Origin of the sequence: Maritalea mediterranea, from assembly GCF_021568695.1 — a bacterium.
Lineage (GTDB): Bacteria > Pseudomonadota > Alphaproteobacteria > Rhizobiales > Devosiaceae > Maritalea > Maritalea mediterranea.
On sequence record NZ_JAKGTI010000001.1, the window covers coordinates 112046 to 169716 of the forward strand.

At 55.2% G+C, this 57671-nt stretch carries 54 protein-coding genes (2 of these 54 running past the window's edge); 42 read left to right on the forward strand and 12 right to left on the reverse strand.

All coding sequences use genetic code 11. The features are described from left to right. The 32 genes from rph to pnp all read left to right on the forward strand — a co-directional run. Positions 1-213, forward strand: the end of a protein-coding gene (rph, locus tag L1I42_RS00600; protein WP_236112509.1) for a ribonuclease PH. 513 nt of this gene lie to the left of the window's left edge; the window shows 213 of its 726 coding nt (coding positions 514-726); its start codon lies beyond the left edge, outside the window; the stop codon is at positions 211-213. Then, the gene (gene rdgB / locus L1I42_RS00605) at positions 214-852 is read left to right on the forward strand and encodes an RdgB/HAM1 family non-canonical purine NTP pyrophosphatase (protein WP_236112510.1); all 639 of its coding nucleotides are present in this window, start codon (positions 214-216) and stop codon (positions 850-852) included. Beyond that, a complete protein-coding gene (hemW, locus tag L1I42_RS00610; protein WP_236112511.1) occupies positions 845-2008 on the forward strand; it encodes a radical SAM family heme chaperone HemW in 1164 nt (387 codons plus the stop codon). Before rdgB ends, hemW begins: the two co-directional genes overlap by 8 nt. A 411-nt stretch (positions 2009-2419) precedes the next feature. Next, a complete protein-coding gene (locus L1I42_RS00615; RefSeq protein ID WP_236112512.1) occupies positions 2420-2767 on the forward strand; it encodes an ArsR/SmtB family transcription factor in 348 nt (115 codons plus the stop codon). Beyond that, positions 2757-3221, forward strand: coding sequence for an SRPBCC family protein (locus tag L1I42_RS00620; protein WP_236112513.1), 465 nt, complete (start codon positions 2757-2759; stop codon positions 3219-3221). Before L1I42_RS00615 ends, L1I42_RS00620 begins: the two co-directional genes overlap by 11 nt. Before the next feature lie 255 nt (positions 3222-3476). Next, complete coding sequence (gene olsB / locus L1I42_RS00625) at positions 3477-4439, forward strand: l-ornithine N(alpha)-acyltransferase (RefSeq protein ID WP_236112514.1); 963 nt, start codon at positions 3477-3479, stop codon at positions 4437-4439. 261 nt (positions 4440-4700) lie between these two features. After that, a complete protein-coding gene (gene mutS / locus L1I42_RS00630; RefSeq protein ID WP_439651480.1) occupies positions 4701-7340 on the forward strand; it encodes a DNA mismatch repair protein MutS in 2640 nt (879 codons plus the stop codon). Further along, positions 7333-10164 (forward strand): [protein-PII] uridylyltransferase, encoded by a 2832-nt coding sequence (locus L1I42_RS00635; RefSeq protein ID WP_236112516.1) that lies wholly within the window; start codon positions 7333-7335, stop codon positions 10162-10164. Before mutS ends, L1I42_RS00635 begins: the two co-directional genes overlap by 8 nt. Further along, complete coding sequence (gene murJ, locus L1I42_RS00640; protein WP_236112517.1) at positions 10164-11729, forward strand: murein biosynthesis integral membrane protein MurJ; 1566 nt, start codon at positions 10164-10166, stop codon at positions 11727-11729. Before L1I42_RS00635 ends, murJ begins: the two co-directional genes overlap by 1 nt. A gap of 101 nt (positions 11730-11830) precedes the next feature. Continuing rightward, positions 11831-12868: a tryptophan--tRNA ligase gene (trpS, locus tag L1I42_RS00645; protein WP_236112518.1), complete on the forward strand. Its 1038-nt coding sequence runs from the start codon at positions 11831-11833 to the stop codon at positions 12866-12868. A 57-nt stretch (positions 12869-12925) separates the two neighbouring features. Continuing rightward, positions 12926-13432, forward strand: a complete 507-nt coding sequence (locus L1I42_RS00650) for a universal stress protein (protein ID WP_236112519.1) — start codon at positions 12926-12928, stop codon at positions 13430-13432. Between the two features lie 129 nt (positions 13433-13561). After that, positions 13562-14125 carry a NifU family protein gene (locus L1I42_RS00655; RefSeq protein ID WP_236112520.1) on the forward strand — a complete coding sequence of 188 codons (564 nt, stop codon included), beginning with the start codon at positions 13562-13564 and terminating at the stop codon, positions 14123-14125. A gap of 78 nt (positions 14126-14203) precedes the next feature. Further along, a complete protein-coding gene (tsaB, locus tag L1I42_RS00660; RefSeq protein ID WP_236112521.1) occupies positions 14204-14896 on the forward strand; it encodes a tRNA (adenosine(37)-N6)-threonylcarbamoyltransferase complex dimerization subunit type 1 TsaB in 693 nt (230 codons plus the stop codon). Further along, on the forward strand, positions 14893-15369 hold the full coding sequence (locus L1I42_RS00665) for a GNAT family N-acetyltransferase (RefSeq protein WP_236112522.1): 477 nt from the start codon (positions 14893-14895) through the stop codon (positions 15367-15369). Before tsaB ends, L1I42_RS00665 begins: the two co-directional genes overlap by 4 nt. Before the next feature lie 35 nt (positions 15370-15404). Continuing rightward, positions 15405-15860: a Fur family transcriptional regulator gene (locus L1I42_RS00670; RefSeq protein ID WP_236112523.1), complete on the forward strand. Its 456-nt coding sequence runs from the start codon at positions 15405-15407 to the stop codon at positions 15858-15860. 8 nt (positions 15861-15868) lie between these two features. Further along, a complete protein-coding gene (locus tag L1I42_RS00675) occupies positions 15869-16675 on the forward strand; it encodes a lysophospholipid acyltransferase family protein (protein WP_236112524.1) in 807 nt (268 codons plus the stop codon). 122 nt (positions 16676-16797) lie between these two features. Further along, positions 16798-18135, forward strand: coding sequence for a tRNA (N6-isopentenyl adenosine(37)-C2)-methylthiotransferase MiaB (gene miaB, locus L1I42_RS00680; RefSeq protein WP_236114135.1), 1338 nt, complete (start codon positions 16798-16800; stop codon positions 18133-18135). 61 nt (positions 18136-18196) lie between these two features. Beyond that, positions 18197-19213, forward strand: a complete 1017-nt coding sequence (locus tag L1I42_RS00685; protein WP_236112525.1) for a PhoH family protein — start codon at positions 18197-18199, stop codon at positions 19211-19213. After that, a complete protein-coding gene (ybeY, locus tag L1I42_RS00690) occupies positions 19213-19698 on the forward strand; it encodes an rRNA maturation RNase YbeY (RefSeq protein ID WP_236112526.1) in 486 nt (161 codons plus the stop codon). The genes L1I42_RS00685 and ybeY overlap by 1 nt, the downstream gene beginning before the upstream one ends. Before the next feature lie 59 nt (positions 19699-19757). Then, positions 19758-20876 carry a hemolysin family protein gene (locus L1I42_RS00695; protein ID WP_236112527.1) on the forward strand — a complete coding sequence of 373 codons (1119 nt, stop codon included), beginning with the start codon at positions 19758-19760 and terminating at the stop codon, positions 20874-20876. A 117-nt stretch (positions 20877-20993) separates the two neighbouring features. After that, positions 20994-22613 carry an apolipoprotein N-acyltransferase gene (gene lnt / locus L1I42_RS00700; RefSeq protein ID WP_236112528.1) on the forward strand — a complete coding sequence of 540 codons (1620 nt, stop codon included), beginning with the start codon at positions 20994-20996 and terminating at the stop codon, positions 22611-22613. Continuing rightward, the gene (locus L1I42_RS00705) at positions 22614-23051 is read left to right on the forward strand and encodes a helix-turn-helix domain-containing protein (protein WP_236112529.1); all 438 of its coding nucleotides are present in this window, start codon (positions 22614-22616) and stop codon (positions 23049-23051) included. Between the two features lie 163 nt (positions 23052-23214). Next, complete coding sequence (gene metK, locus L1I42_RS00710) at positions 23215-24384, forward strand: methionine adenosyltransferase (RefSeq protein WP_236112530.1); 1170 nt, start codon at positions 23215-23217, stop codon at positions 24382-24384. A 19-nt stretch (positions 24385-24403) separates the two neighbouring features. Then, positions 24404-25114, forward strand: a complete 711-nt coding sequence (gene trmB, locus L1I42_RS00715) for a tRNA (guanosine(46)-N7)-methyltransferase TrmB (RefSeq protein ID WP_236112531.1) — start codon at positions 24404-24406, stop codon at positions 25112-25114. A gap of 118 nt (positions 25115-25232) precedes the next feature. After that, the gene (rimP, locus tag L1I42_RS00720) at positions 25233-25862 is read left to right on the forward strand and encodes a ribosome maturation factor RimP (protein WP_236112532.1); all 630 of its coding nucleotides are present in this window, start codon (positions 25233-25235) and stop codon (positions 25860-25862) included. A 27-nt stretch (positions 25863-25889) separates the two neighbouring features. Further along, on the forward strand, positions 25890-27509 hold the full coding sequence (gene nusA, locus L1I42_RS00725) for a transcription termination factor NusA (RefSeq protein WP_236112533.1): 1620 nt from the start codon (positions 25890-25892) through the stop codon (positions 27507-27509). A gap of 19 nt (positions 27510-27528) precedes the next feature. After that, positions 27529-28167 (forward strand): RNA-binding protein, encoded by a 639-nt coding sequence (locus tag L1I42_RS00730; protein WP_236112534.1) that lies wholly within the window; start codon positions 27529-27531, stop codon positions 28165-28167. A gap of 11 nt (positions 28168-28178) precedes the next feature. Further along, positions 28179-30788 (forward strand): translation initiation factor IF-2, encoded by a 2610-nt coding sequence (gene infB / locus L1I42_RS00735; RefSeq protein WP_236112535.1) that lies wholly within the window; start codon positions 28179-28181, stop codon positions 30786-30788. Between the two features lie 92 nt (positions 30789-30880). After that, complete coding sequence (gene rbfA, locus L1I42_RS00740; RefSeq protein ID WP_236112536.1) at positions 30881-31285, forward strand: 30S ribosome-binding factor RbfA; 405 nt, start codon at positions 30881-30883, stop codon at positions 31283-31285. Positions 31286-31299: 14 nt separating this feature from the next. After that, entirely contained in the window at positions 31300-32226 is a 927-nt protein-coding gene (truB, locus tag L1I42_RS00745; RefSeq protein ID WP_236112537.1) for a tRNA pseudouridine(55) synthase TruB, read from the forward strand. Between the two features lie 129 nt (positions 32227-32355). Further along, complete coding sequence (gene rpsO, locus L1I42_RS00750; RefSeq protein ID WP_236112538.1) at positions 32356-32625, forward strand: 30S ribosomal protein S15; 270 nt, start codon at positions 32356-32358, stop codon at positions 32623-32625. A 220-nt stretch (positions 32626-32845) separates the two neighbouring features. Continuing rightward, on the forward strand, positions 32846-34981 hold the full coding sequence (gene pnp, locus L1I42_RS00755; RefSeq protein WP_236112539.1) for a polyribonucleotide nucleotidyltransferase: 2136 nt from the start codon (positions 32846-32848) through the stop codon (positions 34979-34981). 265 nt (positions 34982-35246) lie between these two features. Here pnp and L1I42_RS00760 read toward each other — a convergent pair whose 3' ends face one another. Beyond that, positions 35247-36248, reverse strand: a complete 1002-nt coding sequence (locus L1I42_RS00760; protein WP_236112540.1) for a 2-hydroxyacid dehydrogenase — start codon at positions 36246-36248, stop codon at positions 35247-35249. Between the two features lie 144 nt (positions 36249-36392). Between L1I42_RS00760 and L1I42_RS00765 the strand changes: the two genes are divergently transcribed. Continuing rightward, positions 36393-36965 (forward strand): SH3 domain-containing protein, encoded by a 573-nt coding sequence (locus L1I42_RS00765; RefSeq protein WP_236112541.1) that lies wholly within the window; start codon positions 36393-36395, stop codon positions 36963-36965. Positions 36966-36987: 22 nt separating this feature from the next. Here L1I42_RS00765 and irrA read toward each other — a convergent pair whose 3' ends face one another. Continuing rightward, positions 36988-37434 carry an iron response transcriptional regulator IrrA gene (irrA, locus tag L1I42_RS00770; RefSeq protein WP_305067698.1) on the reverse strand — a complete coding sequence of 149 codons (447 nt, stop codon included), beginning with the start codon at positions 37432-37434 and terminating at the stop codon, positions 36988-36990. Positions 37435-37555: 121 nt separating this feature from the next. After that, positions 37556-38353: a PhzF family phenazine biosynthesis protein gene (locus L1I42_RS00775; protein ID WP_236112542.1), complete on the reverse strand. Its 798-nt coding sequence runs from the start codon at positions 38351-38353 to the stop codon at positions 37556-37558. A 280-nt stretch (positions 38354-38633) separates the two neighbouring features. Between L1I42_RS00775 and fabA the strand changes: the two genes are divergently transcribed. The 3 genes from fabA (at position 38634) to L1I42_RS00790 (ending at position 41350) form a co-directional block, all read left to right on the forward strand. Continuing rightward, on the forward strand, positions 38634-39146 hold the full coding sequence (fabA, locus tag L1I42_RS00780; protein ID WP_236112543.1) for a bifunctional 3-hydroxydecanoyl-ACP dehydratase/trans-2-decenoyl-ACP isomerase: 513 nt from the start codon (positions 38634-38636) through the stop codon (positions 39144-39146). 34 nt (positions 39147-39180) lie between these two features. Next, positions 39181-40407, forward strand: coding sequence for a beta-ketoacyl-ACP synthase I (gene fabB, locus L1I42_RS00785; protein ID WP_236112544.1), 1227 nt, complete (start codon positions 39181-39183; stop codon positions 40405-40407). A 214-nt stretch (positions 40408-40621) separates the two neighbouring features. After that, positions 40622-41350, forward strand: coding sequence for a metallophosphoesterase family protein (locus L1I42_RS00790; protein ID WP_236112545.1), 729 nt, complete (start codon positions 40622-40624; stop codon positions 41348-41350). Positions 41351-41376: 26 nt separating this feature from the next. Here the strand turns inward: L1I42_RS00790 and L1I42_RS00795 are convergent, their stop codons facing one another. The 8 genes from L1I42_RS00795 to ubiE form a co-directional block, all read right to left on the reverse strand. Next, entirely contained in the window at positions 41377-41790 is a 414-nt protein-coding gene (locus tag L1I42_RS00795) for a VOC family protein (RefSeq protein ID WP_236112546.1), read from the reverse strand. Between the two features lie 99 nt (positions 41791-41889). Next, complete coding sequence (locus L1I42_RS00800; protein ID WP_236112547.1) at positions 41890-42843, reverse strand: Gfo/Idh/MocA family protein; 954 nt, start codon at positions 42841-42843, stop codon at positions 41890-41892. Positions 42844-42870: 27 nt separating this feature from the next. Continuing rightward, on the reverse strand, positions 42871-43611 hold the full coding sequence (gene moeB / locus L1I42_RS00805) for a molybdopterin-synthase adenylyltransferase MoeB (RefSeq protein ID WP_236112548.1): 741 nt from the start codon (positions 43609-43611) through the stop codon (positions 42871-42873). A 3-nt stretch (positions 43612-43614) separates the two neighbouring features. Then, a complete protein-coding gene (locus L1I42_RS00810; protein WP_236112549.1) occupies positions 43615-44346 on the reverse strand; it encodes a DUF2259 domain-containing protein in 732 nt (243 codons plus the stop codon). Positions 44347-44372: 26 nt separating this feature from the next. Further along, positions 44373-44828: a dUTP diphosphatase gene (gene dut / locus L1I42_RS00815; RefSeq protein WP_236112550.1), complete on the reverse strand. Its 456-nt coding sequence runs from the start codon at positions 44826-44828 to the stop codon at positions 44373-44375. Then, complete coding sequence (gene coaBC / locus L1I42_RS00820; protein WP_236112551.1) at positions 44828-46039, reverse strand: bifunctional phosphopantothenoylcysteine decarboxylase/phosphopantothenate--cysteine ligase CoaBC; 1212 nt, start codon at positions 46037-46039, stop codon at positions 44828-44830. The genes dut and coaBC overlap by 1 nt, the downstream gene beginning before the upstream one ends. 16 nt (positions 46040-46055) lie before the next feature. Beyond that, positions 46056-47579, reverse strand: a complete 1524-nt coding sequence (gene ubiB, locus L1I42_RS00825; RefSeq protein WP_236112552.1) for a 2-polyprenylphenol 6-hydroxylase — start codon at positions 47577-47579, stop codon at positions 46056-46058. An 11-nt stretch (positions 47580-47590) separates the two neighbouring features. After that, the gene (ubiE, locus tag L1I42_RS00830) at positions 47591-48358 is read right to left on the reverse strand and encodes a bifunctional demethylmenaquinone methyltransferase/2-methoxy-6-polyprenyl-1,4-benzoquinol methylase UbiE (protein WP_236112553.1); all 768 of its coding nucleotides are present in this window, start codon (positions 48356-48358) and stop codon (positions 47591-47593) included. 170 nt (positions 48359-48528) lie between these two features. On the opposite strand from ubiE, the gene mutM reads away from it, so the two are divergent. From mutM to gyrB, 6 genes are all read left to right on the forward strand, one after another. After that, positions 48529-49410 carry a bifunctional DNA-formamidopyrimidine glycosylase/DNA-(apurinic or apyrimidinic site) lyase gene (gene mutM, locus L1I42_RS00835; protein ID WP_236112555.1) on the forward strand — a complete coding sequence of 294 codons (882 nt, stop codon included), beginning with the start codon at positions 48529-48531 and terminating at the stop codon, positions 49408-49410. A gap of 154 nt (positions 49411-49564) precedes the next feature. Then, positions 49565-49831 (forward strand): 30S ribosomal protein S20, encoded by a 267-nt coding sequence (gene rpsT / locus L1I42_RS00840; RefSeq protein ID WP_236112557.1) that lies wholly within the window; start codon positions 49565-49567, stop codon positions 49829-49831. Between the two features lie 905 nt (positions 49832-50736). After that, positions 50737-52173, forward strand: a complete 1437-nt coding sequence (gene dnaA, locus L1I42_RS00845) for a chromosomal replication initiator protein DnaA (protein ID WP_236114137.1) — start codon at positions 50737-50739, stop codon at positions 52171-52173. A 183-nt stretch (positions 52174-52356) separates the two neighbouring features. Next, on the forward strand, positions 52357-53481 hold the full coding sequence (dnaN, locus tag L1I42_RS00850; protein ID WP_236112559.1) for a DNA polymerase III subunit beta: 1125 nt from the start codon (positions 52357-52359) through the stop codon (positions 53479-53481). A 20-nt stretch (positions 53482-53501) separates the two neighbouring features. After that, on the forward strand, positions 53502-54635 hold the full coding sequence (gene recF / locus L1I42_RS00855; RefSeq protein ID WP_236112562.1) for a DNA replication/repair protein RecF: 1134 nt from the start codon (positions 53502-53504) through the stop codon (positions 54633-54635). 147 nt (positions 54636-54782) lie between these two features. Further along, positions 54783-57212: a DNA topoisomerase (ATP-hydrolyzing) subunit B gene (gene gyrB / locus L1I42_RS00860; RefSeq protein WP_236112564.1), complete on the forward strand. Its 2430-nt coding sequence runs from the start codon at positions 54783-54785 to the stop codon at positions 57210-57212. A 24-nt stretch (positions 57213-57236) separates the two neighbouring features. Here the strand turns inward: gyrB and L1I42_RS00865 are convergent, their stop codons facing one another. After that, positions 57237-57671 carry the 3' portion of a GNAT family N-acetyltransferase gene (locus L1I42_RS00865; RefSeq protein ID WP_236112565.1) on the reverse strand. 42 nt of this gene lie beyond the right edge of the window, so the window shows 435 of its 477 coding nt (coding positions 43-477); its start codon lies off the right edge, out of view — the gene reads right to left on this strand; the stop codon is at positions 57237-57239.

Consider the following 57671-nt stretch of genomic DNA (forward strand, 5'->3'; position numbering starts at 1 on the left):
GTGCTTGACCTTGATTATGATGAAGATAGCGCGGCAGAAACCGACGCCAACTTTGTGATGACCGGCGGGGGCAAATTTGTTGAAATTCAGGGCACGGCAGAAGAAGCGCCGTTCAGTGCCGATGAATTACAAAGCCTGATCGTGCTGGCGCAAAAAGGTGTTGGCGAGCTGGTTGACCTGCAAAAACGCGCCTTAAATGGGGAAACCATCTAAATGACACTCACATTGGAACGCGGGCAAAAGCTGGTGGTGGCCAGCCACAATGAAGGCAAGGTGCGCGAATTGCGCACGCTTTTGTCACCCTTCGGGTTGGAGCTGGTCTCTGCCGCTGAGCTGGAGTTGCCCGAGCCGGAAGAAACCGGCAGCACCTATCAGGAAAATGCGGAACTCAAAGCGCTCGCGGCGGCAAAAGCCGCCAATCTCTGGGCCTTGGCCGATGATTCCGGCCTTAGCGTGGACGCGCTGGATGGCGCGCCCGGCATTTATTCCGCCCGCTGGGGCGGCCCTGAACGCGATTTCAACAATGCGATGGTGAAAGTGCACACCGAACTGATGCAGAAGGGCGCCATGGGCCCCGGCCAACGCACCGCTGATTTTGTCGCGGTCCTATGTTTGGCCACGCCTGAAGGCGAAAGCGCGTGCTTTGAAGGCCGGGTCTCCGGCACGTTGGTGTGGCCCCCCCGTGGCGACAAGGGCTTTGGCTATGACCCCATGTTTCTGCCTGAAGGGCACAACCGCACCTTTGGCGAAATGACCGAAGATGAGAAGCACGCCTGGGCGCCAGACAAGATTGGCTTGTCTCACCGGTCGCGGGCCTTCTCCAAATTTGTAAAGGCCTGCTGCATTGGCTGATTTCGCCACCGATCCCGAACTCTTCGGCGTTTACGTCCACTGGCCCTTTTGCGCCGCCAAATGCCCCTATTGCGACTTCAATTCGCATGTGCATCGCGGCCCGTTTGACGAGGCAGCCTATGTGGACCGCTACATTAAGGAGATTGAGCATCAGGCCCAATTGGTGCCGGACCAGGTGGTCAGCTCAATCTTTTTTGGCGGCGGCACGCCATCCTTGATGGACCCCAGAAGTGTTGAACGGATCATTTCAGCGATCAATCAGAATTGGCGGTTGACCAACCATGTGGAGATTACGCTGGAGGCCAACCCCACCAGCGTTGAACAAGACAAGTTCCAGAACTACCGCCTGGCGGGCGTTAACCGGGTGTCTCTTGGCGTGCAGTCTTTGCGCGCAGAACCACTCGCCGCGCTGGGGCGCCTGCACTCCGTCGATGAAGCCAAAAAGGCGCTGGATCTGGCCCGATCCACCTTTGACCGCTTCTCCTATGATCTCATTTATGCTCGCCCGCACCAGACCCTGAAAGACTGGGAAGAAGAGCTGTTGGAAGCGCTGTCCATCGCCGACCGCCACATCTCGCTGTACCAGCTCACCATTGAAGAAGGCACCCGTTATTTTGACCTGTTCAATGCGGGGAAGTTGCAGATGCCAGATAGCGATTTGGGCGCGCATTTTTATGAGCTGACGCAGGAAATTTGCGAAGATCATGGCCTGCCCGCCTATGAGATTTCCAACCATGCCCAGCCTGGCGAAGAAAGCCGCCATAATCTGATCTATTGGCACTATGGCCAATATGCCGGTATCGGACCGGGCGCCCATGGCCGCTTGGTGGTCGCCGACAAACGCGTCGCCACCTCCACCGAGCGCATGCCCTTTAAATGGGCCGAACGGGTGGATGAAAAGGGCGCGGGCTTTGTGGAGTATGAGGCGCTTTCCCGCACCGAACAGGGCGACGAATATTTGCTGATGGGCCTGCGGCTCAAAACCGGCATCGACCCGAACCGTTTTGAGCAACTTGCCGGCCAACCGCTCAAATCAGAGCAGATCGAGCATTTAATGGGCATCGGCTTTATCGAATATCTCGACAATGGCAATCTGCGCGTGACCGACAAGGGCTTCCCGGTGCTTGATGCCGTCGTGGCGGATTTGGCGGCTTAGGGGATTTTTTACGCGCCGCCACCGCTCGCTTCGCTCCCGTCATTTTTACGCGCCGGCGTCGCTCACTGCGCTCGCTACCCCGGCACCCCGGCTCTTCTTACGCGCCGCCACCGGTCGCTGCGCTCCCGTCCCCGGCACCCCCGCCTATCGGTGCCCAGCTTTAATATTATGCAGGGCACCGCAACACCTTCTCACGTCATTACCGGACTTGATCCGGTAATCCATGAAGCGGCGGTGATGGGGCGAACACACGCATGGTGTACACCTTCATCCAGCTGCCAGGACCCCGGATCAAGCCTGGGTGACGGCGGTGGGTGCGGAAGTGCTGCGGTAAGTTACTCTTCAATTCATAAACTTAGACAGGTGACTAACTATCTTGACAGGCGTCTTTAAATCTGAATTGTTAGAACAATGTCTAACTATTCGCTTGACTTGAACATTATTTTCGCAGCTTTAAGTGATGAAACGCGCCGCGCCATGATTGCGCGGTTGTCGCGGGGGGCAGCAAGCGTAAGCGAGCTGGCGGCACCGCATGATATGGCGCTGCCTTCTATTATGAACCATCTGGATAGGTTGGAAAAAGCCGGCTTGATCGAGACCAGCAAGAAGGGGCGGGTGCGATTTTGTCGCCTGTCGCCCAAAGGGATAGCCCCGGCACAACATTGGCTCGCCCAACAACAGCAGCTTTGGGAAAGCCGTTTGGACCAATTTGATGACTATATTGAACAACTCGCAAAGGATAAATCGAGTGAAACTTGACCCTAAAACTGACTTGAGCTTTACGCGAAGCTTGAAAGCACCACGGCCTCTTTTATGGGAATGCTGGACCACGCCTGAGCATGTGATGCAGTTCTTTGTGCCTAAACCGCACAAGGTGACGCGTTGTGAAATTGATCTGCGCGTGGGCGGCAAGTTCAATACGAGCTTTGAGTTCGATGGTCAGGAAATGGACAATCAAGGCGTCTATCTGGAAATCCAAAACCAACAGAAACTGGTGTTCACTGATGCCTATAGCGAGGGTTGGAAACCCGCGCCGGACCCTTTTATGACGGCGATCATTCTGTTTGAAGATGCGCCAGCTGGAGGCACCACCTATACCGCGATCGCCCGGCACCGCAGCACTGAAGCGCGGAAAACTCACGAAGATATGGGATTTTTCGACGGGTGGGGCACAGTGGTTGACCAACTGGAAACCTATGCGCTTTCGCTTTAGCGGCGATCAAACCGAGAATCGAATTCGCCCCGGGAAAGGCCTCGGGGCGTTGGTTTTTCCCTTTTTAAACGTCTGAGCCTGTTGTCAGTTCCCTCGTCGATCCCCGTTGGCTTTACTCTTTTTGGTGAGTGCATCAGACTAATTCACCATTGCGGTGCAAAGTTTTTGCACCTTTATTTCAAACGGCTTATAGTGACAAGAAGGGCTTGAACCGTGCCGCGAACAGTGCGGCACGTGCAGGGGAAATGCGCAATAATGTTTATGTTTGATCTGAAGGGCAGGGAGACGGCGCCACCGCATAGGCCGACGCCAAAATGGTATCATAGCCTTTTTTCTGCGGTGCCAGGCATCAATGCGCGGTCGAATTTGCCCTTAAGTGACCTCGACCAAAAATCCACCTTTGCCATGCCAATGACGTTGGCGCGGATCGGCTCGCTGGAAGTGCGCGTGGCGATGAGTGCCAGTGAAGTGCGCAAGGCGCAAGAGCTGCGCTATAAAGTCTTTTACGAAGAAATGTCGGCCAAGCCGGACGCGCGTACCCGCCGCACCAAACGTGATGCAGACGAATATGATCCTTTGTGCGATCATATCATCGTGCTGGACCATGACAGTGCCGAAGGCATGACAGGACGACCAAAAATTGTCGGCACCTATCGCGCCTTGCGCTCGGATGTGGCACTGGCAGCAAACGGTTTCTACTCTGCGGCTGAATTTGATCTGAAACCCATGCTGGCCACCCATTGGCAGCAGGGCTTTTGTGAAGTGGGCCGTTCCTGCGTGTTGCCCGATTATCGCGACAAACGCACAATGGAGGCACTGTGGGTGGGGCTTTGGGCCTATGCGGTGCTCCACAATATTGATGTTTATTTCGGCGTCGCCAGCTTTGAAGGCACCGAGCCGAAAGAACACCGCGAAGCGCTGAGCTATTTACATCATCATTGTCAGGCCCCTGCCGCGTGGCGCGTGGCACCGCAGCCGGAGATGGCCGGGCATGTGGACCATTTGCCCGCTGACGCCATCAATGAGCGCATGGCGATGAAAAAGCTGCCGCCACTCATAAAAGGCTATTTGCGCATAGGTGCCTATATTGGTGAGGGCATTTTTGTCGACAAGCAATTCGGCACCACCGATGTGATGATCATCACGCTTTTGGATCAAATGCCAGAACGTTATAAGCAACATTTCCGCACCCTGACCGGATTGGACCGGAAAAACTAAGGGATAGCGCGTGTTGGCTGTTGGCAAGTCCAGTTTTATTGGCTTAGTGTTTCCCCTCATTCGCCTTAAAATTATGATTTGAAGTTCATGACAGATAACGGCCATTCAAACGCCAAGCCTGACGATCTGCGCGCCGACGACGAAAAGCCCGCCGCCCTTGCCCATGATATTGAGCAGGAAGAATATGGCGCGGGTGAGCCGCCCAAAAAGCCGAAAAAGTCTAAAAAACCGGCCAGCGGCGGCAGCCAGCCAACGCCAATGATGGCGCAATATCTGGAAATCAAAGCGGTCAATCCCGATTGTTTGCTGTTTTACCGCATGGGCGACTTCTATGAGCTGTTCTTTGACGATGCGGAAATCGCCGCACAGGCCTTGGGGATTGCCCTCACCAAACGTGGGAAACATCTGGATGAGGATATCCCCATGTGCGGCGTGCCGGTGCATGCGGCGCAGGATTATTTGAAAAAGCTGATCGCCCAAGGCTTCCGCGTGGCCGTGTGCGAGCAGATGGAAGACCCGGCGGAAGCGAAAAAGCGGGGCTCCAAAGCGGTCGTGAAACGCGATGTGGTGCGCCTGGTGACGCCAGGCACCATCACTGAAGACGATCTGCTGCCCACGGGCAACAATAATTATGTCGCCACCCTCGCCATGTTGCGGCATGGGGAAAAAGACTTTGCCATCTGCTATGCCGATATTTCCACCGGTGATCTGTTTTACTCCGAAATTGCTGCCGATGTGATCAGCGATGAATTGGCGCGGATCGAGCCGCGCGAACTGGTGCTGACCGCCGCCACGCGCGAGGCGTTGGTGGAGGCGGGCGGGGTGCCCGCCAGTGCTGATATTCAATTGGCGGAAGAACGGACCGAACTGTTTGATTCAGATTTGGCGGGCGACCGGATCGCCAAATATTTTGCAGCCGACCAGCTGGACCCCTCCGCCTATTCGCGGCTAGTGCGCGCCGCCATTGGGGCCCTGATCGGCTATATTGATGAAACCCAGCGCGGCGCGCAGGTGCCGCTGCGGCTGCCGCGGGTGGGCGGCGCCAATGCCATGATGATCGATGCGGCGACTCGCAGTTCGCTGGAATTGCTGCGCACCAATCGCGGCGAAACCAAAGGCGCGCTACGCCATTGCCTCGACAATTGTGTCACCGCCGGCGGTTCGCGATTGCTCTCGGCCCGCATTGCCGCGCCGCTGGCCGATCCACAGGCGATCAATGACCGGTTGGATATGCTGGATGATTTCGCCCGCAACAGCCTGCTGATCACCGACATTCGCGGCCGCTTGAAAGCGGCGCCCGATCTGGTGCGGGCTCTGACCCGGCTATCTTTGGATCGTGGTGGCCCGCGCGATATGGCCGCCATCGGCGCCAGCGCGATTGCGGCCGGGCATTTGCTGGCCCCCTTAAGCCAAATCCAAAACCCCAGCATTGGCGTGCAGAAAATTGTCGCGGCGCTGGAAGCCTCGCCGCAGGATCTGGCGGACCATCTCGCACGGGCGCTGAAGGAAGAATTGCCACTTTTGCCCCGCGATGGCGGCTTTGTGGCCAAGGGCTATAGCCCGGAGCTGGATGAATATCGCACGCTGGCGACCGAAAGCCGGCAAATTATAGCCGCGTTGCAAGCCAATTATGCCGAACTGTCCGGGATCAAATCCATCAAGGTGAAGCACAATAATGTGCTGGGCTATTTTGTGGAAGTGCCCGCCTCCCATGGCGATAAAATGATGGGCGCGCCGCTCAACGAGACCTTTATCCATCGCCAGACCCTGGCCAATGTGGTGCGCTTCACCACCCATGAACTGTCTGAATTGCAAGGCAAAATCACCCGCGCAAGCGAAGCGGCGGTGGCGATTGAACAAGGCATTTTCACCCTATTGCGGCAAGAGATCTTGGCCGAGACCAAAGCGCTGCAGCACGTGGCTGATGCCTTGGCCGAGCTCGACTTTGTGACCGCCATGGCGCTGTTGGGGCTGGAGCGCAATTATAGCCGCCCGAAAATTGACAACAGCACCGCCTTCGAGATCGAAGCAGGCCGCCACCCGGTTGTGGAAATGATGCTGCAAAAAGAAGGCACCACCAATTTTGTCGCCAATGATTGTGATCTGTCCGGCCCCGAAGCGGCGGGCGAGGTGGGGGCACTCTGGTTGATCACCGGGCCGAATATGGGCGGTAAATCCACCTATTTGCGGCAAAATGCGCTGATCGCCATCATGGCGCAAATGGGCATTTATGTGCCCGCCCGTTCCGCCCATATTGGCGTGGTGGACCGCATCTTCTCCCGCGTCGGTGCGGCAGACGACATTGCCCATGGCCGTTCGACCTTTATGGTCGAAATGGTGGAAACTGCCGCCATTCTAAATCGCGCAACAGCCCGTTCACTGGTGGTGTTGGACGAGATTGGCCGCGGTACGGCCACATTTGATGGCCTATCTATTGCCTGGGCTGCTGTGGAAGCGCTGCACGGAAACACCAAATGCCGGGCCCTGTTTGCCACCCACTATCACGAACTGACCGCCCTTTCCGAGCGGTTGGACCGGGTGAGCAACCACACCATGAAGGTGCGGGAATGGGAAGGCGATGTGGTATTTTTGCACGAAGTGGCCAAAGGCACAGCCGATCGATCTTATGGCATTCAGGTGGCCAAATTGGCAGGCCTGCCAGACCATGTCGTCACCCGGGCGCAAGAAGTTTTGGATATTTTGGAAAAACGCGAGGCGGGCAGCATGGAAGAAGGCATGAGCCAATTGCCACTTTTTGCCGCACGGCCGCAGCCAAAGGTCGAAAAACGGCAAGATTTGCTTGCAGAACGCATGAAAAGCATAAATCCTGATGAAATGACGCCACGCCAAGCGATTGATTTGATGTACGAACTCAAAAAACTATCGAGGGACAATGCCTGAACGCACTCGGCCGCCTAAAGCTTTCAAGCTGCAAAAAGCAGACGATTTGATCGGGCATGTTCTCGACCAGCTGGGTGACCTGTCTCCATCAAGCAATCAGGCACGTAACATTGTGTTGGCCACAGCCAAAAAAGCGCTTAGCGAGGCCCGGAGTCGGGCCGAACAGGATTTGCTCGAAGATGGCAAAGGCAAGCGCTGCGCCAAAAATCTGTGCGCCGCCCAGGATGAAATCATCAAAATGGCGTTCAAATTCGCCTCCGGCTATGTGTTTCCGGTGAACAATCGGTCCGATGCGGAAACCCTGACCATTGCCGCTGTAGGCGGCTATGGCCGTGGCACACTGGCCCCCGGGTCCGACATCGATTTGCTGTTTATTCTGCCCTATAAGCAAACGCCCTGGGGCGAGAGCGTGACCGAATATGTGCTCTATTTGCTGTGGGACCTGGGGCAAAAGGTTGGCCATGCCGTGCGCTCCATTGATGAATGTATCCGCATGGCGAAAGCCGACATGACCGTGCGCACCGCCACACTGGAAAGCCGCCAGATTATTGGCGATCTGGCGCTTTATGACGAGCTGCAGCAACGTTTTGCCGACGAGATTGTCGCCAATAGCGGTGCCGAATTTATTGCCGCCAAAATGGCCGAGCGCGATGAGCGACACGAAAAAATCGGCAATACCCGCTTTGTGGTTGAGCCCAACATCAAAGATGGCAAGGGCGGCCTGCGCGATTTGAACACTTTGTTCTGGATCGCGAAATATTTTTATCGCGTGCGCACCAGTGCCGAACTGGTGAAAAAGGGCGTCTTTTCCCGCTCAGAGTTTCGCCGCTTCCAACGGTCCGAGGATTTTTTATGGGCCATTCGCTGCCATTTGCATTTTCTCACCGGCCGGTCTGAGGAAAAGCTTTCTTTTGAGCTACAACAGGATTTGGCCCAGCGCCTGCATGTGAGCGGCCGCGCCGGGCTGCGCCCGGTGGAGCGCTTGATGAAGCGCTATTTCTCCGTGGCGAAAGATGTGGGCGATTTGACCCGGATTTTTTGCACCTCGCTGGAATTTAACCACGCCAAGGATGTGGACGTGCTCGGGCGCATGCGCAAAAGCCTGTCGGGTCGCCGCAAAATCAAGGGCGAAAAAGACTTTGTGGTGGAGCGCGGGCGCATCAATATTGTCAATGATCAGGTGTTTGAAAAAGACCCAGTCAATCTGATCAAAATTTTTTGGGTGGCTGGTCGCGAAGGACTTTTATTTCACCCCGATGCGTTGAAAGCCCTGACCCGCTCGCGCCAATTGATCGATAGACAATTGCGGCAGGATCAACAGGCAAATGCGTATTTTTTGAAGATCCTGACCCACGCACCTTCGGTGGAGCGGATTTTGCGCCGCATGAATGAGGCGGACATTTTGGGTAAATTCATCCCGGAATTCGGCCGCATTGTCGCGTTGATGCAATTCAATATGTATCACCATTATACAGTGGACGAGCATCTGATCCGCGCTGTGGGCGTATTGGCGGAAATTGTCGAGGGGGGGCTGAAAGATGAGCTGCCCCTAACCCATGAATTGCTGCCGCACCTCGCCGATCTGAAATTGCTGTTCGTCGCGCTATTCCTGCACGATATTGCCAAGGGGCGGCCCGAAGACCATTCCACCGCCGGGGCTCGCGTGGCGCGCAAGTTGTGCCCACGCTTTGGCCTGACCCCCGCAGAAACCGACACAGTGGCCTGGCTGATCCAGAATCACCTGGTGATGAGCGAAATTTCGCAATCTCGCGATGTGCAGGACCCTCAAACGGCGGCGAATTTTGCCGATATTGTGCAAAGCCCGGCACGGTTGTCTTTGTTGCTGGTGCTCACCGCCTGCGATATTCGAGCGGTGGGGCCGGGCGTCTGGACCGGCTGGAAAGGCTCGCTTCTGCGCGCGCTTTATTATGCCACCGAACCACTGCTCTCAGGCGGCCATTCCCAGATTAGCCAGGCGGAACGGATCGATGCGGCGAAGGAGCGGTTGAGCCAGGCCTTGCGCGATTGGCCCGCCAACCAGCGCGACGATTATATCGATAGCCATTATTCCACCTATTGGGTGCGGTCCGAGTTCCAGTTGCAAATGGAACATGCCAAAATGATCCGCAAAGCCAATCAGCTGGGGCAAAGCTTTGCCGGGTGCGTGACGGTGAAGGTCTTTGAGGCGATCACCGAACTCTCCCTTTATACGCCAGATCATCCGCGGCTCTTGTCGCTTATTGCAGGGGCGTGCACTTTGGCCAATGCCGATATTATGGGCGCGCAAATTTCCATGATGCGCGACGGCCACGCGTTGGATACGTTGCGGCTTAAACGCAGCTTCACGGCCGATGAAGATGAGCGCATTCGCGCCCTTAAAATCATTGAGACAGTGCAAAAACTGCTCTCGGGTGAAAAATATCTGCCCAAAGATCTGGGGCGCGATTCCAAGCTCAATAAGCGGCTAAAGCCATTCACCGTGCCGACGGACATATACATTTCCAATAGCCTGTCCACGAAATTCACAGTGATTGAAATTTCGGGACTGGACCGCACGGGCCTGTTGCACGATCTGACCCGTGAAATTGCGGATCTGAGCCTGACCATTCAGTCGGCCCATATTGGCACTTACGGCGAAAAGGCGATTGACGTTTTTTACGTCACCGACCTGACCGGCATGAAAATCACCGACAAGACGCGGCAGAAAAAGATCAAGGAAAGTCTTTTGGAAGTGTTTGCCGGGTTTGAACGCGAGAAAAAGAAGCAGCGGGCCAAACGCCACAAAAAACTGCGGGCAGGCGAATCGCTAAAGGGCCTTGCCTGATGAGCCTGGTGCGCAATTTCGCCTCTGTCGGCGGCGCGACCCTTTTGTCGCGGGTGCTCGGCTTTGTGCGCGATATTTTGATGGCAGCTATTTTGGGCGCGGGGCCCGTGGCCGATGCCTTTGTCGCTGCCTTCCGCTTGCCTAATATGTTCCGCCGCATTCTGGCCGAAGGGGCGTTCAATACCGCCTTTATTCCGCTCTTCGCCAAGGCGCTGGAAACCAGAGGTGAAGAGGCGGCCAAAGACTTTGCCAAAAACATTATCTCCTCGCTGATCGCCCTGCTGCTGGTGCTGACCGTGCTGGCGGAAATTTTTATGCCGCAATTGATTATGATTTTGGCCCCCGGCTTTCAGGAGAATCCGGACAAATTCGACTTAACCGTACTTTTTGCCCGCATCTGCTTTCCATATCTCGCCTGCATGTCCTTGATGGCCGCCTATGCCGGTATTTTGAATTCCTTGCGCAAATTTTTAATGGCGGCGCTTGCCCCCGTTTTGCTCAATGTGGTGCTGATCGGCTTTTTGGCCACCCTGGCCTTCACCCGTCCCGAGATTGCACAGTCAGGCTTTTGGCTCTCCATCGGGGTGTTGATCGGCGGGGTGGCGCAGGTGGTGATGGTGGTGTTTGCGCTGGTGCGCACTGGCTTTCTGCCGCCCCTCTCCTTGCCGAAGCTGGATAAGGATTTGCGCCGTTTTTGGACCTTGGCCGTGCCAGCCCTTTTTACCGGTGGCGTCACCCAGATCAACATCGTTGTGGGCACCAATATTGCCTCAAATGAAGCAAGTGCCGTCTCCTATCTTTATTATGCCGACCGGCTCTATCAGTTGCCGCTCGGCATTATCGGCATTGCCATTGGCGTGGTGCTGCTGCCTGAACTGTCGCGGCGGCTCAAATCTGGCGATCTTGATGGTGCCGCGCGGGTGCAGGACCAATCCATGCTGTTCGCCATGATGCTCACGGTGCCAGCCGCAGTGGCGCTGTTTGTAATTGCCGAGCCCGTCATCAAAACCTTGTTCGAATATGGGGCGTTCTCCGCATTTGCCGCCGAACAAAGCGCCATGGCCCTATCGGTCTTTGCCTTGGGTCTCCCCAGCTTTGTATTGGCGAAAATATTGCAGCCCGCTTATTTCGCGCGGGAAAATACAGCCAGCCCCGCCATGTTTGCGGTGGTGACCGTTGCGGTTAATGTCGGATTTTCGCTGGCGCTGTTCCCCATGTTCAAACATGTGGGCATTGCCGCCGCCACCACCATTGCCGGCTGGACCAATGTGGCGCTATTGACCGGTGGTCTGATGCGCAAGAAGCAATTTGAGTTGACCGCCGCAACCCGTAAGGGATTGGTCTTTCTCAGTTTAGGCGCTGCGGTAATGGGGTGGGGCTTGTTTGGTGGCCAATGGCTGCTGGCCCCCTATTTTGAAGCGGATCAGTTTGTGGCGATACGTTTCGTCGCGCTGTTGGGGCTGATAGCGGCTGGCGCCATCGTCTATTTTGGACTGGTGCAGCTGTTTGGCGTTTTTGACTTGCGCCGCTGGCGGCAATTGGCGACCCAGCCAACCAAAGGCTAATCGACGCCACCCGATTTCTCGCCTTTCGCCACTTCACCTTTTGTTTTATTTCGCTATAAGTAAGCCCGTTATTTCAGTGTAAAAAGTCAATAGGTTGATCCATGACCGAGTTTCAAAACCGCCTTTTCTCAGGTGTTCAGCCCTCAGGTGATTTGCATTTGGGCAATTATCTGGGCGCGATCCGTCGCTTTGCCCCCATGCAAGCGCAGTTTGACTGCATCTTTTGCGTGGTCGATATGCATGCGATCACGGTCTGGCAAGAGCCTGAAGTTTTACGCCATAAAACTCGGGAAATCGCGGCAACCTATATCGCCACGGGCGTCGACCCGAAAAAGTCCATCATCTTCAATCAAAGCCAGGTGATGCAGCATGCGGAACTGGCTTGGGTGTTCAATTGTGTGGCCCGCATCGGCTGGATGAACCGCATGACCCAATTTAAGGACAAGGCGGGCAAAAACCGTGAAAATGCGTCCCTGGGCCTTTATGCCTATCCAAGCTTGATGGCGGCGGACATTCTGCTTTATCGCGGCACTCATGTGCCGGTGGGCGATGACCAGAAGCAACATTTGGAGCTGACCCGCGACATCGCGCAAAAATTCAACAATGATTTCAACAAACAGATCATTGAAGAGGGTTTTGAAGATGGACAATTTTTCCCGTTGACCGAGCCGCTGATTTCCGGACCGGCCATGCGGATCATGTCTTTGCGCGACGGCAGCAAGAAAATGTCAAAGTCTGACCCGTCAGAAATGGCGTGCCTGGGGCTGATGGACAGTGCCGACGACATTGCGAAGAAGCTGCGCAAGGCCAAAACTGATCCGGAACCCCTGCCGTCCGATGTGGATGGCCTGGCCGAGCGTCCTGAAGCGCGCAATCTGGTAGAGATCTATGCGGCACTGGCCAATATCACGTCTCAAGAGGTGCTCAAAGAGTTTGGCGGCCAAGGATTTGGCGCCTTTAAACCAGCCTTGGCAGAATTGGCAGTTGACAAATTGGCGCCGATTTCTGAGGAAACCAAACGCATGTTGGCAGATCCGGCGGAAGTGGACAATATTTTGCGTGACGGGGCTGAACGGGCCCGCGATATCGCGGAAGAAACCATGAAGCATGTGCGTCAAATTGTTGGTTTTGTTAGCTAAAACCTGCCACGCCGAAATGCGCTTGGCAAAAGCGCATTTCGGTGGCAGCATGTCGCCATGAGTGTTGAGCACGAAGATCAAACCGCCCAGATGCCAGACTTTGGCGGGCGGAAATTTTTAGCCGTTTTGGATGGCACCGAGGAATGCTGGGTGGCCGTTACCTTTGCCGCCTATCGCATGAAGCGCACCGGCGGCATTGTGAAATTGCTGGTGGTGATCGAGCCTGACGACTTCCAGCACTGGATCGGTGTGGAAGATGTGATGCGGGCCGAAGCCTATGAGCAGGCCAATCAATGGCTGGACGAAGCGGAAGCCCTGATTGCCAAGATCGGCAATATCGAAGTGGAGCGCGAAATTCGCGAGGGCCGGACCGCCGACGAAATTGAAGATTTGATCGGCGAAGATAAAAATATCTCCATTTTGGTGCTGGCCTCTTCGACCTCGACCGATGGACCGGGGCCGCTGGTGAGCACGCTGGCCTCCCGCGGGGCCAATGCCTTGCCTATTCCCGTGGCCATTGTGCCGGGCATTTTGACCGAAAGCCAGATCGCCGAATTGGCATAATATTCCCGTTCTCACGAAAAATTTGGTGATTCAGCGCTTGCCTTTGGCGCACAAAAGACTATTTTATAATCATTCTAAACTGATTTCGGGTGGTCAAATCACCTGAAAAGACAATCGGAGAAATCGGTCATGTTTATTCAAACCGAAGCGACGCCCAATCCGCAAACCCTGAAATTCTTGCCCGGCCGCGATGTATTGCCCGGCGAGCCAAAGGACTTTCGCGATGAAGAGGCGGCCAAAGCATCTCCATTGGCCAGCGCCCTGTTCACGATTGACGGGGTCACCGGCGTGTTTTTCGGGGCCGACTTTGTGGCGGTCACCAAAGATGACAGCGACTGGGCCCATCTGAAGCCCGCTATTCTCGGCGCTATCATGGAACATTTTATGTCCAACCAGCCGCTCTTGAGCGATGGGGAAGACCATGCGGCCAACGGGCAAGCGGAGGAATTCTTCGAAGAAGAAGACAAGGAAATGGTCGAAGTGATCAAGGAATTGCTCGACACCCGCGTGCGGCCAGCCGTGGCCATGGATGGCGGCGACATCATCTTTAAGGGCTTCAAGCAGGGCACTGTTTATCTGCATATGCAGGGCGCGTGTTCAGGTTGCCCCTCCTCAACCGCGACCTTGAAAAATGGTATCGAGAATTTGCTGCGGCACTTTGTGCCGGGCGTTGAAGACGTGCAGCAAATCTAGCAGCATTTGGGTCAATGGGCGCTTAAGCGCATATTTTTGACTTGATTTGTGGGCGGAGAACCGACAAACCATTTGCCTATGGAACATGAGCTTCGCCCCCCACATCCTGTCATCTTGGCGCTGGACACAGCACATCAATTTTGTCAGGGCGCAATTGTGCGGGCAGATGGTGAATTGCATCAAATTGTCGAGCCGCGTAGCCGGGGCCATGCCGAACGGTTGATCAGTATGGTCGACGAGCTTCTGGCGCTGGCGACCCTTTCCATCAAAGAAATTGACCGGTTTGTGGTGACCACAGGACCGGGGTCCTTTACCGGCCTTCGGGTGGGGCTGGCGGCTATGCGCGGCTTTGGTGTCGCGCTCGATAAGCCCGTGCTTGGGCTGTCTACGCTGGAAGCCATGTCGCTTTCCGCACCGCCACAAACCCCACATAAAGTGCTGTTCGATGCAAGGCGCAACCAGCATTATTGCCAGGCGTTCGCTGCTCCCGGGCAGCCCAGTGGGGCACCGCACTTGCTGGAAAACGAGGAAATCGAAGCGCATATCAAGCCCGGCGAGCTGGTGTTAGGCACCGGCGCAGAGTTTGCTGCTGACCGATGCGCCGCCAAGCGCGATCTCGACGCGCCGGACTGGTTGGATATCGCCCGAATGGCCCGCTATGGTGCGTTGCTCAAACCCGAACACTATGCGCCTGAACCGCTTTATGTGCGCGCAGCAGATGCCAAGCCGCAAAGCGGCAAAAGCATTGCGCGGGAAGGGCTCGCCCAATGAAGATCTGGTCGGCACCGTTAGGGCTGCACATTGAAATGGCTGAAAGCCAAGATGCGGAGCAATTGGCCAAATTGCATGCGGAAGGCTTTTTTCGCGGCTGGTCTGTTCCCGACTTTGTCGCCTATATCAGCAACCGCGACACGCCCATCTATGTCGCCTGTGACAAGCATCGCAAAATCGCAGGATTTTCCATTTTGCGGCTGCAAAATGATGAATGCGAATTGCTGACGATTGTGGTGGGCAAGCGCTTTCGTGGCAAAAAGCTGGGCGACGCGCTGATGAAAGCCATGTGGAATGATTTGTTTTATTCTCCCGTCACCAAGATGTTTTTGGAGGTGGACGAGGACAATGAAGCGGCCAAAAAACTCTATGCACAATATGGCTTTAGCCAGGTGGGTACCCGCCAGGGTTACTATCCGCGCCCCGATGGGCACACAGCGACGGCCCTTGTCATGCGCGCCGATCTCGGCTAACCCCAAGGGCAACAGGCGGATAAAGGAACGGGTCTATGAGCGACAGTGCTGATGCCAGCCATTTGGAACATATGTGCGAACGCTCCGGCATGCGCATGACCGAGCAGCGCCGCGTGATCGCGCGGGTGCTGGAAGGCGCCACCGACCATCCCGATGTGGAAGAGCTTTATCGCCGCGCCTCCAAGATTGATGAACGCATTTCGCTCTCCACCGTCTATCGCACGGTGAACCTGTTTGAAGAAGCGGGTTTGGTGGCCAAGCATGATTTTAAAGATGGCCGCGCCCGGTTTGAGCCGATTCCCGACGAGCACCACGATCATTTGATCGATGTGCGCTCCGGCCGCGTGATCGAGTTCCGGAATGAAGAAATTGAAGCCATTCAGGAAGTGATTGCCCGCAAGCTAGGCTATAAGCTGGTGGACCATCGGCTGGAGCTTTATGCGGTGCCGCTCAACGATTCCGGTTCAACTGAACCGGACGATCAAAAGTAGTTTGTCCTATGATCCTGCGTACCCTTATTTTCGCCCTGGTGGTGGTGCCGATCCTGCTGGTGCTCGGCATTGTGCAAAAAATCATTCTTTGGCTGAAACTGCCTTTCTGGCACGCCGTGCCCATGTTGGCGCACAAAGTGCTGTGCACCTATCTGGGCATTAAAATCACCCAGATCGGTGAACCCGCCAAAGGCAAGCCGACCTTGCTGCTCTCCAATCATATTTCTTGGATGGACATTCCCGCCATTGGCAGCATTGTGCCCATCAGTTTTGTGGCGAAGGCGGAAGTGGGCCGTTGGCCCATTGTGCGCACGCTGGCGCGGCTGCAAAAAACCATCTTTGTGGATCGCACCCGCAAAACCGACACTGGTCGGGTGGTGAATGAAATGAGCGCGCGCATGAATGAGGGGCGCGCCGTGGTGCTGTTTGCTGAAGGCACGTCCGACATTGGCAGCCATGTGCTGCCATTCCGGTCAGCGCTGGTTGGTGCCACGCAGACGGCGATGAAAGCAGGCGAGGCGTCCGAAATCTATATTCAGCCCATGTGCATTGCGTATACCAAGCTGAACGGCCTGCCGATCTCACGGGCCGAGCGCACCAAGATCGCCTGGGTCGGCGATATGGGTTTGATGGACAATATGAGCGATATTTTACTCTCGGGCACCAAATCGGTCTCGATCATGTTTGGAGCCCCCATGCTGATTGATGGCACGATGGACCGTAAGGCCATCACCAAAAAAGCCCATGATCAGGTCCGCGATATGCTGGTGGCACTGAACCGCGGTTTGCCCCTGCCGGAGGCACATCAGGCTTAGCCCCTGATCCCTATTTGCAACAGTTGCAGGTTCGGTGGAAATCCGGTGGTTTGCAGCCGCGTCATTTTGGTGTAACAAGTCGCTCCTGAACTTCTCCAAACTGGTGAATTATTGTGTCTGCGATGAAAAAGCTCTTTATCAAAACCTATGGCTGCCAGATGAATGTCTATGACAGTGATCGCATGAGCGATGCGCTGGCGGCGTCGGGCTATGAGGCCACCACTGAGATCAATGATGCGGATCTCGTGGTGCTCAACACCTGCCATATCCGCGAAAAGGCTGCGGAAAAGGTCTATTCAGAGCTGGGCCGCTTGCGCATTTTGCGCCAGTCGCAGGAGGCCAAGGGCAAGAAAATGATGATCGGCATTGCCGGCTGTGTGGCCCAGGCCGAAGGCGAAGAGATTATGCGCCGGGCGCCCGTGGTCGATTTGGTGTTCGGCCCGCAATCCTATCACAAATTGCCAGAACTTGTGGGCCGCGCCGCCAATGAAAAGGTGGTGGAAACCGACTTTCCGGCCGAAGACAAGTTTGAGCATTTGCCCAAAGCCAGAAAGGAAACCACCATTGCGCGTGGCCTGACGTCCTTTTTGACGGTGCAGGAAGGCTGCGACAAATTCTGTTCCTTCTGTGTGGTGCCCTATACCCGCGGTGCGGAAGTGTCGCGCCCGGTGGCGCAAGTGGTGGCTGAAGCGCAAAATCTGGTCGATGGCGGCGTGAAGGAAATCACCCTGTTGGGCCAGAATGTGAATGCCTATCACGGCCTTGACGAGCAGGGGAACAGCACCGGCTTGGCCGAGCTGATCTATCGTTTGGCCGATATTAAAGGGCTGGAGCGCCTGCGCTACACCACGTCGCACCCGCGCGATATGGATGATGCGCTGATCGAAGCCCACCGCGACCTCGACATGCTGATGCCTTATCTGCATTTGCCGGTGCAGGCTGGGTCTGACAAGATTTTGAAAGCCATGAACCGTCAGCACACCGCCAAGGAATATATGGAGCTAATCGAGCGCATCCGCGCCGCGCGGCCTGATCTCGCCCTGTCCGGCGACTTCATTGTTGGCTTCCCTGGTGAGACAGAAGAAGATTTCGAGGCGACGCTGCAATTGGTCAAGGACGTGCATTATGCGGCGGCTTATTCGTTCAAATATTCCACCCGCCCCGGCACCCCGGGCGCTGAGATGGACAATCAGGTCCCCGAAGAGGTGAAATATGAGCGTTTGCAGCGGCTGCAGGAACTGCTGAACGCCCAGCAAAAAGAGTTCAATCAGTCTTGTGTAGGCAAGACCTTCCCGATCCTTTTTGAGAAAAAGGGACGTGATGAGGGGCAGATTGTGGGCCGCTCGCCCTATCTGCAACCGGTGCAAGTTGAAGCAGATTTGTCTCTAATTGGCACAATTCAGCCGGTTTCGATCTATGATACGGGCAAATTTTCACTATTTGGTAAGATTGTCACATAATAATCCAAATAGATGCGTATAATTGGAGTAAGTCATAAACTCGATTCGACAGGAGCGCTGATTGACAAAAACTTGGTCGCCTGAGGGCCAGCAAACCACCACAAATGATGTGGAACTTGCTTTTGAAGATAACCGGCTGGTGTCCCAGCTTTATGGTGAATTCGACCAAAATCTTGCGCTGATCGAACAAAAACTGGGCATTCAAACCATCTCGCGGGGCAATCATGTGATTTTGTCCGGCAGCACGGTGGCCGTGGATCAGGCCCGTCGCACCCTCGAAACCCTTTATGAAATGTTGGAAAATGGCCAGGCCGTCACACCCGGAGAGGTGGACGGGGTCATCAGAATGATTTTGACAGAAGACAGCCAACTGACCCTGCCCACTTTTGAAAAGCGTGGCCGGGTGCGCATGGCCCAGATCGCCACGCGCAAATCCACCATTGTGGCCCGCTCCCCCGCGCAGGACGGCTATATCCGCGCCATGGACCGGCAAGAACTGGTATTTGGCGTCGGTCCTGCAGGCACCGGCAAAACCTATCTGGCCGTGGCCTATGCAGCGACGCTTTTGGAGCGCGGGGAAATCAACCGCATTATCCTGTCGCGTCCGGCGGTTGAAGCGGGCGAGCGCCTGGGCTTTTTGCCTGGTGACATGAAGGATAAGGTCGACCCCTATCTGCGTCCACTCTATGATGCGCTTTACGATATGATGCAGCCAGAAATTGTTGAGCGCTGTTTGGAAAGCCAGACCATTGAGGTGGCGCCGCTGGCCTTTATGCGTGGGCGCACGCTTTCTAATGCGGTGGTCATTTTGGACGAAGCGCAAAACACCACCACCCAGCAAATGAAGATGTTTTTGACCCGGTTGGGCGAAAACTCAAAAATGATTGTCACAGGCGATCCGAGCCAAGTGGATTTGCCGCGCGGTGTACCATCGGGTCTGATCGAGGCGCTGGATTTGCTAGAGGGGGTCAAAGGCATTCAGATCACCCGCTTTACCGATAAAGATGTGGTGCGTCACGCCTTGGTGTCGCGCATCATCCGTGCCTATGATGGCAAGCCGCAGGAAGATGATGGCTAATGGCCGATTACTCCATCGAGATTGATGTGCTGCGCAACGATGAGCGCTGGCCCGAACATGTGTCAGATGCGGTGGATAAGATCATCGCCACCGTAATGCGCACCCTCGAGCTTGAAGTTGAGGGGCCCGCTGAATTGTCCTTGCTGCTCACCAATGATGAAGAGCAGCAAAAGCTGAATGAAAGCTGGCGCGCCAAGGACAAAAGCACGAATGTGCTGTCCTTCCCGCAAATTGAGCCGGATGAGGCGATTGAAGGCATGTTGGGTGATATTTCTTTTGCCTATGAAACCGTTTATGCCGAGGCGGAAGCGGAACAAAAGCCGTTTGACCATCATTTCGCCCATTTGCTCGTGCATGGGTTTCTGCATATTCTGGGGTATGATCATTTAACAGATGACGATGCGGAACATATGGAGGCAGCGGAGCGCAAAATATTGGCGCGACTTGACATTGCTGACCCCTATGCCGACATAGTTGACCATTAACGGCCTTTTTTAAAGCCAAGAACACGGAGATAAAACGGTCTGAATACCGACCGATCGACATGAACGACAAAGATCAATCTATCGCCGCGGCGGATCGGCCGCATCGCCAATCTGGCGACCAACCTTCCCAGACAGAGGAAGCCCCCCGTTCATTCTGGGCGCGTTTGCGCGCCAAGCTCACCGGCAAAGCACCGTCCCTGCGCGAGGATTTGCAAGTCGCGCTGGATGACGACAACCACACCGAAGGCGATGGCGCCTTTTCGGCCGGTGAAAAAGCTCTGATTCAAAATGTGTTGAATTTGGCCCACACCCGCGTGGAAGATGTGATGGTGCCGCGGGCCGATATTGAGGCCTGCGAAGAAAACGCCTCCATGTCCTCGCTGATTGCGCGCTTCCGCGAAGCGGGCCATTCGCGCTTACCCATATATGGCGACAATCTCGACAATATTATTGGCATGATCCACATCAAGGACTTGCTATTGTCGCTGGCTGAGCCGCAAAGCGCCACGGAAAAACCGGATCAACCTGAAAAACTGAAGAGCCCGCTTTTGCGCGCACAAATCGCCAAGCAAAGAAAAATGGTGCGTGACGTCTTGTTTGTGCCCCCATCCATGCCAGTGGCCACCCTGTTGCAGCGCATGCAGACCACGCGCGTGCACATGGCTATTGTGGTGGACGAATATGGCGGCACCGACGGGCTGGTAACCATCGAAGATTTGCTCGAAGCGGTGGTAGGCGATATTGAAGATGAGCATGATGAGGCGGAAGCCAACCAGATCCGCCGGGTCGATGAACACACCATCGTTGCCGATGCCCGGGTTGAACTTGATGATTTGGCCGACGAGCTTGGCCCCAACTTTCAACCCGGTGATGCGGCGCAGGATGTGGATACGCTGGGCGGCCTGATCATCAATCTGGTCGATCGGGTGCCGGTACGGGGCGAAGTGATTTCCAAGGTGCGCGGCTTCGAATTTGAGATCATGCAGGCCGACCCGCGTCGGGTGAAAAAAATCAAGATTAAGCGCCGTCGTCGCGGCCTTCGCGCCCGTGCCCGCGGCACCGGTTTGGGCGAATTTAGCGGCAGCGGCACCCCGCAACCTATCGAATCGGCTCGTCCGCGCCCCGCTGCTGAGACAGAAAGCAAAAGTGACACCGAAAAAGCCTCTGCCGCCGGCTGAGCGTTTTCACCATTGAAAAGCCGACCAAATCAGGATTCACTTGCCCCACGGGCAAGTGAATTGCCTGGTTGATGCCAAAGCGTTGACTGCCTTTGGGCCAAAAGGGAGGAGTTTGCCATGAGATTAAGCGCCATCGCCGATTGGTGTATCTTGTCCCATGGTTTCAAGCGCTATCTGGCCCTTTTTAGTCTCGGCGCCCTCGCGGCCCTGGCCCTGCCGCCCTTTAAACTTCTGCCGCTGTTTTTTATCGGCATTGCTGCCTTGGTGTGGTTTCTGGATGGGGTTGAGACCCAATCCGGATGGCGCAAATTGTTCGGCCCCGCCTTTTGGACCGGCTGGGCCTTCGGCTTTGGCTATTTTACTGTGGGTTTGCACTGGCTGGGCGCCGCCTTCTTTGTGGATGGCGATTTGTTTTTATGGGCCTTACCGATCGGCATATTGGGCCTGCCCGCCTTTCTCGCCATTTTCTGGGCGCTCGGCACCGCCTTCGCCCATATGTTGTGGTCGGACTATGCCCAGCGCATCTTTGCTCTTGCGGCCTTTCTCGCCCTGTTTGAGTTTTTACGCGGCATCGTGCTGACCGGCCTGCCTTTCAATGTGCCCGGTTATGTGCTCACCGCCCATCCCTATCTGATGCAAAGTGCCGCCTTTTTTGGCGTGCATGGGCTGAGTTTTGTTGCGCTTCTGGTCGGCGCCAGCTTTGCGCTTTTGGCGTCTCCTTTGCCGGGAGACCGGGCGAGATTTTTGCCGCTCTTGGCGTTGGCTGCGCTGGCGCTGATGGTCGGCTTAGGCGCGTGGCGCTATCATCAACCGGCCTTTGAGGCGCGGCCAGATCTGCGTTTGCGGCTGGTGCAACCCAACATCCCGCAGCAGCAAAAATGGGACCCTCAATATCGCGACGCTATTTTCAATTCGCTGTTGAGCCTGTCGCAGGCCCAGATAGACGAGAACGATCCGGGCCTGATTGGCAGCACCCATCTGATTTGGCCTGAAAGCGCCTTTCCCTTTTATGTGGCCGAGGAACCTGAAGCGCTGGCCCGCATTGCCCGCATGTTGCCCAAAGACACCTTGTTGATCACCGGTGCCGCCCGGCGATCCTATGATTTGGGCGGCTTTGCCGATCAAGAAGGCGGTGTGTTTAACTCGATCTTGGCGATCAATGATCAGGGTGAAATCATCGCCTCATATGATAAGCGCCGTCTTGTGCCGTTCGGGGAATATTTGCCGCTTAAGCCGCTATTGACGCAGTTGGGCCTGCGTAAATTTGTGGCGGCGGCGGATAGCTTTGTCAAAGGCACCGAATCGGGTCTGAAATTCGCCCCGCAAAATACCCCCGCCCTTTTGCCGCTGATTTGCTATGAGGTGATTTTTTCCGGCGCATTGGGCGACCAGACGCAAGGGGCGCAATGGATCCTGAATTTAACCAATGATGCCTGGTTTCAGGGCACCATTGGCCCGGCGCAACACGCCCATCATGCCCGCGTGCGGGCGGTGGAGCAGGGACTGCCTTTGGTGCGTGTCGCCAACACCGGTCACACAATTGTGACCGATCCCCTGGGTCGTATTATTACGCAGTTGCCCCCGGATCAGCCGGCTTCAGCATCAGCACAAATACCTCACCCCCTTGAGAAAACACTTTTTTCGCAATACACTTATCTCTTATTTTTTATTGTTATTGGCGCAACCATATTTGCCGTTTTATTGCGAAATCGCTGGCGCCGCACATGGGAGAATTAGTTGGGACAATCAACAACACCCCGCCAACCACATGCCATTGATAGTCAGGTCGGTGCATTTTTGCGCCAACGCCGCAAAGAGCTGGGCATGTCGATGAAAAAGCTCGCCGATGCCGCGGGCATAACCTATCAGCAGATTCAAAAATATGAGATGGGCACCAATCGCGTGCCCGCCTCTCGCTTGGCCGTGCTCGCCCGCATATTGGGGGTGGAGCCGGGCCGTTTTTACCAGGACCAGACGGCCGAAGGCTTTGGCGAAGACTGCCAAGAACCATTTACGCATGTCCCGACCGACGAGCGTATCCGCTTGCTCAAGGCTTATGATTTGATCGAAAACCCCCATGCTCGGGACACGTTGGTGCAACTGGCGGAGCAAATGGCGCAAAATCGGGAAGGCAACAATGTTTCGCCAATGGTCAAAAGCCGCCGAACATCCTAGCCGAGTTTCGTGACATAACGATTTCTTTATATCCTTATTGCATAAGATGCAGCCAACCTTTAAGAAGGTTAACCCAAATGTGGTCGAGCGTGATCGCTTAGGGTTTGGCAATGGTTTTGCCTTAAGGGTAAAGCACTGAGTTATTAGACGAAAGGTAGTGCGCGTGGCGTCTTCTTCATATCTGTTTACTTCCGAATCAGTCTCTGAAGGTCATCCAGACAAGATTTGCGACCGCATTTCCGATGCGATCCTGGATGGGTTCTTGAAAGAAGATCCCTATGCCCGCGTCGCGGTGGAGGCCCTGGCGACCACCAATCGTGTGGTGTTGGCCGGCGAAACCCGCGGCCCCAAAACCATGGATGCGGACCGCATGGAGGCCATTGCCCGCGAATGCATCAAAAATATCGGCTATGAGCAGGAAGGCTTCCACTGGCAGAATGCCGAGGTGGATTGCTATGTGCACGAACAATCCCCCGAAATTGCCCAAGGCGTAGATGCCTCAGGCAACAAGGATGAAGGGGCCGGTGACCAAGGCATTATGTTTGGCTTTGCCACCAATGAAACCAAGGAACTGATGCCTGCCCCGATCCAGTTCGCCCACAAAATCTTGCGCTCCCTGGCCGATGCGCGCCACAATGGAGACCTGCCACAATTGCGCCCGGACGCCAAAAGCCAGGTGACCCTGCGCTATGAAAATGGCGCCCCCATGGGCACCACCTCAATTGTGCTGTCCACCCAGCATGAGCGCGGCTTGACCCAGGACGATGTGAAAAAAATTGTCCGCCCTTATGTGATCGATGCGTTACCCGAGGGCTGGATGTGCCCAGAGGACGAGTTTTATGTGAATCCCACAGGTGAATTTGTAATCGGTGGGCCTGATGGCGACGCGGGCCTGACCGGGCGTAAAATCATTGTGGACACCTATGGCGGCGCGGCCCCCCATGGGGGCGGCGCCTTCTCCGGCAAAGACCCTACCAAGGTGGACCGGTCTGCCGCCTATGCTGCCCGCTATCTGGCCAAAAATGTGGTCGCCGCAGGGTTGGCCGACAAATGCGTGATCCAATTGTCCTATGCCATTGGCGTCTCCAAGCCCCTGTCGATCTTTGTCGATCTGTTCGGGACCGGCAAGGTGGACGAGGAAAAGCTGTCCAGCGTCCTGCACAAGGTGATGAACCTGTCGCCGCGCGGTATTCGTGAAACGCTGGAGCTGAACAAGCCAATCTATGAACGCACCGCGTCTTACGGTCATTTTGGCCGTCAGCCAGAAGCCGATGGCGGTTTTTCTTGGGAGCGGACGGATTTGGCCGAAAAAATTCTGGCCGAATTGACCTAAACCGGCTAAATCGCCGGGCATGATAGAGAAGAATAAATCCGACTTTGGCTTGGAGGCCGAGCGCCGCGCTTTTTTCGGTCGCCGCTCGACCCATAAGCTCACACCCACCCAGCAAAAGCTGATGGATGAGCTGATGCCGAACATTGAAATCAGGCTGGAAGAGGCTGCGCTGGACCCTGCAACCCTTTTTCAAAATGCGCAGGCGCCCCTGATGCTGGAAATCGGCTATGGGGGCGGCGAACATTTGGCGCGGCATGCAAAAGCCAATCCCGACAAGAACTTTATTGGTTGCGAACCCTTTATCGACGGCGTGGGCAAGATGCTGGCCAAGATCGATGCAGACGGGCTGAACAATGTCCGGCTTTACCGTGAAGATGCGCTGCACTTGTTGCGCGCGTTGCCCGACCAGTCGATCGCCGGGGCCTATTTGCTTTATCCCGACCCCTGGCCGAAAAAGCGGCATCATAAGCGCCGCTTTATCAATCCGGTGACCCTTGGCGAATTGTCACGTCTGCTGAAACCGGGGGCCGAGTTTCGTGTTGCCACGGATATTGATGATTATGCCACCTGGGTGCTGGCCCACATGGTGCGGCGCGATGATTTTGTCTGGCAGCCCCAAAAGGCCAGCGAATGGCGTGACCCATGGACAGATTGGGAACCCACCCGATATGAAGAGAAGGCACGGCGCGAAGGACGTAGTTCCTATTATTTCAGCTTTTATCGGAAATAGGGCGCGGCGCGGTATGTGTTGCAATATATAACGATTGGCGTTATATAAAGATCAAAATCACAGTAATTCATGTGAGAGTGGGTCCAGCCGGTCCCGCTCTTTTTTAATATAGGGTCCCATGAAACAGCTTTTGGACTTAAATGAAAAAGCCTTCGGGCGCGTTGGGCCGCTGGAAGAGCGGATCTGGGCCATTTTGGAGCCGGTGGCTGAAGATATGGGCTATCGGCTGGTGCGGGTGCGCGTGACCGGCGAAAATGGTTGTACGCTGCAAATCATGGCCGAAAACGCCAATGGCGAGTTCGCCATTGAGGATTGCGAAAAATTCTCTCGTGAGATTTCGCCGATTTTGGATGTGGAAGAACCCATTGAGCGGGCCTATCATTTGGAAGTGTCGTCCCCCGGTGTGGATCGGCCTTTGGTGCGCCTGTCAGACTTTGAATTATGGGCAGGCCACGAAGCCAAAATTGAAATGGCGCAACTGCAAGATGGGCGCAAGAAATTTCGCGGCACCTTGCAAGGGGTAAATGGAGATCAAATATTGATCCACATCCCCGACACGCCAAAAGGCGAAGAACCGGTTTGGGCGCTCAACATTGAAGATTTGGCCGAGGCCAAATTGGTGATGACCGATAAATTGCTTGATGAAGCGCGTGCCCGTCAGGAAGCGGCAAGTCCGCTGGACAACCCTGAGCTGGAAACAGAAATTGACGAAGCTGACCACGATAAGGATGGGACAGATGAAGCTTAACTTGATGCCTCTTAAGGAGACCAACTAATGGCTGTCAGTGCAAACAGGCTTGAACTGCTGCAAATTGCCGACGCGGTCGCGCGGGAAAAATCAATCGATCGGATGATCGTGATTGAGGCGATGCAGGATGCCATTCAAAAAGCCGCGCGCTCGCGCTATGGTGCCGAGACCGAAGTGAAGGCGGAAATCAACCCATCAACTGGCGAACTGAAAATGTGGCGCCTGTTGGAAGTGGTGGAAAATGTTGAAGAATATAGCCGCCAGATCAGTCTTGAAGATGCCCGCAACCGCAACGCAGCGGCGCAGCTGGGCGACTATGTGACCGAATCCCTGCCGCCAATTGAGTTTGGCCGGATTGCGGCGCAATCTGCCAAGCAGGTGATTGTGCAAAAAGTGCGCGATGCGGAACGCGAGCGCATGTATGAGGAATATAAGGACCGCATTGGCGAGATCATTAACGGCACTGTGAAACGTGTTGAATATGGCAATGTGATCGTTGATTTGGGTCGCGGCGAAGCGATTATCCGTCGTGACGAGCTGATCCCACGCGAAACCTTCCGCTATGGCGATCGCGTACGCGCCTATATTCACGATGTGCGCCAAGAGCAGCGCGGCCCGCAAATCTTTTTGTCGCGCACGCATCCGCAGTTCATGGCGAAATTGTTCACGCAAGAAGTGCCAGAAATCTATGATGGCGTGATCAATATCCGCTCCATCGCGCGCGATCCCGGCTCACGTGCCAAAATCGCGGTCACATCAAATGATTCTTCCATCGATCCGGTTGGCGCCTGTGTGGGCATGCGCGGCTCTCGGGTGCAGGCCGTTGTGAACGAGCTGCAGGGCGAGAAAATCGACATCATCCCATGGACCGAAAATATTGCCGATTTGGTGGTCTCTGCATTGCAGCCTGCTGAAGTGGTGAAAGTGGTGCTCGACGAGCAAGTTGAGCGCGTTGAAGTGGTGGTGCCGGATGAGCAATTGTCTTTGGCCATTGGCCGCCGCGGCCAAAATGTGCGCCTTGCCTCTCAACTGACCGGCTGGGATATTGATATCCTGACCGAGCAGGAAGAAAGCGAGCGCCGCCAGAAAGAGTTCACCGAACGGTCCGAATTGTTCATGAATGCCATGAATGTGGATGAAATGGTGGCGCAGTTGCTGGCGTCTGAAGGCTTTGCGTCTTTGGAAGAAGTGGCTTATGTTGAGCCGATCGAGATTTCTTCCATCGAAGGTTTTGATGAAGAAACCGCAGCTGAAATTCAGGCCCGTGCGGCAGAATTTTTGGAACAGGCTGAACGTGACCGCGATGAAAAGCGGGTAGAATTGGGCGTTCAGGACGAGCTTTATGAAATTGACGGGCTCAATGCTGCTATGCTGGTGGCCTTGGGTGAAGATGGGGTCAAAACCATCGAAGATTTCGCAGGCTACACACCTGACGATCTGGTGGGTTGGAAAGAACGCAAAGACGGCGAAGTCAAATTCTTCGACGGTATTTTCAAGGATTTCCCCATCAGCCGTGAAGACGCCGAGCAAATGATTATGTCTGCCCGTGTGAAGGCCGGCTGGATCACCCAGGAAGAGCTGGAAGGTGACCAAGAGCTGATCGACGAGGACGCAGACGCTGAAAGCGCACAAGCGCAAGAGGAGTAAGACACTGGATCAAACCCAAATGCCACAAGGTGAAATGACCACAGGTCTCGAGGCGGACAAGAGGGCCGATAAGAATTTGCGCACCTGTTGTGTGACCCGCGAATCCTTGCCCAAAGCTGATTTGATCCGGTTTGCCTTGGGCCCCAATGGCGAGATTTTACCCGATATTGCTGGAAAAGCAGGCGCACGTGGCGTATGGGTGACGGCAAATGAACAAATATTGGCGCAGGCGGTGGCCAAAAAGGCTTTTGCCCGCGCCCTAAAGACAAATGTAAATGTGCCGGACAATCTGGTGGAAATCACCAGGGCACATTTGCAAAAAAGATTGTTGGGCGCCTTGGGCCTGGCCATGAAGGGCGGCCATTTGGTCACCGGCTATGCCAAGGTACGCTCCGCCATCGAAAAGGGCAAAATTGATGCCCTGATTGCCGCCAGCGATGGCAGCATGGATGGACGCAAAAAGATGACACAGCTGCTACGTGCTGTAGAGCTGGAAGATGAGGTGCCGCTCATCGATTTTTTAACCGCTGAACAATTGAGTTTGGCATTGGGCGGCAAAAATGTGATACATGCAGCGCTGGTAGGCGGCGCGGCGACAAAATCTGCTATGGATCGGGCCCATCAATTGGCGCGATTTTCGGCTGAGAACACAGGGTGAGTGACGGATATATGAGTGATAAGGACAAAAGATCAGATGCAACACCTGGGGGCGGGGGCAAAAAGACCCTGACGCTGAAAGGTGCGCCCGGTGGTGGCGCACGGCCAGGTGGCACACGGTCGTCCCGGACCGTCGTGGTGGAAACGCGCAATCGCCGGATTAACCCGCCTGCCGCGGGCGGCAATCGCGCACGCCCACAGCAAGGGGGACAACCCCAAGGCGAAAAGCGCCCGCAACAGCCCGGGGGCAAAAAGCCGCAACAGTCACAAAATCGTCGGCCGCAGCAAGAGCGCGGTCCACGGCCACAGCAAGGACTGACCAGTTCTGAAGCCGCCGCACGCGAACGCGCCTTGCGCGAAGCCGCAGCGCGGGCGGAAGAAGAAGCACGTCAGGCGCAAGAAGCCGCGCGTCGGCGCGCCGAGGAAGATGCCCGTCGCAAAAAAGAGCGGGAAGAAGCCGAACGTTTGCGCGCTGAAGAAGAAGAGCGCATGGAAGCCGAGCGGATCGCCCGCGAGGAAGCCAAGACGAAAAAAGAAAAGGCTGAGCCAAAAGCCAAAGCCGCACCAAAGGACGATACCCCTGAGGCGCCGCCCGCTGACCCGAACCGTAAAGGTGGCGGTAAAAAGCATGAGGCTGGCCGCAGCAAAAGCTTGGTGAATGAGGAAGAGTTGGAGCGCGCCAAACGGGCGGCCCGGCCACAACCCTCGAAAAAGCCAGCGAGCGATGACCGCCGCAAAACCCGACTGACCGTGACTGCCGCCCTGTCTGGTGACAGCGAACGGGATCGCGGGCCATCTCTGGCGGCGATGAAGCGTCGGCGCGAGAAGCAAAAAGGTCGCGGACCGAAGCAGGCGAAGGAAAAGATCGCCCGCGAGGTGACCATTCCAGAGGCCATTACCGTTCAGGAACTGGCCAACCGGATGGCCGAGCGCGCTGTCGATGTGATCAAGCTATTGATGCAGCAAGGCCAAATGGCCACCATCAATGATGTGCTTGACGCCGACACGGCTGAGCTGATTGCGACGGAATTGGGCCACACTGTGAAACGAGTGGCTGAATCCGACGTGGAAGAAGGTCTGTTTGACGATGATTCCGAGCAAAATCCTGAAGAGCAGGAGCCACGGGCACCGGTTGTGACCATTATGGGTCACGTTGACCATGGTAAAACATCTTTGTTGGATGCGATCCGTGAAGCCAATGTAGTGTCAGGCGAAGCCGGGGGCATCACCCAGCATATTGGCGCCTATCAGGTGGAGCGTGATGGTCATCACATCACCTTCCTGGATACACCAGGTCACGAAGCCTTTACTGCTATGCGGGCACGCGGGGCGCAAGCCACCGATATTGCCGTGCTGGTGGTGGCCGCAGACGATGGCGTGATGCCGCAAACCATCGAATCGATCAAACACGCCAAGGCGGCCGACGTGCCGATTATCGTGGCGATCAACAAGATGGATAAGCCGGAAGCCGACCCGAACCGCGTGCGCAACGAATTGTTGCAACACGAAGTGTTTGTGGAAAGCATGGGCGGTGAAATCCTTGATGTCGAAGTGTCTGCGATGAAAAGGCAGAACCTTGAAGGCATTTTGGACGCGATCATCCTGCAGTCTGAAATTTTGGAATTGAAAGCCAATCCAAAAGGCCGCGCCAAGGGCATTGTGGTGGAAGCTAAGCTCGATAAGGGCCGGGGTTCAGTGGCCACTGTGCTGGTGCAAAGCGGCGAACTTGCCGTGGGCGATATTGTGGTGGCCGGTGCCCAATGGGCGAAAGTGCGGGCGCTGATCAATGATAAGGGCGAGCAGATCAAAAAAGCAGGCCCCTCAACGCCGGTGGAAATTCTTGGCTTTACCGGTGTGCCCGATGCTGGCGATTTGCTGGGTGGCGTGGAACACGAAGCCAAAGCGCGGGAAATCACCGAATATCGTCAGCGCAAGCAGCGTGAGAAATCAGCAGCAGGCGGCGTAAGCTCGCTCGAGCAAATGATGAACCAGCTCAAAACCGAAGATTTGGCCAAGATTCCATTGGTCATCAAAGGCGATGTGCAAGGTTCTGTGGAAGCGATTAATGGCGCGCTCGACAAGCTGGCCACTGATGAAGTGTCTGCTCAAGTGCTGATCGCTGGCGTAGGTGGCATCACCGAATCGGACGTGACCCTGGCGGCGGCGTCCAAAGCCATCGTGATCGGCTTTAACGTGCGGGCCAACAAGCAGGCCCGCGAAGCTGCGGCCCGCGAAGGCGTGGAAATCCGCTATTACAACATCATCTACGATCTGGTGGACGATGTGAAAGCGGCCATGTCCGGCCTGTTGTCACCTGAAGTGCGCGAAACCTTTATCGGCAATGCCGAAATCCTTGAGGTGTTCAACATCACCAAGGTGGGTCGTGTGGCCGGTTGCCGCGTGACCGACGGCATTGTGGAACGGGGTGCCGGTGTGCGCCTGATCCGCGATGATGTGGTGATCCATGAAGGCAAGCTCTCTACCTTGAAGCGCTTCAAAGATGAAGTGAAAGAGGTGAATGCAGGCCAGGAATGCGGCATGGCATTTGAAAAATATGAAGATATGCGCCCCGGTGACGTGATTGAATGTTACCGCGTGGAAGAAGTTGAGCGGACGCTCTAAGCCGCTCAATGGCTTGATGAATGTGGAGAATGGCGCCAATGGGCGCCATCTCTATTTGAGCATGATGCGCAATTTTTAAAAAGGCAAAGATTATGAGCGGTGAAAAACTCCCCTCCCAACGGCAATTGCGCGTGGGCGAATTGGTGCGGCATGCTTTGTCCGGCTTTTTGTCCCGTGATGAAATTATGGATGAGGATCTGGTCGGCGCCTTTATCACGGTGCCTGAAGTGCGCATGACGCCGGATCTGAAGCTCGCCAAGGTCTATATTATGCCGCTGGGCGGCAAGAATGCGGAAACCGTGGTGGCGGCGCTCAACCGCAACAAAAAATTCATCCGCGGCCAGATCGCGCCGTCGCTTGATCTGAAATATGCCCCGGATTTCCGCTTCTTTGTCGATGATACCTTTGATGAGGCGGGGCGCATTGACGAATTGCTGCGCTCGGATCGCGTGGCCCGCGATCTTCACCATGATGATGACGACGATCAGGATCGATAGAGCCACTCAAAAACATGTCGCAACAAAAACGCGTAAAGCGCGCCATTTCCGGCTGGCTGATTCTCAATAAACCCTATGACATGACCTCCACCCAGGCGGTGGGGAAAATCAAATGGCTGTTTGAGGCCAAAAAGGCCGGCCATGCGGGCACCTTGGACCCCTTGGCCACCGGCATTTTGCCGATTGCCTTGGGCGAAGCCACCAAAACCGTGCCCTTTGTGCAGGACGGCACCAAAATCTATGAGTTTGATATGGCTTGGGGCAGCGCCACCACCACCGATGATGTGGAAGGCGAGGTGATCGAAACCTCCGACCATCGGCCAACCGAAGCCGAACTGATCGACATTCTGCCCTGTTTCACGGGAATCATTACCCAAATTCCGCCCGCCTTTTCCGCCATCAAAATCAAGGGTGAACGCGCCTATGATCTGGCCCGGGCCGGGGAAAAGCCCGATATGCCGCCGCGCGAAATTGAAATTGAATCCCTTGAAGTGCTGGCCCATGGGAACGAATTCTCCACTTTGCGCGTGACCTGCCAGAAAGGCACCTATGTGCGGGCATTGGCGCGGGATATCGCCCAAAAGCTGGGCAGTGTCGCCCATGTGTCGCGCCTGCACAGGGCGGCCGTTGGGCCCTTCACAGAAGATGATGCGATCAGCATTGACGTGCTGGAAGCCTGTGAGGATATACAAAGTCGGGATGAGGCCCTGCGGCCCATTGGCGATGCGCTGGGGCATCTTGATGAGGTGAGCTTGGATCAAAAGCAGGCCCAGGCCGTGCGCATGGGCAATCCGGCGCTACTGTTGGGCCGCCACGCCCCCATCAGCCTTGATCTGGCTTATGCCACCCATCGTGGCGATGTGCTGGCGTTGGGACGGGTGGAAAAGGGGCAGTTCAAGCCAAGCCGTGTGATTTTGCCTGATTCGCCGGTGCGCAATTGAACCCTTTTCTTTTGCCCGATTTTCCTTTATAAGCGCGCGCAACCGCCTTTGCGGGAAAATGACCCTGTGCTGGACGACATCTCGGCGCATGGGTGACCTTTTAGCTTTCATTTTAGAAAGGATTGGCCGATGTCGATTACGCCTGAGCGCAAAGAAGAATTGATCAAAGATTTTGCCACCAAAGACGGGGACACTGGTTCTCCTGAGGTGCAAGTTGCAATTCTCACCGAGCGGATCAAAAATTTGACCGAACACTTCAAAGACCACAAGAAAGATAATCACTCTCGTCGTGGTCTGTTGAAAATGGTCAGCCTGCGTCGCCGTTTGCTTGACTATGTTAAGAACAAAGACGTTGCGCGCTACCAATCGCTGATTGAGCGTTTGGGTTTGCGTCGCTAAGGCACTTAAGACTTGATATGGGGGGCTTTTGCCCTCCATATTGTTTGAACGAAAGGAACAATGCCGGAGCAGGATCGTCGGACGCTTTTTCTCAGTGGCTTTTGCCAATTAAAAGCGCCTTGCCATCTTGCTTGCTGGTTTGTTCCTTTGAAAATCATTGGCGTGTCGCCGCGTTCACCGGATGTGAACGGGCGTAAATCGCCTATTTAAAGGACGAAATATGTTTGATCATCATAAAGTTGAACTGAATTGGGGTGGCGAAACGCTGACCCTTGAAACCGGCAAAATGGCCCGTCAGGCCGATGGTGCCGTATTGGCCACTTTGGGCGAAACCGTTGTGTTGGCCACTGTGGTTTCTGCCAAAGAACCAAAAGCAGGCGTTGATTTCTTCCCGCTGACTGTGAATTATCAGGAAAAATTCTATGCAGCCGGTAAAATCCCCGGCGGCTATTTTAAACGTGAAGGTCGCCCCACTGAGGCGGAAACCCTCACCTCTCGCCTGATTGACCGCCCGATCCGTCCATTGTTCCCAGCCGGGTACAAGAACGAAACCCAAGTGGTCATCACCGTGTTGCAATATGATTTGGAAAACCAGCCAGACGTGTTGGCTATGGTGGCCGCCTCTGCTGCGCTCACCATTTCCGGCGTGCCGTTTATGGGCCCGATCGGTGCCGCGCGCGTTGGCTATATTGACGGCGAATATGTGCTGAACTTTGCGCCAGAACAGGCCGCAGACAGCAAGCTGGACCTTGTGATGGCCGGCACCAATGACGCTGTGTTGATGGTGGAATCAGAAGCCAAAGAGCTGAGCGAAGATGTGATGCTTGGCGCCGTGATGTATGGCCATGAGCAAAGCCAGAAAGTGATCGACGCGATCATCAAGCTGGCTGAATTGGCCGCCAAAGAGCCGCGCGAATTCACCCCTGAAGATCTGTCTGAACTTGAAGGCGAAATGCTCAAAGTGGTGGAAGACGATCTGCGCGCTGCTTACCAGATCACCGACAAGCAGGACCGTTATGAAGCGGTGGATGCGGCAAAAGCCAAGGTGAAAGACCATTTCGCCCCGGCCAGCGAAGACGAAGACGCCAAATATACCGATGAGCAAATCGGGGCGGTGTTCAAATCGCTGCAGGCAAAAATTGTGCGCTGGAACATTCTCGACACCGGTCGCCGGATTGATGGCCGTGATCTGGAAACCGTGCGCCCCATCGTTTCAGAAGTTGGCGTTCTGCCCCGGACCCACGGTTCAGCCGTGTTCACCCGCGGTGAAACCCAGGCGCTGGTTGTGGCCACTTTGGGCACCGGCGATGACGAACAGTTCATCGACAGCCTTGATGGCACCCGCAAAGAAAACTTCATGCTGCACTATAACTTCCCCCCCTATTCTGTGGGTGAAGCAGGCCGCATGGGCGGCACAAGCCGTCGCGAAACCGGCCACGGCAAGCTGGCCTGGCGCGCGATCAACCCTGTGCGTCCTAAAACGGAAGAGTTCCCTTACACCTTGCGTGTGGTTTCTGAAATCACAGAATCTAACGGTTCATCTTCTATGGCCACCGTGTGCGGCACCTCTTTGGCGCTGATGGATGCAGGCGTGCCTTTGGCCCGTCCGGTTTCCGGCATTGCCATGGGTCTGATTTTGGAAGGCGATCGCTTTGCGGTGCTGTCTGACATTTTGGGTGACGAGGATCACTTGGGCGATATGGACTTTAAAGTGGCTGGTACGTCTGAAGGCATCACCTCGCTGCAAATGGACATCAAGATCGCTGGCATCACCGAAGAGATCATGAAAACCGCTCTGGCCCAAGCCAATGGCGGCCGCGCACACATTCTGGACGAAATGTCCAAAGCGCTGGACGGTGCCCGCGAAGAATTGGGCGAATTCGCCCCACGCATCGAAACCCTGCAAATCCCAACGGACAAAATCCGTGAAGTGATTGGCGCAGGCGGCAAAGTGATCCGCGAGATCGTGGAAAAAACCGGCGCGAAAGTCGACATTGACGACACCGGTACCATCAAGGTTTCTTCTTCAGACGGCAAAGCCATCGAAGCGGCGGTGAAATGGATCAAGTCGATCACTGACGAGCCGGAAGTGGGCGAAATCTACAAAGGCACCGTGGTGAAAACCGTGGACTTTGGCGCCTTCGTCAATTTCTTCGGCCCACGCGATGGCCTGGTGCACATTTCCCAACTGGCGGACAAGCGCGTTGAGAAAACCACAGACATCATCAAAGAAGGCGACAGCGTTTATGTAAAGCTGATGGGCTTTGACGATCGCGGCAAAGTGCGCTTGAGCATGAAAGTGGTAAACCAGGAAACTGGTGAAGAGATCAAAAAGGAAGAAGAAGCCGACGAATAGTCAGCTCTGCCTTTAACCTGATTAAAGCCCGGCCAGCCTCGTCTGCGCCGGGCTTTTTTGTGTCTGCTGCTCAAATTGTTCGCAAATTGGCCCCGGATCAGCCTGCGCGACGCGAGCGCCGCTTGTTGTCCGGGGCGGCCCTGATTCTCCTCGGCGGTCTCAGGTGCCGTCCCGGCCTTCGAGCCGGGACCAAAGTCATAGACTTCGATAGAGGAAGAGCTGAGTTTTCGACGGCTGAAGGCGAGACATGGACGGCGAAGGGCGACTACCCCTTATGGTCCGGCAACACCCGGTGCGGTGGCTGATGGCCGTCGAGGAAGGTGCGGATATTGACGAGCACCGTTTCACCCATCTCAATCCGGCTTTCCAGCGTGGCTGAGCCCATATGAGCGGTCAGCACCACTTTGTTGGCCCGTGCCAGCGCCAACAATGCGGGATTGATCGGCTTATGATGTTCAAACACATCAAGCGCCGCGCCGCTGAGCCGTCCCTTTTCGATCGCCTCAATCAGCGCGTCTTCATCGATCAAATTGGGGCGGGCGAGATTAACCAGAAAGGCTTCCGGCTTCATCACCGCCAGATTGTCGCGATTGATCAAATGCCGCGTGGCGCTGGTGGCCGGCGTGTGCAGGGTCACAATATCCACCTCAGCCAGCATAGCTTCAAGGCTGTCCCAATAGGTAGCGCTCAGCTCTTCTTCAAGACTTTGCGGGCGCTTGGAGCGGCTGTAATAGTGAATGTCCAGGCCAAAGGCTTTGGCGCGGCGTGCCACCGCAGCGCCGATACGGCCCATGCCGACAATGCCCAGCTTCTTGCCCGAAAGCCGCCGCCCCAACATCCAATTGGGTGACCAGCCGGGCCAGGACCCGTCTTTTAACAGCACTTGGCTGCCTTCAATCAGACGGCGCGGCACGGCCAAAATCAGCGCCATGGTCATGTCCGCCGTATCATCAGTGAGCACGCTGGGTGTGTTGGTCACGGAGATGTTGCGCGCGGCGGCGGCGTTAACATCCACATTGTCGACCCCGTTACCGAACTGGGCGATCAGGCGCACATTCGCCCCCAGCTGGTTAATCACATCCGCATTCAGATTGTCGGTGATGGTGGACACCAGCACATCGCAATGTTGCGAGGCGTCAATCAATTGCTGGGTGGTAAGGGCTTCATCCCGTGTGTTAAAGGTCACCTGAAACAGGGCCGCCATCCGGTCTTCCACCGGGGTGGGCAATTGCCGCGTAACCAGAACACGCGCATTGGTGTGAGGCATAAATTCCCTTTCAACCCATACACTCATGCCCAGCGAAGAGAATTTGCGCCACTGGGCATGGTTTTAGCCATCCATTAAGGTGTCTTTGCCTAAGTGGAGTTAAACTATCGGGCCTTGATCCCAATAACAAGAGATGAATTTGCGATGCGTTTGACCAGTTCCCGTCTGCCCATTTCCCCCAAAAGCGTGATGTTGGCGCTGTGCGCATTGTGGTTGGCCGTGGGCGCGGCCTGGGCACAGAATGTGGGGCCCTCAGGCCTGCCCCTACCGCGATTTGTTTCGCTCGGTTCGTCAAAAATCAATGTGCGGCACGGGCCAGGGCAAAAATATGATGTGGCCTGGATTTTCACCCAGTCCGGGCTGCCGGTCGAGGTGATTCAGGAATTTGACACCTGGCGCAAGGTGCGCGATTCGGAAGGGGATGAAGGCTGGATTCACCAAAGCCTCCTGTCCGGCCGCCGCACCGGCCTGATCGCCCCTTGGCTGAACGAGCAGTCACAAGCCATCCCGCTCTACGCCCGGGCTGACCGTGGCGCGCCCCTGCGGGCACAATTGGCGCCCAAGGTGCTGGTGACGGTGGAAGAATGTATTGTGGCCTGGTGTGAAGTGGCGGGCAGTTTTCAGCCCGAAGGCGAAAATGCGCGATCCCAGAACTTTAAGGGCTGGGTGGAAAAGCAATTTGTCTGGGGGGTCTACGAAAACGAAGAGTTTGACTAGGTCTTAGGCGGATAAACGCGCTCTAATTTTCGCGGCGCACCCGCACCACCACATCCACATGTGAAATCTTCATGCCCTTGGGCGCATCCGGCAACCCTTGAATCACGATTTCATTTGACGGAATGTCGACCACACGGTCCTCATCTTCGATATAAAAATGGTGGTGGTCGGATGTGTCGGTGTCGAAATAGGTTCGTGCCGCATCCACGGTGACTTCCCGCAACAAACCGGCATCTTTGAATTGCCGCAGCGTATTATAAACCGTGGCCAGTGACACAGCGACGCCGCTCTGATCTGCTTCGGCGTGCAACGCTTCCGCGCTCACATGGCGATGGCCGTTGCCATAAATCAAATCTGCCAGGGCCAAACGCTGGCGCGTCGGGCGCAGGCCTGCCATGCGCAGCACTGCTGTCAAGCAGGGACCACGGGAACTTGGCTGACGCAAGCTAGATTTTTGCAACTGGTTCATTCACCCATCCCTATCTCACACAAACACACTATAGGTGCGTATTACACGGGCTTCAATATTTTCCCATGTACAAGATTAACGTGCCCATTGCAACAAATCCGGCACTTTGCGCCCCTTTTCTTTAAAGACACAAATTGCCACGCAAGTAGGTTGTTGCAGATCCAACTATTTGCACACGATCTCCATTTAGGCGACAGGTCAAATTGCCGCCCCTTTCAGAGGCCTGATGGGCCTGAAAATCACTTTTGCCCAGTTTCTCAGCCCAATAGGGCACCAGGCTGGTGTGAATAGAGCCGGTCACCGGATCTTCATCAATACCTGCCCCGGGCACAAAATAGCGCGAGACAAAGTCAAATTCATCCCCTTGGGCGGTGATCACCACGCCTGTTGTGCCCAATTGCGCCAGCGCCGCAAGGTCTGGCGCAAAGCCGCGCACGGCAGCCTCGTCCGCCAGCTCTACAAAATAATTCTCATAGGATTTGAAAATGGCACGCGGCGTGGCGCTAAAGCTGGGGCCAATGGCGTCGGGTAAAGCCTCTATTTCTTCAAAGGGCACCACCGGAAAGTTTAGCTGATAACTGGGCGATTTAGGGTCGTCCTTTTCCAGTGACACAACCAATTCGCCTACCTGTCCAAAAAAGGTGAGTGGCATCGGCACTTGATATTCTGTGTGCAAAATATGCGCGCTGGCCAAAGTGGCATGGCCGCAAAAACTCACCTCATGGGTGGGGGTGAACCAACGAATATCCCACCCAGACTCGTCATCCCGTTTGCGCACAAAGGCGGTTTCGGACAGATTGTTCTCCATGGCAATGTGCTGCATCAGCCCACCATCCAGCCAGTTCTCCACCACCATCACAGCCGCTGGATTGCCCTTAAACAAATTGGCGGTGAAGGCATCCACCTGAAAAATTTCCATTCTATCCTCTTCCACTCTGTACGGGCTCCCTGAGGGTCCAAAATGCAGCGCTAAAGTGCGACTGACAAGCCGTCAAATCGAAAAAAGGCGGGGCAATTGCCGCCTTTGGGCTTGGCGATTCTGGCATGGCGCTATATGGGTTAATCAAACGCAATTGCTTTGCGCAACGGGCCAAAAATGCTATGGACGAGCAAAATGATTTTTGGGCCGATGTTGCATGCGGCACAAAAGCGGCATGTCTACATGCCGCGCACATGAAACGAATGAGGGAAGATGGCCTATGACAATGCGCGCCCATCAGTTTAGCTACGACGATTTGATTTTGCATGGACGCGGCGAATTGCCAGGACAGGGCGACGCCAAATTGCCCGCACCACCCATGTTGATGTTTGACCGCATCACCAATATTGATGATGATGGTGGTGAGTTTGGCAAAGGCAGTGTGACCGCTGAATTAGATTTGAACCCGGATCTGTGGTTCTATCAGTGTCACTTTATCGGTGACCCGGTAATGCCGGGCTGTCTGGGCCTTGATGCCTTGTGGCAGATGATTGGCTTTTACTTGTCATGGTGTGGTTCTCCGGGCCGTGGCCGGGCATTGGGCGGCACCATTAAGTTTGTGGGCCAGGCCACCAATGACAAAAAGCTGCTGCAATATCATGTTGATATTAAAAAGCACATGCGTTCGCCCTTGCCGTTTGGCGTGGCCAATGGCTGGGTGAAGGCTGATGGAGAAATTATTTATAAAGCCGAAAACTTGCGTGTGGGCCTGATCGGTCTTGAAGATCAATAATCCACCGCAGCACGCAAGAGGGTAAGAGGATCAAATGAAAAGAGTTGTCATCACAGGCATGGGGATTGTTTCCTCAATCGGCAATAACCGCCAGGAAGTGTTGCAAAGCCTGCGCGACGCCAAGCCCGGGATCACAAAAGCGGAAAACCATGTGAAATATGGCTTCCGTAGCCAGGTGCATGGGGAGCCAACGCTGGACCCGTTTTCCGTTTTGGACCGCCGGACAACCCGCTTTATGGCGCGCGGCGCCGCATGGAACTATATCGCCATGCAAGAAGCGATTGAGCAGGCCGGGCTGGAAGAAGAAAACATCTCCAACCCGCGCACCGGCATCGTAATGGGGTCAGGTGGCCCCTCAACCGAAACATTGATCAATGCCGCGGACATCACCCGCGAAAAAATGAGCCCCAAGCGCATCGGGCCATTGGCGGTGCCAAAAGCCATGAGCTCCACTGCATCGGCCACATTGGCGACCGCGTTTAAGATCAAGGGCGTGAACTACACCATCACTTCGGCTTGCGCGACGTCAAAGCACTGTATTGGCAATGCCTATGAGCAAATCCAAATGGGCAAGCAGGACATTGTGTTTGCGGGCGGCAGTGAAGACCTTGAATGGTCCATGTCCAACATGTTTGACGCCTTGGGTGCCATGACCTCGAAATATAACGACACCCCCGAAGTGGCCTCCCGCGCCTATGATAAAAACCGTGATGGGTTCATTATTGCCGGCGGTGCAGGTGTGATGGTGCTTGAAGAGTATGAGCACGCCAAAGCGCGCGGTGCCAACATTCTGGCAGAGATTGTCGGCTATGGTGCCACATCTGACGGCTATGACATGGTGGCCCCCTCTGGCGAAGGGGCCGAGCGTTGCATGCGCATGGCGCTGGATACCGTGGATTGCCCGATCGATTATATCAACCCGCATGCCACTTCCACGCCAGTAGGCGACATCAAGGAAATTGATGCGATTCGCAAAGTGTTCGGCAATGAGGACAAATGTCCGCCTTTGTCTGCCACCAAGTCCCTCACTGGCCACTCTCTGGGTGCTGTTGGGGTGCAGGAATCGATCTATTCCGTGATGATGATGAATGAAGGCTTCTTGTGTGAAAGCGCCAATATTTTCGATCTCGACCCAGAGTTTGAAGATATGCCGATTTTGCGCGAACGCCGCGACAATCAGAACATTGGCTGCGTGATGTCCAACTCCTTCGGTTTTGGTGGCACCAACGCCACGCTGGTGTTTAAACATCCGGACGCCTAACCTGAATATCGCGCTGCGCCTGCGCTAGACACCCATCGGCTGGGGCCGTGGTTGGGAGCGTAGCGAACGACGGCGGCGCAAAAAAATAACCGGGGGTGCCGGGGACGAACACGAAGTGTCCGGTGGCGGCGAAAAAAAACAAAGGGGTCAGAAGGCCCCTTTTTCTTGCCAACACGGTAACCGCTCGGTTGCGCCCATCAGTTTGAGGAAAATCATGCCTGACCCCATCTATGCCATTGGCGATATTCACGGCCAAATCGAGATGCTTGAGCACACGCTCGACAAAATTGAGCGCGATGGCGGCAAAGACGCGAAAATCGTTTTTCTCGGCGATTATGTTGATCGCGGCGCCAACAGCAAGGACGTGATAGACCTGCTGGACAAAGGCATGAAATCCGGCAAGAACTGGCATTGCATCTTGGGCAATCACGATCGCATGTTTGCCATGTTTATGGAAGATTATCCGCGCACCGATTATCGGCTGAAGCCGGGATATGATTGGTTTCACGAGCGGATTGGCGGTGCGGAAACCCTCGCTTCTTATGGTGTCGATGCTGACACTGATCGCCGTATCTTCCAATTACATGAAGATGCGCTGAACGCGGTGCCGCAGCATCATCTTGATTTTATCAATAGCTTGCCCCTTACCATCACCGAAGGTGACTTGCTGTTTGTCCATGCAGGAATCCGCCCGGGTGTGGCGTTAGAGCAGCAAAAAGAAGATGATCTGGTGTGGATCAGAGAAGGCTTTTTGGACGATCCGCGCCCGCATGACTGGTTGATTGTGCATGGCCACACCACTGTGCCCGCCGCCGCCCATTACGGCAATCGCGTCAACCTTGATACCGGTGCGGGCTATGGCAAACCGCTGACAGCTGCCGTGTTTGAAGGGGCAGCTGCCTGCTGGGTGTTAACAGATGAGGGGCGTAAGCCACTCAAATAGGTGCGACGGTCGGCCGCGACATGGGCCTAACTGGCGAAAAGACCATCCATATTTTTGAAGCCTTTGACTTCAATTGGATTGCCGCACGGATCGGTGAAAAACATGGTCCACTGCTCGCCTGGTTCGCCCTCAAATCGCACTTGCGGTGGAATGATAAAATCCACATTGGCGCGCTTAAGGCGCTCTGCCAGTTTTTCCCAATCGCTATGCTCGAGAATAACGCCCATATGTGGCATCGGCACCTTATGGTCGCCCACCAGCCCAGTGCGGGCGGTTTTGACCGGCACCCCAACATGCAGTGAAATCTGGTGACCGAAAAAGTCAAAATCGACCCAGCTTTCCGCGCTGCGACCTTCTCGACACCCCAAAATCTCACCATAAAAATACCGGGCCACTTTCAAGTCGGTGACATGGTAGGCCAGATGGAAAAGCGATTTCATAAAATCAAATCATCCTCAATGAGTGTTGCCAGATTGTCGTGATTTTTGGTCCAACCGTCAAGCAAAGCTTGTTGGATTGGTTGAGCCTTTCTTAGCGATCTAAACGCCCAGCATCGCCTCAATTTTCTCCTGCACACTCAGGGCTTCTTGCGGCGTGGCCAGAAGATGATCTTTGCCCTCGATCAGTCGGGCAAAATGGTCCAGTTGCGCATGCAACCCGTCAATCCGGGCATTGGCACCGGGGTCAACGAGCTGGGTGAATTCACCGCCGCGCGTCACCCATAATTCGCTGAATTGCCGCACGGAGAAGCTTTGATTTTCGCCTTTGACAAAAATCTCCTGCCGGTCAGGCTGCGCGCCGCCGACACTGGCGAAAATATTGAGCTTGATGCCGTTCTGATTGGTCAGGCGGGCCGCCAAGTCGGTTTCGCACAACTCGTCATCGGGATAATCCACATGCGCCCACTCCAGTTCCACTGGCCCCATCACCCGTTCCGCGAAAAACAGGAAATGCGAGATCACCTCACGCGTCATGCCGCCTTCGGCACGAAAGCGCAGCCAATCGGCTTTCACCTGCCAAGCACGAGGCCATTGGGCATAGGAGACAAAAATATCAATACCCGTGAGCGCACCCATTTCGCCAGCCGATTGGGCCGATTGAATATGGGCGAGGGGTTCCCCCGTCGCCTGCACAAAATTGACCGCCGTCGGGACCTTTGCTGCATCAAGGTGCCGGACCAATTCCCTGCTGGCCAACACATCAGTGCCCAGTGGCTTCTCCAAAAAGAGTGGTTTGTCCAGATCGGCAGCATATTTGGCATAAAGGTGTCGCGGCGCGGGCGGACAGGCGAGATAAACCAAATCCACCGCATCAATAGCGGCTTCTGCTGTGGCGGGAATAGCAGCATCTGGCGCAATGGCAAGCGCAGCCTTTTGGGCAGCCTCGCTCGGGTCCCACATATGGGTGACCTCAAAAGCTGCATAGCTGTCGAGCGCCTGCAGCATGCGCTGGCCCATTATGCCCAAACCGATCACCGCGATTGTTTTGCTCATCTCGCTCCCCTTTTGGGGGCACGATAATCAAGCTTTGGCGCGGCGTCGATATTTCATTTTGCGGGTGGTGGCATTCAGGCTGTCATAGATCAGCATTTCGCCCACCAGCGGTTGGCCGACACCGGCGATCAGCTTGATCGCCTCAAGCGCCTGCAAGCTGCCAATCACGCCGGTGATCGGCCCCAAAATGCCCACCTCTTCGCAGGAAAACTGCGCTTCATTCTCTGGCGGCGCGGGGTAAAGATCGTCGAATGACGGGTTTTCGCCCTCAAAAGGCATAAACACCGTCAGATTGCCATCAAACAGGGTGACGGCCCCTGCCACCAGCGGTTTTTGATGGGCGGCACATAAATCGGCCACCAGCTTGCGCGTGGCGAAATTGTCGCTGCCATCCAGCACCAGATCATAGGCGCTGATCAAGTCATCGCCATTCTCGGCCAAGAGACGCAAATGATGGGGAATGAGGGTGACATGGGGGTTCAATTCACTGGCAAAGCGCTGTGCCGAGTCTACCTTGGGCACGCCTTCGTCCGAGGTGCGATGCACAATCTGCCGCTGCAAATTGGACAGCGATACATGATCATCATCAATAATGCCGATGGTGCCCACCCCGGCGGCGGCCAAATAGGCAAGAGCGGGACTACCCAGGCCGCCGGCGCCGATAATCAGCACCTTTGCGGCTTTAAGGCGTTGCTGCCCCACCCCGCCAATGCGCTTGAGCACAATATGGCGGGCATAGCGGGCCGTTTCTTCAGCACTTAAGGACATAGATTAAAGCGGCACCACGATAAAGCGACGGTCCGGCCCTTCAAAGCCGTGCGACCAAACCGACACCAGCAGCACCGCATGATCAAGACTATAAGACTGGAACGGCACAAGCACCGCGGTGGGCCGATAGGTCATCGGGCAACCGCGTGATTTGGGAATATGACTGTCCTGATAGACTTGATCCACATTGCCATCCTGATCCCGCAGCTTGACGGCAAAGCCCATGGGTGGCTCACCCATATAATCCACGCATGGTTCCGTGGAGGGAGCTTTGAAAATCTCAAGCGCAATCTCATACATCTCGGCGCGCGGCGCAGGACCCATCAGACCCGGCAGGTTAAAAGCAATACTGGTGCGGTCAATGTCCGGTTCGCCATCCGCCTGGAAGGCAATCATATCTGCCGGGGTGACGATGCCATAGGCTTCCAGATCGGCAAAGGCTTCACTGGCCGCCTCGGCCCTGATCACATGCAATGGGGTCATCTCCTCGTCGGACTGTATCCGATAGGGCGACCCTTCCACCCACTTGTCTTCGGCCAGATCGATCAGGTAAATATTAGAATAGGCAAAGCCTGACCCATCCTGCACGCCAAATTCTTCAAAGGCGAAATAGCGACCATCTTCTGAATAGCCAATCACATTTAGCAAGGCACGATCGCCCGCAAGGGCCGAGGATATGAGCGTGAAAAAAAGCGTTGCGACCAGCGCAAGACGTGAAAGCGAAGAAAAGGCCATGTGCGCACCTCTTTGCAAAGGGCGCCCTAAGATGACACCCCGGTTGAACCAAACCCGCCCGCACCACGATCAGTGTTAGACAGAGATTCTGTCTTTATCATGACCACTTTTTCAACCGGCGCAATCACCATCTGCGCAATTCGATCACCACGATTGATGGTGAATGGGGATTTGCCGTGATTGATCAGGATCACTTTGAGCTCCCCACGATAGTCTGCATCCACTGTGCCGGGACTGTTAAGTACGGTCACGCCAAATTTGGCCGCAAGACCTGAGCGAGGCCGCACCTGCGCCTCATAGCCCTCGGGCAAGGCGATAGAAATGCCAGTGGGCACCATGCTGAATTCACTCGGTTCAATGATTATGGCTTCGCCCTCGAGCACCGCGGCGCGCAGGTCTAGGCCAGCCGCACCAGATGTCGCCTGTTGCGGCGCCTCGAGTCCTTCGCCATGGGGCAATATTTTAAACTGAACCTCAACCATTATGACCCCTTAAATGTGGTGGCAATGGCATCGGCCAGTTTGTCCGCCACGTCTTTTTTGCTCATTGTGTCCCATTCTTCGGGCGCATCAGAGCGGAAGAAAGTGATTTTATTCTGGTCGCCGCCAAAGGTGCCCATTTCCGGGCTGACATCATTGGCCAACAGCCAATCGCAGCCCTTGCGCTGGCGCTTGGCGCGCGCATGGTCCACCAGATTTTCAGTTTCCGCGGCAAAACCCACCACCAATTGGGGTCGGGCCGCGCCCTCCAATTGGGCTACTGATTTCAAAATATCCGGGTTCAGCACCATCTCGATGCTGGGCGCATCCGTCGCGCCAGCTTGTTTTTTGATTTTCTCACGGCCTGCCTGTTTGGGCCGCCAATCAGCAACCGCCGCGCAGAAAATCGCGCCTTCGGCGGGTAAAGCCTGATGCACGGCCTCATACATCTCTTGTGCGCTGCCCACGGCGATCGCGTCTGCTCCCGGTGGCGGTGGCACATCGGAGGCGCCATAAATAAAGCTGACCTTCGCGCCACGGTCCAAGAGGCTCTGGGCAATGGCCGTGCCTTGCTTGCCGGAGGACGCGTTGGAGATAAACCGCACCGGATCAATCGGCTCGCGCGTGCCGCCGGAGGTGACGACAAAATGCTTGCCCTTAAGGCTTTGGCCCTTTTCGAAATAGGCGCAGATGGCATCAAAAATTTCTGGTGGTTCCGCCAGCCGACCCGGGCCAAATTCGCCGCAGGCCATGCTGCCCTCAACCGGCCCCAAAAACTGCATACCATCGTCCAGCAATTGGCGATAATTGCGCTGGGTGGCGGCTGATTCCCACATGCGCACATTCATCGCTGGGACAACGATCACATGCTTGTCCCGCGCCAGAATCGCGGTGGAGGCCAGATCATCGGCGACACCATGCGCCATCTTGGCCATAAAATTGCCAGTGGCCGGGGCCACCACAATCAGGTCCGCATCGCGCACCAGTTCAATATGGTTGATCTCCGCTTCCCGGTTCAAATCAAACAGGTCGGTCAAGGTGTGTTGACCCGAAACGGTGCTGGCGGTCATCGGGGTGACAAAGTTTTGCGCTGCCCGCGTCATTAGGGGTTGCACCTGACCCCCCGCTTTGCGGATCAGGCGCATCACATCAATCGCTTTGAAGGCGGCAATGCCACCTGTGATGATCAACAGAATTTTGCGGCCTTCAAGCATAGTGTTCCCTTCGTTTTTAGAACAATAGGGTTTTCAACGCGGCGGCGGCAACCAAAACCATCAATATGGTGCTCAGGGCTGCAAACCAACGTTTCATGAAAAACGGCGTGCGCTGCTGCTGCTGTTCAGCATCCTCGAGCATCTTTTCATATCGGTTGAGCAAGTCCGGCAGTTTCTTTGCGGCCAGCAAAAACTCATTGCCGGTAGCAATCGCGTCTTTGATGATGCCTTCGGGCCCCACTTTGCGTTTCACCCACTCCGATACGATGGGCTCGGCTGTGGTCCACATGTTCAGTTCCGGATCAAGCGAACGGGCCACGCCCTCCACCAGCACCATGTTCTTTTGTAGCATCACCAACTCAGTGCGGGTCTGCATGTTAAAAAGTTCGGTCACGTCCATCAATTGGGTCAGCACTTTGGCCATGGAAATCTGGTCTGCGGACCGTCCGACCAGCGGTTCGCCAATGGCGCGCAAGGCTTGGGCAAAATCATCCACCGACTGGTCTTTAGGCACATAACCGATGTCAAAATGCAATTGCGCAATGCGCTGATAATTGCGGGTGATAAAGCCATAGAGAATTTCGGCGAGAAACTTCTGCTCTTCCGCGCCGATGCGTCCCATAATGCCAAAATCTACCGCCCGAACCGTGCCATCATGGGGGGCCACAAACAGATTGCCCGGATGCATATCCGCATGGAAAAAACCGTCGCGAATGGCATGGCGCAAAAAGCTTTGCAACAGATCCTTGGCGATCTTTTTCCGGTCCAGCCCCGCCGCGTCAATTTTGGCATGATCACGGATGGGGATGCCCTCCATCCAAGATGTGGTCATCACTTCTTTTGAGGTTTGCGGCCAGATGACAGTTGGAATTTCAAAGCCCGGATCATCGGCGGTATTTTCATTCATTTCCGAAATGGCCGCCGCTTCCAGCCGCAAATCCATTTCCAAAAAGGCAGAGCGCTCCAACGTTTTGATCACATCGAGCGGACGTAGCCGCCGCGATTTCGGCACAAAGCGCTCGGCCAAGCCGGCGGCAGCGCGCATGGACGCAAGGTCTTTATAAAATCGCTCTTCAATATCGGGCCGCAGCAATTTGACCGCCACCTTCTGCCCCTCAATATAGGCTTCATGCACTTGCGCGATTGAGGCGGCAGCAATCGGGTCTGACACGCGGTCAAGCTTGTCCGCTGCACCACCCAATGAAGACTTCAGAATTTGCGGCACCAGCTTTTGGTCAAAGGGCGGCATTTGGTCTTGCAGGCCTTGCAGGTCGCCAGACACATGAGGGCCCACAATATCGGGCCGGGTGGCCAGCATTTGCCCCAGTTTCACATAGGTCGGGCCCAGTTTCTGCAAGGCTTTGGACAAGCGCTCAACCCGTCCGGTCTTGCGCACAGAGCGCCGTTCGATCAGCCGCGCCAATTTGATCAAGCGGGCCGCCGGGCCTTTAATGCCTTGGCCTTCGGTGACGGAAAGCGCGCCTTCCCGGGCTAAAACATAGCCAGCGCGGATAAGGCGAAAATAGGCTGAAATGCTCATAAATGCGGTGCCTATCTAATTTTCCAGGCCGAATGGATGGTGGCAATATTGCCGGTGAGCGGAGTATAGCTCACATTGTCAAACCCGGCCTCACGGATCATTTGCGCAAAATCGTCCGGCTTGGGAAATTTGCGAATGCTCTCCACCAGATATTGGTAAGGGTCGCCATCGCCCGTCACCATTTTGCCCATGGGCGGGATCACATGGTCGGAGAAAAGCTCATAAACCTTATCCAGCCCCGGTACATCCACGGTCGAAAACTCCAACACCATCAGCCGCCCGCCGCGTTTGAGCACCCGATAGGCTTCCCGCAGCGCCTTATCGATCTGCGGCACATTGCGAATGCCAAAGGCAATTGTATAGGCGTCAAACGACCTGTCCCCAAAGGGCAGTTCTTCCGCATTGGCTTCGACAAAATCCACGCCATCCTGATAACGCCAGCTTTTTGCGCGCTCCGCGCCCACGCGCAACATATCGCTATTTATGTCAGACACGGTGACGCTGGCATTGCCATGCGAGGCGCTCATAATCCGCTGGGCAATATCGCCGGTGCCCCCGGCCATATCCAGCACATGATAATGGTCATTGCCTGATTTTGGCGGCGCCAGCTTGGCCACAAACGCATCTTTCCACACCCGATGCAGGCCGCCGCTCATCATGTCATTCATCAGGTCATAGCGATCCGCCACCTTGTGAAACACATCATTCACGAGCCCCTGCTTTTCGCCCAAAGGTACTTCGCGTTCACCAAAATGTGTGGTTTGTTGTGCGTCCGTCATTTATATGGTCCTGTCGAGCAAAGAACGTAGAGATAGCGTCAATTTCGCCGCACCATATCCCAAGCGGTTTTGGATTTCCAATAAAACAGACCAGGTTTAGGGTGCATTGGATTGACGCAGGTAAAAAGAGGTAAACCAGCAGGTTGCTGCAGTGAGTATGGATAAAGCCTATGCCTGAATTGCCCGAGGTTGAAACAGTGAGACGTGGTCTCGACCCGTTCCTGACCGGCGCAACGATAAATGAAGTGAAACTCAATCGGCCAAATCTGCGGTTTCCTTTCCCCATCAATATGGCGAAACGGCTTGAAGGCCAGACCATTCAGCATGTGGGGCGCCGGGCCAAATATCTGGTGGTTGAACTGAGCTCACGCGAAAAACTGTTGGCCCATCTGGGCATGAGCGGCAGTTTCAAAGTTGGCCAATATGTTCCCGATGCCGATGCGCGGGTGCATAAGCAAAAACTGTCCCCCAAACATGATCATGTGGCAATGCGATTGACCCATCCCACCAAAGGGGAAGTGGAATTAATCTATAATGACCCGAGGCGCTTTGGGTATATGGACTTGATTGCCGAGGATGGCCCCAATAAACATTTGGACCATCTTGGTCCGGAGCCGCTGTCCAATCAATTCAGCGCTGATCATCTGGCCACCCGCTTCACCGGAAAAAAAAGCCCGGTGAAAACCGGGCTGCTGGATCAGCGGATTGTGGCAGGTCTTGGCAATATCTATGTGTGTGAAGCCTTGTTTGAAATGTGCATTGACCCCTTTAAACCCATGGCAGATTTGGCAAAGGCCCATCAAAAAGATCCGGTTTTGCTGGATGGGCTCACCCAGGCGATCAAGCGCACGCTCATGATCGCGATCGAGGCGGGCGGGTCCACCCTGAAAGACTTTAAAAATGCCCAAGGTGATCTGGGCTATTTTCAGCATCAATTCAGGGTCTATGGAAGGGAAGGCGAGATTTGTGTTCACGACGGCTGCGGCACCCGGATCGAGCGACGCGTGCTTTCTGGCCGTTCCACCTTTATGTGCCCCACCTGCCAAAGCTAGACCACGCGGTGCTTTTCCCCAATTTGATATTGACGTAGCCCCTTAGGCGCTCTATAACGCGCCAACGAAATTTTGGCGGCAGCTGTGCCGCCGCTTTTATTTCGGTTTGAATTTCATAACAATTTGGGCCGAAAACGCACATACGAGGAAAAGCATGGCAAATACTCCGTCAGCAAAAAAGGCTGTACGCAAGATCGAGCGTAAGACCGAGGTCAACAAAGCACGTCGTTCACGCATGCGCACATTCATCCGCAAAGTTGAAGAGGCGATTGCTTCTGGTGATGGCGCTGCTGCGAAGCAAGCATTGCAAAGTGCACAGCCGGAAATTATGCGCGCCGCAACGAAAGGCGTGGTGCACAAGAACATGGCTGCCCGCAAAATTTCACGCTTGGCTGCACGTGTTAAGGCCGTTTCTGCTTAAGGCATAAACGTCTCTGACATTCCAGATTTGAAAGCCCTTCTTTGAGTGATCAGAGAAGGGCTTTTTGCGTGCAAAATCCGGCAGGTTGATATCAGCTTTGCCGCAACCAGAAGTCAGTTCATCTTGGGTGACATGACGCAATTGGCTCAAACCATTGAATCTATTTGGACTTTTGTCATCAAATTGAAGCATTTCCCGAAAAAGTATTGAATTTCAATATCTTGTCGAATTTGCGTGCGCGCTTCGTCGGAGAGAAAAACCTGCAAATCAGTTAAAAAATCAGAAAAAGTAAATTTTTTATTAACGCGATTTTGGGGCTTGATTTTTGAATCTATAAGAAGAGTCAAAGCCTTAAAAAATAGGGGGCAGACTCACTTGGGCTCAACCGCAATTTTGATCATAGAGTCAATCCCCATTTTGCGAGATTCCACGGTTGAAACCCAAATTTTTCAGGGCTAATATGATCCCCGTTGGAACGAAGACTGATGGGGTGTGAGTAAAAAATTGCCACACTTTCATCAAAACCGGGGGCATTGTGATGCGGCACAAGAAAAACGGGCGTACGGGGCCCGAGTTTCGAAATAGACATAAAGAACTCGCATCATTCTTTTCTTAGCTCACCTCGTCTTGTGAGTTTCAATAAACAACTTTCTGGCGGTTTTCGCTAACTTTTAAAATAAACCGGCAATTTCCTACGCCGAATGCTTTCGGCGCGCGATATTGCTTTGTTTACGGGGGCAAGTCACCCGTCGTGCGGCCAATCTCGCGGGATTGGAGACGGGTGAGATTTGGTCAAACAGAGGCACATAATGAACCACACATCGCTTTTGGCGCGCGACATCACAAATGAACAAGATCAACAAGAGGTTGCGACCAATCAATCTAAACTTACGGGTGGAGAGCAAATGACGGATTTGGGGGCGGATCAGTCAAAGATTTGGGCGCGTGTTAAAAAAAGACTTTGGGCAAGTGTGGGCGAGGATGTGTTTTCATCTTGGTTCGCGTCGATGGAATTGGAAGAAATCTGCGATGGCATCGCACATCTTTCAGTGCCAACCCGCTTTTTAAGCTCATGGATTACATCAAACTATCAGGATCGTATTTTAGAGGCGTTTACATCGGAAACCGATCAGGTGGCCCAGTTGCACCTCACCGTGCGGGTTAATGGCAAGCCGCGCGCCGCCGTTCAGCAAAATAATGCGGCCGAAACTGAAAAGCCGGAAGCCAAAACCACCACCAATCAGGGGTTGCGCTCCGGGGCGCAGCATAATGCACGCATGAAAGCGGGCGATGCCTTGTCCGGTTCGGCGCTCGACCCGAAATTGACCTTTGATAGCTTTGTAACTGGTTCAGCCAACGAAATGGCGCTGGCCGCCGCCAAGCAAGTCGCGCAAGCCGCCGCACAAGGCACCGCCGCCTTCAATCCGGTCTATATCCATTCATCAGTCGGCTTGGGCAAATCCCACCTGTTGAATGCCATCGCCTGGGCAGCGGGCGCCGGCGACAAGAACCGCAACATCGTCTACCTCACCGCCGACCATTTCATGTATCACTTCATCACCGCAGTGCAGCGCCAAAGCGCCATTGCCTTTAAAGAGTGGCTTCGGTCAATCGATGTGCTGCTCATTGATGACATGCAATTCCTTCAAGGCAAATCCGTCACCGAGCTGGGTCAGGCGTTGAGCGCCTTGCTCACCGGGGCAAAGCAAGTGGTGGTGGCTGGCGATGCGCCTCCACGCGATCTCGACATGCTGGATGACCGTTTGCGGTCGCGCCTGTCAGGTGGCCTTGTGGTGCCAATCCAGCCTTTGGATGAAGAATTGCGCCGGGCCATCGTGGAAAAGCGGGCGGAACAGGCCGCCGCCAAATTCCCCGGCCTGCACATTCCGGCACCTGTGCTCGATTATGTTGCGCGCAATGTCTTGTCGCACGGTCGCGATCTGGATGGCGCGGTGAACCGTCTAGTGGCGGCAAACCAATTGACCGAAGAGCCGATCACCATTGAGCTGGCGGAAAAAGCGCTCCATGATCTGCTGCGCACCCGCGACACACGCCGGGTCAAGATTGACGAGATTCAGACCACCGTGGCCAAGCACTTTAAAGTGTCCAAGCCCGATCTTTTGTCGTCCCGGCGGTCCCGCTCCGTTGTGCGCCCGCGTCAGATCGCCATGTATCTGTCCAAGATTTTGACCTCGCGGTCACTGCCCGAAATTGGCCGTCGCTTTGGCAATCGCGATCACACCACCGTGCTGCACGCGGTGCGTAAAGTGGAGCAATTGATGGGGGGCGATACCGGTTTTGCGCAAGAGGTGGAACTGCTCAAGCGCATGATTGAGGAATAGACGAAACTATGGGGGAGGCAAAACGGCGCATCTTGGCAAAAGATGCGCCGTTTTCTGTTGTTATTACGGGATTTCGGCGAGTTTGCACTTGCCTTTTGCGTAAGAAAAAGTCAGTTTCGCAACCCCGAATAGATCAATGATAAGCGCCATCGCAAAAAAGGATGGCCGCATGGGAGACGTCAGATGAAGGTCACTTTGGAGCGCAACCATTTGCTCAAATCTTTGGGCCATGTTCACCGTGTTGTGGAGCGGCGGACCACCTACCCCATCCTGTCCAACGTTTTGATCAATGCTCATGACGGCCAGCTGGAACTGCGCGCCACCGATTTGGACATTGAAATCACCGAAAGCGTGCCCGCCATGGTTGGCGTCGCTGGCACCACCACCGTGCCCGCCCACACGCTTTATGAGATTGTCCGCAAGCTCGCTGATGGCGCTGAGGTCAATCTGGAAACCGATGGCACCAACGAACAGATGACCATCACCTCCGGCCGCTCAAACTTTAATCTGACCTGCCTGGCGCCGGATGGCTTCCCGGATTTGAAATCAGGCGACTTCAGCCACAAATTCACCCTCAAAGCGGGTGTGTTGAAAAATCTGATTGATTGCACCCAATTCGCCATTTCAACGGAAGAAACCCGCTATTATCTCAACGGTATTTTCTTCCACACCATGAGCGAAGATAATGGCGTAATCCTGCGCGCTGTTGCGACCGACGGGCACCGTCTGGCCCGCGCCGAAAGCGAAGCGCCACAAGGCTCAGAAGGCATGCCGTCCATCATCGTACCGCGCAAAACCGTGGCCGAAGTGCAAAAGCTTTTGGGCGATGATGACCAGGATGTGGTGATTGAGTTGTCCGACAGCAAAATCCGCTTTGAGTTGGGTGGCGTGGTGCTCTTGTCAAAATTGATTGAAGGCACCTACCCCAATTATGAAGGGGTGATCCCGAAAGACAATGACAAGCGGTTGGCTGTGGACCGCAATGCGCTGAAACAGGCGGTGGATCGCGTCTCCACCATCGCGTCAGACCGGGGCGGCAAGGCCGTCAAACTGGGCCTCAGCGAAGGCCTGCTGGAACTGAGCGTCACCAACCCGGACCATGGCACGGCGCGGGAAGAGCTGCCCATTGAGTTTGAGCATGAGGGCTTTGAAATCGGCTTTAATGCCCGCTATTTGCTCGACATTATCGAGCAGGTGCATTCTGAGCAGGCGATCTTTATGTTCTCCGACAGCGGGTCGCCAACCATCGTGCAATCAGAAGATGAGGCAGATCGCGCGCTCTATATTTTGATGCCCATGCGCGTTTAGCCGAAAAGGGCAGGCGCTGAATGGCACATAGAGAGCTGCCCACCCATTATATCTCACGATTGCGGCTCACCAATTTTCGCAACTATGCAAGTGCGGCTTTGGACCCGGACGCGCGCCATGTGGTACTGACCGGGCCAAACGGGGCGGGCAAAACCAATCTTTTAGAAGCGATTTCCCTGCTCGGGCCGGGGCGTGGCCTGCGCCGCGCCGCCTTTGAGCAATTGGCGCTGCACAGCAGCGAAACCGGCTGGGCCGTGGCCGCGAGCCTCGAAACGCCCATGGGGCCCGTGGATATGGGCACCGGGCTTGACCAAGGCGTGCAGACCGGGCGGAAGGTGCGGATCAATGGCAGTGCCGCCAAGTCCGTCGAGGAGTTAGGCGAATATGCCCGCATTTTGTGGCTGACCCCGGCGCTGGACGGATTGTTCACCGGTCCCGTGGGGGATCGCCGCCGTTTTTTTGACCGACTGGTGATGACACTGATCCCCAGCCACGGGGCCGAGGCCAATGCTTTTGAAAAAGCCATGCGCCAGCGCAACAAGCTGTTGGAAAGTGATTTCGATCCGGGATGGATGAGCGCCATCGAGGCCCAAATGGCCACCCACGCTGCCGCCATGCATTTTGCGCGGGTGGATATGATCACCCATCTCAACCAGCTGTTGGACGAAACCCGCGGCGATGCGCCTTTCCCGGCGGCCCATGTGGCGCTCGCGGCGCAGGATGAACTGCAACAGGAGTTTGTCTCCTCCAGCGCTTTAGAGAGCTTTCTCACCGATTTATGGCGCGACCGGCGGGGCATAGATCGCGTGGCTGGCCGCACCACCTTGGGGCCGCACCGCACCGATATGCAGGTGACCCATCTCGATAAGCAAATGCCCGCCGGGCTCTGCTCTACGGGCGAGCAAAAGGCGCTGCTGATCGGGTTGATCCTGGCACAGGCCGAACTGGTGCGCCAGATCACCCATATTTCACCGCTTTTGCTGCTGGACGAGATCGCCGCCCATCTCGACCCATCGCGCCGCGCCGCCCTTTTTGAGATCCTGAACGCATTGGGCACCCAATGCTGGATGACCGGCACCGACAAAATGCTGTTTGAAGCCTTGGGCGACGAGGCGCAATTTGTGGCGGTCAATGACGCGCAATTGGCGCTTTAACACCATATTTTTATGACAATTTCGCCCTGATGGGCGAAATGGACCGACAATCCCAAGAAAAAGGGGCAAAAATGCCCTGCGACTCTTTGGTTTAGGGCCAAAAAGGTCTAGAAAAAGAGAAGCTAAACAGATTGTGATTCGGTGCAAATGAGCGAAGAAAATCAGACCCCTGAAAATAGTGAATATGGTGCGGAAAGCATTCGGGTGCTCAAGGGCCTGGACGCGGTGCGCAAACGCCCGGGCATGTATATCGGGGATACCGATGATGGCTCCGGTTTGCACCATATGGTCTATGAGGTGGTGGACAACGCCATTGACGAAGCACTGGCAGGTCATGCGGACTATGTGACCGTCACGTTGAACCCGGACGGTTCTGTTTCGGTCACCGATAATGGTCGGGGTATCCCAACAGATATCCACGAGGAAGAGGGTGTCTCCGCTGCCGAAGTGATCATGACCCAGCTGCACGCTGGCGGTAAATTCGATTCCAATTCCTATAAAGTTTCTGGCGGTCTGCACGGTGTGGGCGTTTCCGTGGTGAATGCGTTGTCGGTGTGGCTGGAGCTGGAGATTCGGCGCAAGGGCCAAGTGCACCGTATGCGCTTTACGCACGGGGTGGCCGATGCGCCGCTGGAAGTGATTGGTGATGCGGGCGACGAGACAGGCACCAAAGTGACCTTTATGCCCTCGCCTGAAACCTTCACCATGGTTGAGTTTAACTATGACACGCTCGAACACCGCTTGCGCGAGCTGGCCTTTTTGAACTCTGGCGCACGCATCATTTTGAGAGATCATCGCCACGGCGAAGACAAAGAAGTTGAGCTTTATTATGAGGGCGGGTTGGAAGCCTTTGTGCGCTATCTGGATAAGTCCAAACAGGCGCTGATTGAAAACCCGATCTATATCACCGTCGAAAAAGACGACATCACTGTCGAGCTGGCCCTGTGGTGGAACGAGAGCTACCACGAAAATGTGCTGTGCTTCACCAACAATATTCCCCAGCGCGATGGCGGCACCCACCTGGCGGGCTTGCGCGGGGCGCTGACCCGGCAGGTCACCGGCTATGCTGACCGCTCGGGCGTGTTGAAGCGCGAAAAAGTCTCCCTCACCGGCGACGATTGCCGTGAAGGGCTGACCTGCGTTTTGTCCGTAAAAGTGCCGGACCCGAAATTCTCATCCCAAACCAAAGATAAGCTGGTGTCGTCTGAAGTGCGCCCAGTGGTGGAATCAGTGGTCAATGATCGCCTGAACCAATGGTTTGAAGAACACCCGCAAGAAGCGAAAAATATTGTCTCGAAAGTGGCTGAGGCTGCCGCCGCGCGGGAAGCGGCGCGTAAGGCGCGTGAGCTGACCCGGCGGAAAACGGCACTTGATGTGTCCTACCTCGCTGGCAAGCTTAAAGATTGTTCGGAAAAAGACCCGGCCAAATCAGAACTCTTCCTGGTGGAGGGTGACAGCGCGGGCGGCTCCGCCACTCAGGGCCGCGATCGGGGCACCCAGGCTGTTTTGCCATTGCGCGGTAAGATTTTGAACGTGGAGCGTGCGCGCTTCGACAAAATGTTGTCGAGCCAGGAAATTGGCAATTTGGTGATGGCGCTTGGCACCTCCATTGGCCGGGAAGAATTTGATATTTCCAAGCTGCGCTACCACAAAATCATCATCATGACCGATGCGGACGTGGATGGGGCGCACATTCGCACGCTGTTGCTTACTTTCTTCTATCGGCAAATGCCTGAACTGATCGAGAATGGTCACGTGTTTATCGCGCAACCACCGCTCTATAAGGTGCGGCGCGGTCAGTCCGAACAATATCTGAAAGACGAAAAAGCGCTGGAAGAATATTTGCTGAACACAGGGCTGGAAGATGCAGCGCTGATCACAGCGGCAGGCGTAACCCATACGGGGCAGGATCTGCTCGATCTGGCTGGCAAAAGCCGCGATATGGTGCACACCATCAACGGGCTGAATGCGCGTTATGACCGCCAGATTGTCGAGCAATGTGCCATCTCCGGCGCGCTCAGCCTTGAAGTGTTTGAAGACCCCGCCAAAGGCGAAAAAATGGCCCAGACGGTTGCTCAGCGGCTTGATCTGGTGTCGGCGGAAACCGAGCAGGGCTGGCAGGGCACTTTTGACCCGACCGAAGGCTATGTTTTCGAGCGCACCGTGCGCGGCGTTCTGGAAAGCCACAAGATTGATGCCAGCTTGCTGCGCTCTACCGATGCACGCAATCTGGAAAAGTTGGCCTCCTATCTGGGCAATCTGTTTGAAGGTCTCGCCAAGCTGGAGCGCAAGGCGCAGAGCCAGCAAATCTTTGGCCCCTTCTCGCTCTACGATGCGATGACCAGCTTTGGCCGCAAGGGCATTTCCATGCAGCGCTATAAGGGGCTGGGTGAAATGAACCCGGATCAATTGTGGGAAACAACCCTTGATCCAAACGCCCGTTCCTTGCTGCGCGTGCACATTAAGGAAAGCGATGTGGCCGACGAAACCTTCTCCAAATTGATGGGGGATCTGGTGGAGCCACGGCGCGAATTCATTCAGGAAAACGCGCTGAGCGTAGCCAACCTCGACGTATAGTCAAAGGCGCCGCAAGGCGCCTTTTCATTTTAGCGTCTTTTGGAGCAAGATGGTGGTAAACCCGCTATCCCATTCTTCATCGGGATATTGCTTTATCTCCTCAAACCCATGCTTTTGATAAAATGCGCGGGACTGGGCATTAAAACTGTCGGTTTCCAGCCGCACCTGTTCATGCGATTTGACAATCTCCTGCTCGGCAAAGGCCAACAAGATGCCGCCAACCCCCTTGCCTTGCACCATAGGCGATACATGCAATGCAGCCACAAAGTCGCCAATCCAGTGGATCATCCCCAATGGCCTGTCATCCATTGTAGCCACATAAATGTCGGCTACATATTGCTCCAGATAATCATGCACACGCGCGGGAAAGTCTTTGCTTTTCTCGATGCCGGGGCCCGTAAGTTGCGGTTGCCACACCTGCTCGAAAGTTGCGATCAGAATGTCTGATAGCGCGGCGAT

What these genes read in the sequence shown, in the direction of transcription:
- rdgB (WP_236112510.1), top strand. Translation starts at nt 214, where the DNA reads ATGACACTCACATTGGAACGCGGGCAAAAGCTGGTGGTGGCCAGCCAC.
- L1I42_RS00615 (WP_236112512.1), top strand. Translation starts at nt 2,420, where the DNA reads ATGTCTAACTATTCGCTTGACTTGAACATTATTTTCGCAGCTTTAAGT.
- olsB (WP_236112514.1), top strand. Translation starts at nt 3,477, where the DNA reads ATGTTTATGTTTGATCTGAAGGGCAGGGAGACGGCGCCACCGCATAGG.
- mutS (WP_439651480.1), top strand. Translation starts at nt 4,701, where the DNA reads ATGGCGCAATATCTGGAAATCAAAGCGGTCAATCCCGATTGTTTGCTG.
- L1I42_RS00635 (WP_236112516.1), top strand. Translation starts at nt 7,333, where the DNA reads ATGCCTGAACGCACTCGGCCGCCTAAAGCTTTCAAGCTGCAAAAAGCA.
- murJ (WP_236112517.1), top strand. Translation starts at nt 10,164, where the DNA reads ATGAGCCTGGTGCGCAATTTCGCCTCTGTCGGCGGCGCGACCCTTTTG.
- trpS (WP_236112518.1), top strand. Translation starts at nt 11,831, where the DNA reads ATGACCGAGTTTCAAAACCGCCTTTTCTCAGGTGTTCAGCCCTCAGGT.
- L1I42_RS00650 (WP_236112519.1), top strand. Translation starts at nt 12,926, where the DNA reads ATGAGTGTTGAGCACGAAGATCAAACCGCCCAGATGCCAGACTTTGGC.
- L1I42_RS00655 (WP_236112520.1), top strand. Translation starts at nt 13,562, where the DNA reads ATGTTTATTCAAACCGAAGCGACGCCCAATCCGCAAACCCTGAAATTC.
- tsaB (WP_236112521.1), top strand. Translation starts at nt 14,204, where the DNA reads ATGGAACATGAGCTTCGCCCCCCACATCCTGTCATCTTGGCGCTGGAC.
- L1I42_RS00665 (WP_236112522.1), top strand. Translation starts at nt 14,893, where the DNA reads ATGAAGATCTGGTCGGCACCGTTAGGGCTGCACATTGAAATGGCTGAA.
- L1I42_RS00670 (WP_236112523.1), top strand. Translation starts at nt 15,405, where the DNA reads ATGAGCGACAGTGCTGATGCCAGCCATTTGGAACATATGTGCGAACGC.
- L1I42_RS00675 (WP_236112524.1), top strand. Translation starts at nt 15,869, where the DNA reads ATGATCCTGCGTACCCTTATTTTCGCCCTGGTGGTGGTGCCGATCCTG.
- miaB (WP_236114135.1), top strand. Translation starts at nt 16,798, where the DNA reads ATGAAAAAGCTCTTTATCAAAACCTATGGCTGCCAGATGAATGTCTAT.
- ybeY (WP_236112526.1), top strand. Translation starts at nt 19,213, where the DNA reads ATGGCCGATTACTCCATCGAGATTGATGTGCTGCGCAACGATGAGCGC.
- L1I42_RS00695 (WP_236112527.1), top strand. Translation starts at nt 19,758, where the DNA reads ATGAACGACAAAGATCAATCTATCGCCGCGGCGGATCGGCCGCATCGC.
- lnt (WP_236112528.1), top strand. Translation starts at nt 20,994, where the DNA reads ATGAGATTAAGCGCCATCGCCGATTGGTGTATCTTGTCCCATGGTTTC.
- trmB (WP_236112531.1), top strand. Translation starts at nt 24,404, where the DNA reads ATGATAGAGAAGAATAAATCCGACTTTGGCTTGGAGGCCGAGCGCCGC.
- rimP (WP_236112532.1), top strand. Translation starts at nt 25,233, where the DNA reads ATGAAACAGCTTTTGGACTTAAATGAAAAAGCCTTCGGGCGCGTTGGG.
- nusA (WP_236112533.1), top strand. Translation starts at nt 25,890, where the DNA reads ATGGCTGTCAGTGCAAACAGGCTTGAACTGCTGCAAATTGCCGACGCG.
- L1I42_RS00730 (WP_236112534.1), top strand. Translation starts at nt 27,529, where the DNA reads ATGCCACAAGGTGAAATGACCACAGGTCTCGAGGCGGACAAGAGGGCC.
- infB (WP_236112535.1), top strand. Translation starts at nt 28,179, where the DNA reads ATGAGTGATAAGGACAAAAGATCAGATGCAACACCTGGGGGCGGGGGC.
- rbfA (WP_236112536.1), top strand. Translation starts at nt 30,881, where the DNA reads ATGAGCGGTGAAAAACTCCCCTCCCAACGGCAATTGCGCGTGGGCGAA.
- truB (WP_236112537.1), top strand. Translation starts at nt 31,300, where the DNA reads ATGTCGCAACAAAAACGCGTAAAGCGCGCCATTTCCGGCTGGCTGATT.
- rpsO (WP_236112538.1), top strand. Translation starts at nt 32,356, where the DNA reads ATGTCGATTACGCCTGAGCGCAAAGAAGAATTGATCAAAGATTTTGCC.
- pnp (WP_236112539.1), top strand. Translation starts at nt 32,846, where the DNA reads ATGTTTGATCATCATAAAGTTGAACTGAATTGGGGTGGCGAAACGCTG.
- L1I42_RS00760 (WP_236112540.1), bottom strand. Translation starts at nt 36,248, where the DNA reads ATGCCTCACACCAATGCGCGTGTTCTGGTTACGCGGCAATTGCCCACC.
- L1I42_RS00765 (WP_236112541.1), top strand. Translation starts at nt 36,393, where the DNA reads ATGCGTTTGACCAGTTCCCGTCTGCCCATTTCCCCCAAAAGCGTGATG.
- irrA (WP_305067698.1), bottom strand. Translation starts at nt 37,434, where the DNA reads ATGAACCAGTTGCAAAAATCTAGCTTGCGTCAGCCAAGTTCCCGTGGT.
- L1I42_RS00775 (WP_236112542.1), bottom strand. Translation starts at nt 38,353, where the DNA reads ATGGAAATTTTTCAGGTGGATGCCTTCACCGCCAATTTGTTTAAGGGC.
- fabA (WP_236112543.1), top strand. Translation starts at nt 38,634, where the DNA reads ATGACAATGCGCGCCCATCAGTTTAGCTACGACGATTTGATTTTGCAT.
- fabB (WP_236112544.1), top strand. Translation starts at nt 39,181, where the DNA reads ATGAAAAGAGTTGTCATCACAGGCATGGGGATTGTTTCCTCAATCGGC.
- L1I42_RS00790 (WP_236112545.1), top strand. Translation starts at nt 40,622, where the DNA reads ATGCCTGACCCCATCTATGCCATTGGCGATATTCACGGCCAAATCGAG.
- L1I42_RS00795 (WP_236112546.1), bottom strand. Translation starts at nt 41,790, where the DNA reads ATGAAATCGCTTTTCCATCTGGCCTACCATGTCACCGACTTGAAAGTG.
- L1I42_RS00800 (WP_236112547.1), bottom strand. Translation starts at nt 42,843, where the DNA reads ATGAGCAAAACAATCGCGGTGATCGGTTTGGGCATAATGGGCCAGCGC.
- moeB (WP_236112548.1), bottom strand. Translation starts at nt 43,611, where the DNA reads ATGTCCTTAAGTGCTGAAGAAACGGCCCGCTATGCCCGCCATATTGTG.
- L1I42_RS00810 (WP_236112549.1), bottom strand. Translation starts at nt 44,346, where the DNA reads ATGGCCTTTTCTTCGCTTTCACGTCTTGCGCTGGTCGCAACGCTTTTT.
- dut (WP_236112550.1), bottom strand. Translation starts at nt 44,828, where the DNA reads ATGGTTGAGGTTCAGTTTAAAATATTGCCCCATGGCGAAGGACTCGAG.
- coaBC (WP_236112551.1), bottom strand. Translation starts at nt 46,039, where the DNA reads ATGCTTGAAGGCCGCAAAATTCTGTTGATCATCACAGGTGGCATTGCC.
- ubiB (WP_236112552.1), bottom strand. Translation starts at nt 47,579, where the DNA reads ATGAGCATTTCAGCCTATTTTCGCCTTATCCGCGCTGGCTATGTTTTA.
- ubiE (WP_236112553.1), bottom strand. Translation starts at nt 48,358, where the DNA reads ATGACGGACGCACAACAAACCACACATTTTGGTGAACGCGAAGTACCT.
- mutM (WP_236112555.1), top strand. Translation starts at nt 48,529, where the DNA reads ATGCCTGAATTGCCCGAGGTTGAAACAGTGAGACGTGGTCTCGACCCG.
- rpsT (WP_236112557.1), top strand. Translation starts at nt 49,565, where the DNA reads ATGGCAAATACTCCGTCAGCAAAAAAGGCTGTACGCAAGATCGAGCGT.
- dnaA (WP_236114137.1), top strand. Translation starts at nt 50,737, where the DNA reads ATGACGGATTTGGGGGCGGATCAGTCAAAGATTTGGGCGCGTGTTAAA.
- dnaN (WP_236112559.1), top strand. Translation starts at nt 52,357, where the DNA reads ATGAAGGTCACTTTGGAGCGCAACCATTTGCTCAAATCTTTGGGCCAT.
- recF (WP_236112562.1), top strand. Translation starts at nt 53,502, where the DNA reads ATGGCACATAGAGAGCTGCCCACCCATTATATCTCACGATTGCGGCTC.
- gyrB (WP_236112564.1), top strand. Translation starts at nt 54,783, where the DNA reads ATGAGCGAAGAAAATCAGACCCCTGAAAATAGTGAATATGGTGCGGAA.